39 protein-coding genes (1 of these 39 only partly in view) are annotated in these 42,684 nt (G+C 60.3%); 18 read left to right on the top strand and 21 right to left on the bottom strand.

Annotated features, from left to right (window positions below):
• Positions 1 to 162 precede the first annotated feature (162 nt).
• Positions 163 to 1,065, bottom strand: a complete 903-nt coding sequence (locus ACM110_RS23895) for a LysR substrate-binding domain-containing protein (RefSeq protein WP_416129712.1) — start codon at positions 1,063 to 1,065, stop codon at positions 163 to 165.
• A gap of 236 nt (positions 1,066 to 1,301) precedes the next feature.
• Here ACM110_RS23895 and ACM110_RS23890 point away from each other — a divergent pair, with 236 nt between their 5' ends.
• The 3 genes from ACM110_RS23890 to ACM110_RS23880 are packed head-to-tail and all read left to right on the top strand — an operon-like array spanning position 1,302 to position 3,895.
• The gene (locus ACM110_RS23890; RefSeq protein WP_150771363.1) at positions 1,302 to 2,000 is read left to right on the top strand and encodes a CoA transferase subunit A; all 699 of its coding nucleotides are present in this window, start codon (positions 1,302 to 1,304) and stop codon (positions 1,998 to 2,000) included.
• 36 nt (positions 2,001 to 2,036) lie between these two features.
• Positions 2,037 to 2,702, top strand: coding sequence for a CoA transferase subunit B (locus ACM110_RS23885; protein WP_054051104.1), 666 nt, complete (start codon positions 2,037 to 2,039; stop codon positions 2,700 to 2,702).
• An 11-nt stretch (positions 2,703 to 2,713) separates the two neighbouring features.
• Entirely contained in the window at positions 2,714 to 3,895 is a 1,182-nt protein-coding gene (locus tag ACM110_RS23880) for an acetyl-CoA C-acetyltransferase (protein ID WP_416129711.1), read from the top strand.
• A 226-nt stretch (positions 3,896 to 4,121) separates the two neighbouring features.
• Here ACM110_RS23880 and ACM110_RS23875 read toward each other — a convergent pair whose 3' ends face one another.
• Entirely contained in the window at positions 4,122 to 5,441 is a 1,320-nt protein-coding gene (locus ACM110_RS23875; RefSeq protein ID WP_416129710.1) for an Nramp family divalent metal transporter, read from the bottom strand.
• Between the two features lie 245 nt (positions 5,442 to 5,686).
• Between ACM110_RS23875 and ACM110_RS23870 the strand changes: the two genes are divergently transcribed.
• From ACM110_RS23870 to ACM110_RS23850, 5 genes are all read left to right on the top strand, one after another.
• Positions 5,687 to 6,484: a hypothetical protein gene (locus ACM110_RS23870; RefSeq protein WP_416129709.1), complete on the top strand. Its 798-nt coding sequence runs from the start codon at positions 5,687 to 5,689 to the stop codon at positions 6,482 to 6,484.
• Between the two features lie 56 nt (positions 6,485 to 6,540).
• The gene (locus tag ACM110_RS23865; protein ID WP_416129708.1) at positions 6,541 to 7,458 is read left to right on the top strand and encodes a DMT family transporter; all 918 of its coding nucleotides are present in this window, start codon (positions 6,541 to 6,543) and stop codon (positions 7,456 to 7,458) included.
• Between the two features lie 82 nt (positions 7,459 to 7,540).
• Positions 7,541 to 8,215 (top strand): glutathione S-transferase family protein, encoded by a 675-nt coding sequence (locus ACM110_RS23860; protein WP_416129707.1) that lies wholly within the window; start codon positions 7,541 to 7,543, stop codon positions 8,213 to 8,215.
• A gap of 28 nt (positions 8,216 to 8,243) precedes the next feature.
• A complete protein-coding gene (locus ACM110_RS23855) occupies positions 8,244 to 8,570 on the top strand; it encodes a putative quinol monooxygenase (protein WP_416129706.1) in 327 nt (108 codons plus the stop codon).
• 108 nt (positions 8,571 to 8,678) lie between these two features.
• Positions 8,679 to 9,251 (top strand): hypothetical protein, encoded by a 573-nt coding sequence (locus tag ACM110_RS23850; protein WP_416129705.1) that lies wholly within the window; start codon positions 8,679 to 8,681, stop codon positions 9,249 to 9,251.
• Between the two features lie 3 nt (positions 9,252 to 9,254).
• Here ACM110_RS23850 and ACM110_RS23845 read toward each other — a convergent pair whose 3' ends face one another.
• The 3 genes from ACM110_RS23845 to ACM110_RS23835 all read right to left on the bottom strand — a co-directional run bounded on the left by ACM110_RS23845 (position 9,255) and on the right by ACM110_RS23835 (position 12,177).
• On the bottom strand, positions 9,255 to 9,971 hold the full coding sequence (locus ACM110_RS23845) for an alpha/beta hydrolase (protein WP_416129704.1): 717 nt from the start codon (positions 9,969 to 9,971) through the stop codon (positions 9,255 to 9,257).
• A gap of 182 nt (positions 9,972 to 10,153) precedes the next feature.
• Positions 10,154 to 11,266, bottom strand: coding sequence for a succinylglutamate desuccinylase/aspartoacylase family protein (locus ACM110_RS23840; protein WP_416129703.1), 1,113 nt, complete (start codon positions 11,264 to 11,266; stop codon positions 10,154 to 10,156).
• Positions 11,267 to 11,397: 131 nt separating this feature from the next.
• On the bottom strand, positions 11,398 to 12,177 hold the full coding sequence (locus ACM110_RS23835) for an ABC transporter substrate-binding protein (RefSeq protein ID WP_416129702.1): 780 nt from the start codon (positions 12,175 to 12,177) through the stop codon (positions 11,398 to 11,400).
• 319 nt (positions 12,178 to 12,496) lie between these two features.
• Between ACM110_RS23835 and ACM110_RS23830 the strand changes: the two genes are divergently transcribed.
• Positions 12,497 to 13,129 (top strand): type 1 glutamine amidotransferase, encoded by a 633-nt coding sequence (locus tag ACM110_RS23830; protein ID WP_416129701.1) that lies wholly within the window; start codon positions 12,497 to 12,499, stop codon positions 13,127 to 13,129.
• A 94-nt stretch (positions 13,130 to 13,223) separates the two neighbouring features.
• Here ACM110_RS23830 and ACM110_RS23825 read toward each other — a convergent pair whose 3' ends face one another.
• On the bottom strand, positions 13,224 to 13,658 hold the full coding sequence (locus ACM110_RS23825) for a rhodanese-like domain-containing protein (protein WP_416129700.1): 435 nt from the start codon (positions 13,656 to 13,658) through the stop codon (positions 13,224 to 13,226).
• A gap of 101 nt (positions 13,659 to 13,759) precedes the next feature.
• Between ACM110_RS23825 and ftrA the strand changes: the two genes are divergently transcribed.
• A complete protein-coding gene (ftrA, locus tag ACM110_RS23820) occupies positions 13,760 to 14,734 on the top strand; it encodes a transcriptional regulator FtrA (protein ID WP_416129699.1) in 975 nt (324 codons plus the stop codon).
• An 8-nt stretch (positions 14,735 to 14,742) separates the two neighbouring features.
• Here the strand turns inward: ftrA and cobF are convergent, their stop codons facing one another.
• Complete coding sequence (cobF, locus tag ACM110_RS23815) at positions 14,743 to 15,498, bottom strand: precorrin-6A synthase (deacetylating) (RefSeq protein ID WP_416129698.1); 756 nt, start codon at positions 15,496 to 15,498, stop codon at positions 14,743 to 14,745.
• Positions 15,498 to 16,070 (bottom strand): histidine phosphatase family protein, encoded by a 573-nt coding sequence (locus ACM110_RS23810; RefSeq protein WP_416129697.1) that lies wholly within the window; start codon positions 16,068 to 16,070, stop codon positions 15,498 to 15,500. Before ACM110_RS23810 ends, cobF begins: the two co-directional genes overlap by 1 nt.
• Positions 16,071 to 16,466: 396 nt before the next feature.
• On the opposite strand from ACM110_RS23810, the gene ACM110_RS23805 reads away from it, so the two are divergent.
• The 3 genes from ACM110_RS23805 (at position 16,467) to ACM110_RS23795 (ending at position 19,609) form a co-directional block, all read left to right on the top strand.
• A complete protein-coding gene (locus ACM110_RS23805) occupies positions 16,467 to 17,483 on the top strand; it encodes an arginine N-succinyltransferase (protein WP_416129696.1) in 1,017 nt (338 codons plus the stop codon).
• Positions 17,484 to 17,544: 61 nt separating this feature from the next.
• Positions 17,545 to 18,579, top strand: coding sequence for an arginine N-succinyltransferase (astA, locus tag ACM110_RS23800; RefSeq protein WP_416129695.1), 1,035 nt, complete (start codon positions 17,545 to 17,547; stop codon positions 18,577 to 18,579).
• A 160-nt stretch (positions 18,580 to 18,739) separates the two neighbouring features.
• Positions 18,740 to 19,609 (top strand): oxaloacetate decarboxylase, encoded by an 870-nt coding sequence (locus ACM110_RS23795; RefSeq protein WP_338581683.1) that lies wholly within the window; start codon positions 18,740 to 18,742, stop codon positions 19,607 to 19,609.
• A 522-nt stretch (positions 19,610 to 20,131) separates the two neighbouring features.
• Here the strand turns inward: ACM110_RS23795 and ACM110_RS23790 are convergent.
• Positions 20,132 to 21,205 carry a diguanylate cyclase gene (locus ACM110_RS23790; protein ID WP_416129694.1) on the bottom strand — a complete coding sequence of 358 codons (1,074 nt, stop codon included), beginning with the start codon at positions 21,203 to 21,205 and terminating at the stop codon, positions 20,132 to 20,134.
• A gap of 195 nt (positions 21,206 to 21,400) precedes the next feature.
• On the opposite strand from ACM110_RS23790, the gene ACM110_RS23785 reads away from it, so the two are divergent.
• The 3 genes from ACM110_RS23785 (at position 21,401) to ACM110_RS23775 (ending at position 25,325) form a co-directional block, all read left to right on the top strand.
• Positions 21,401 to 22,855: a flavin-containing monooxygenase gene (locus ACM110_RS23785; RefSeq protein ID WP_416129693.1), complete on the top strand. Its 1,455-nt coding sequence runs from the start codon at positions 21,401 to 21,403 to the stop codon at positions 22,853 to 22,855.
• Between the two features lie 22 nt (positions 22,856 to 22,877).
• Positions 22,878 to 23,834 (top strand): alpha/beta fold hydrolase, encoded by a 957-nt coding sequence (locus ACM110_RS23780; protein ID WP_416129692.1) that lies wholly within the window; start codon positions 22,878 to 22,880, stop codon positions 23,832 to 23,834.
• Positions 23,835 to 23,945: 111 nt separating this feature from the next.
• The gene (locus ACM110_RS23775) at positions 23,946 to 25,325 is read left to right on the top strand and encodes a VOC family protein (RefSeq protein WP_416129691.1); all 1,380 of its coding nucleotides are present in this window, start codon (positions 23,946 to 23,948) and stop codon (positions 25,323 to 25,325) included.
• A gap of 86 nt (positions 25,326 to 25,411) precedes the next feature.
• Here ACM110_RS23775 and ACM110_RS23770 read toward each other — a convergent pair whose 3' ends face one another.
• On the bottom strand, positions 25,412 to 26,089 hold the full coding sequence (locus tag ACM110_RS23770) for a type 1 glutamine amidotransferase domain-containing protein (RefSeq protein ID WP_416129690.1): 678 nt from the start codon (positions 26,087 to 26,089) through the stop codon (positions 25,412 to 25,414).
• A 330-nt stretch (positions 26,090 to 26,419) separates the two neighbouring features.
• Here ACM110_RS23770 and ACM110_RS23765 point away from each other — a divergent pair, with 330 nt between their 5' ends.
• Positions 26,420 to 26,938, top strand: coding sequence for an Hcp family type VI secretion system effector (locus ACM110_RS23765; RefSeq protein ID WP_416129689.1), 519 nt, complete (start codon positions 26,420 to 26,422; stop codon positions 26,936 to 26,938).
• 334 nt (positions 26,939 to 27,272) lie between these two features.
• On the opposite strand, the gene ACM110_RS23760 is transcribed toward ACM110_RS23765, so the two are convergent.
• From ACM110_RS23760 to ACM110_RS23735, 6 genes are all read right to left on the bottom strand, one after another.
• The gene (locus ACM110_RS23760; RefSeq protein ID WP_338581691.1) at positions 27,273 to 27,857 is read right to left on the bottom strand and encodes a hypothetical protein; all 585 of its coding nucleotides are present in this window, start codon (positions 27,855 to 27,857) and stop codon (positions 27,273 to 27,275) included.
• 85 nt (positions 27,858 to 27,942) lie between these two features.
• Positions 27,943 to 28,128 (bottom strand): hypothetical protein, encoded by a 186-nt coding sequence (locus ACM110_RS23755; RefSeq protein WP_416129688.1) that lies wholly within the window; start codon positions 28,126 to 28,128, stop codon positions 27,943 to 27,945.
• Between the two features lie 11 nt (positions 28,129 to 28,139).
• Positions 28,140 to 28,382, bottom strand: a complete 243-nt coding sequence (locus ACM110_RS23750) for a hypothetical protein (protein WP_416129687.1) — start codon at positions 28,380 to 28,382, stop codon at positions 28,140 to 28,142.
• 62 nt (positions 28,383 to 28,444) lie between these two features.
• Positions 28,445 to 29,518, bottom strand: coding sequence for a lipocalin-like domain-containing protein (locus ACM110_RS23745; RefSeq protein WP_416129686.1), 1,074 nt, complete (start codon positions 29,516 to 29,518; stop codon positions 28,445 to 28,447).
• Positions 29,508 to 31,979, bottom strand: coding sequence for an FtsX-like permease family protein (locus tag ACM110_RS23740; protein WP_416129685.1), 2,472 nt, complete (start codon positions 31,977 to 31,979; stop codon positions 29,508 to 29,510). The genes ACM110_RS23745 and ACM110_RS23740 overlap by 11 nt, the downstream gene beginning before the upstream one ends.
• 1 nt (position 31,980) lies before the next feature.
• A complete protein-coding gene (locus ACM110_RS23735) occupies positions 31,981 to 32,649 on the bottom strand; it encodes an ABC transporter ATP-binding protein (protein WP_416129684.1) in 669 nt (222 codons plus the stop codon).
• A gap of 137 nt (positions 32,650 to 32,786) precedes the next feature.
• Here ACM110_RS23735 and ACM110_RS23730 point away from each other — a divergent pair, with 137 nt between their 5' ends.
• Positions 32,787 to 34,760, top strand: coding sequence for an alkyl/aryl-sulfatase (locus tag ACM110_RS23730; RefSeq protein ID WP_416129683.1), 1,974 nt, complete (start codon positions 32,787 to 32,789; stop codon positions 34,758 to 34,760).
• Positions 34,761 to 34,864: 104 nt separating this feature from the next.
• Here the strand turns inward: ACM110_RS23730 and ACM110_RS23725 are convergent, their stop codons facing one another.
• The 5 genes from ACM110_RS23725 to ACM110_RS23705 form a co-directional block, all read right to left on the bottom strand.
• The gene (locus tag ACM110_RS23725; RefSeq protein ID WP_416129682.1) at positions 34,865 to 36,244 is read right to left on the bottom strand and encodes a DUF1254 domain-containing protein; all 1,380 of its coding nucleotides are present in this window, start codon (positions 36,242 to 36,244) and stop codon (positions 34,865 to 34,867) included.
• Positions 36,241 to 37,584 carry a DUF1254 domain-containing protein gene (locus tag ACM110_RS23720; RefSeq protein WP_416129681.1) on the bottom strand — a complete coding sequence of 448 codons (1,344 nt, stop codon included), beginning with the start codon at positions 37,582 to 37,584 and terminating at the stop codon, positions 36,241 to 36,243. Before ACM110_RS23720 ends, ACM110_RS23725 begins: the two co-directional genes overlap by 4 nt.
• 143 nt (positions 37,585 to 37,727) lie before the next feature.
• Positions 37,728 to 39,065, bottom strand: a complete 1,338-nt coding sequence (locus ACM110_RS23715; protein WP_416129680.1) for a DUF1329 domain-containing protein — start codon at positions 39,063 to 39,065, stop codon at positions 37,728 to 37,730.
• 11 nt (positions 39,066 to 39,076) lie between these two features.
• Positions 39,077 to 40,903, bottom strand: a complete 1,827-nt coding sequence (locus tag ACM110_RS23710; RefSeq protein ID WP_416129679.1) for a DUF1302 domain-containing protein — start codon at positions 40,901 to 40,903, stop codon at positions 39,077 to 39,079.
• A 945-nt stretch (positions 40,904 to 41,848) separates the two neighbouring features.
• Positions 41,849 to 42,684, bottom strand: the 3' portion of a protein-coding gene (locus tag ACM110_RS23705; protein WP_416129678.1) for an AraC family transcriptional regulator ligand-binding domain-containing protein. 4 nt of this gene lie beyond the right edge of the window; 836 of the gene's 840 nt are visible here — the last part of the coding sequence; the start codon falls outside the window, past its right edge; its stop codon occupies positions 41,849 to 41,851.

Below are 42,684 nucleotides of genomic sequence, written 5' to 3'. Positions count from 1 at the left end.
TCGAGGGGTGGTGTGAGCAGCTGCTTCCGTTATTGCCCCAACGCCTGAACAACTAACAAAACCAAATCCCTGTAGGAGCTGCCGCAGGCTGCGATCTTTTGATCTTGATTTTGAAAAGTCAAAAGATCGCAGCCTGCGGCAGCTCCTACAGGGGAACTGTGATCAGTTCATGGAAACTCGCTGGCCGAGATTTTCCTCTTTGAGCACATCAAACAACGCCTGCGCCGCCGCCGACAGCTCTCCCCCCGGCAACGTCAAAACCCCAAGCGCCCGCTCCACCACCGGGTCACGCAACGTAATGCAGCGCGCCCCCAGCTCGCGCATCTGCCCGGCACACAACGCCGGCACCGCACTCACCCCCAACCCGCTGGCGACCATCCGCCCGACCGTCGCCAGTTGATGGCTCTCAAACTCCACCGGCAGCTTCATGCCCCGCGCCTGCAAGTGTTCTTCCAGCATCACCCGCACTGTCGACGGCCGCTGCAAGGTGATGAACGGCTCCTTGAGCAAAGTCTGCCAGTCGATTTCGTCCAGCTCAACCAGCGGCGAATCATGGGGCACCACCGCGACGAAGCGGTCGATGTACAGCGGCGTGAATTGCAGCGACGAACTCTGGGTCGGCTCGAACGCCACGCCCAGCTCCACCTGGCGATCGCGGACCATTTCCAGCACTTGCTCGTTGATCACATCGTTGACCGTGACGTTGACTTTCGGATACCGGGCGCGGAATGTCTTGAGGATTGGCGGCAACAGGTTGCCGGCGAACGACGGCATGGCCGCCAGGGTCACGCGGCCGCGCTGGAGGGTGAAGCGCTGACGCAGTTCGTCTTCGGCGTTGTCCCAATCGGCAATCAAGCGGCGCGCAAGCGGCACCAGGGATTCGCCCTCGGCAGTCAATGCCACATTGCGCGTATTGCGCGTGAAGAGGCGCCCGCCCAGGCCCTCCTCCAGCGCTTTGATGGTCAGGCTCAGTGCCGATTGTGACAGGTGCAGGCGCTCGCAAGCCACGGCAAAACTCAGGCTCTGGGCCACGGCCAGAAAGGCGCGGATCTGCTTGACGGTCATACTCGGCTTCTCCCGGCTATTGTAGGAGCTGCCGAAGGCTGCGATCTTTTGATCTTCGGCGACTACAACTCTGTCAAAAACAAGATCAAAAGATCGCAGCCTACGGCAGCTCCTACGTACTATTGAGCTTTATCTATCAATCAACATTAAAAATCAACTTAACAAATGAATCTTGCGGCGAGACACTCAACCCCACACGGCTAGCCAGCCGCCCACAAAGAATAAAAGAGGTGCATATGGCAGGTTTCGACAAGCGCGTGAGTTCCTACGAGGAAGCTCTGGCAGGTCTTGAAGACGGGATGACCGTGATCGCTGGCGGCTTCGGCCTGTGCGGTATCCCGGAAAACCTGATCGCCGAGATCAAGCGCAAAGGCACCCGCGACCTCACCGTCGTTTCCAACAACTGCGGCGTCGACGGTTTCGGCCTCGGCGTGCTGCTGACCGACCGCCAGATCAGCAAGGTCGTGGCCTCCTACGTCGGCGAAAACAAGCTATTCGAAGAGCAACTGCTCAAAGGCGAAATAGAAGTCACCCTGACCCCGCAAGGCACCCTCGCTGAAAAAATGCGCGCAGGCGGCGCCGGCATCCCGGCCTTCTTCACCGCCACCGGCGTCGGCACCCCGGTTGCCGAAGGCAAGGAAGTGCGCGAATTCCATGGCCGCAAGTACCTGATGGAAGAGTCCATCACCGGTGACTTCGCCATCGTCAAAGGCTGGAAAGCCGACCATTTCGGTAATGTGATCTATCGCCACACCGCCCAGAACTTCAATCCGCTGGCCGCCACCGCCGGCAAGATCACCGTGGTCGAAGTCGAAGAAATCGTCGAACCCGGCGAGCTGGACCCGGCGCAGATCCACACCCCTGGCATCTACGTCGACCGGATCATCTGCGGCACGTTCGAGAAGCGCATCGAACAGCGCACCGTACGTAAGTGATCCCCTGCCCCCGGACCGAATGAAGGAATAACAACAATGGCACTTTCCCGCGAACAAATGGCTCAACGCGTCGCCCGCGAAATGCAGGACGGCTTCTACGTGAACCTGGGCATCGGCATCCCGACCCTGGTCGCCAACTACATCCCCGAAGGCATGGAAGTCATGCTGCAGTCGGAAAACGGCCTGCTCGGCATGGGTCCTTTCCCGACCGAAGAAACCATCGATGCCGACATGATCAACGCCGGCAAGCAAACCGTGACCGCACGGATCGGCGCTTCGATTTTCTCCTCGGCCGAATCCTTCGCGATGATCCGCGGTGGCCACGTCGACCTGACCGTGCTGGGTGCGTTCGAAGTGGATGTCGAAGGCAACATCGCCTCGTGGATGATTCCCGGCAAACTGGTCAAAGGCATGGGCGGCGCCATGGACCTGGTGGCTGGCGCCGACAACATCATCGTCATCATGACCCACGCCTCCAAGGATGGAGAGTCCAAGCTGTTGTCCAAATGCAGCCTGCCGCTGACCGGCGCCGGGTGCATCAAGCGCGTACTGACCGACCTGGCCTATCTGGAAATCGAAAACGGCGCGTTCATCCTGAAAGAACGTGCACCGGGTGTCAGCGTTGAAGAGATTGTCGCCAAGACCGCCGGTAAACTGATCGTGCCGGACCACGTGCCGGAAATGCAGTTCGCTGCCCAGTGAGGAATCATTCCATGCAAGAAGTCGTCATTGTTGCCGCCACGCGCACCGCGATCGGCAGTTTCCAGGGCTCCCTGGCCAATGTTTCTGCCGTCGACCTGGGCGCTGCGGTAATCCGTCAGTTGCTGGCACAAACCGGCCTGGATCCGGCTGAAGTCGATGAAGTGATCATGGGCCAAGTGCTGACTGCCGGCGCCGGGCAAAACCCTGCGCGCCAGGCTTCGATCAAGGCCGGCCTGCCGTTCGCCGTGCCGGCGATGACCCTGAACAAAGTCTGCGGCTCCGGCCTCAAGGCCCTGCACCTGGGCGCTCAGGCGATTCGTTGCGGCGACGCTGACGTGATCATCGCCGGTGGCCAGGAAAACATGAGCCTGTCCAACTACGTCATGCCCGGCGCCCGTACCGGCCTGCGCATGGGTCACGCGCAAATCGTCGACACCATGATCAGCGATGGCCTGTGGGATGCGTTCAACGATTACCACATGGGCATCACCGCCGAGAACCTGGCCGAGAAGTACAGCCTGAGCCGCGAGCAGCAGGACGCATTCGCCGCCGCTTCGCAGCAGAAGGCTGTGGCTGCAATCGAAGCCGGGCGCTTCGTCGATGAAATCACCCCGATCCTGATTCCGCAGCGCAAGGGCGATCCGCTGTCCTTCGCCACCGACGAGCAGCCACGGGCCGGCACTACCGCCGAATCCCTGGGCAAACTCAAGGCCGCCTTCAAGAAGGACGGTTCGGTGACTGCCGGTAACGCTTCGTCGCTGAACGACGGTGCCGCCGCCGTGATCCTGATGAGCGCCGAAAAAGCCAAGGCGTTGGGCCTGCCGGTACTGGCAAAAATCACCGCTTACGCCAACGCGGGCGTCGACCCGGCGATCATGGGCATCGGCCCGGTGTCGGCCACTCGCCGTTGCCTGGACAAGGCTGGCTGGAACATCGGTCAACTGGACCTGATCGAAGCCAACGAAGCTTTCGCCGCGCAATCGCTGGCCGTGGCCAAGGACCTGGAATGGGACTTGAACAAGGTCAACGTCAACGGCGGCGCCATCGCCCTCGGGCACCCGATCGGTGCCTCGGGTTGCCGCGTGCTGGTGACCCTGCTGCATGAAATGATCAAGCGTGACGCCAAGAAAGGCCTCGCCACCCTGTGCATCGGTGGCGGTCAAGGCGTCGCCCTGGCGCTCGAACGAGCGTAACGCGTTCAACAGATTGCGCGGGGACCCACGAATAACCGCCGCAGCCTGGAAAAACACCCGGTGCGACTCACGTCGCACCGGGTTCTTTTTGTCTGCGTTTTTTTCGTAGACCGCGTTATCGTTCATCGCGAGCAAGCTCGCTCCCACAGGGTTTTGCATCGTTCACAAAACGGCGCCACACCGCCGATCACTGTGTGCGGGCTTGCCCGCGAAGAGGCCTGACGATTCACCCGAGAAACTGCAGAATCAACCAGCTATTGGCCCCACTGATCACCACAAACAACCCCCACGCCAATACCCGTGTCGGCAACCGGTTCACAAACGGCCCCATCAACTTCTGATCATTGGTCATGCGAATCAACGGATACAACGCAAACGGCAGCTGCAGACTCAACACCACCTGACTCAGCACCAACAGCTTGCCCACCGCGTCGTCGCCCATCAGCCACACACCAATAAATGCAGGTATCAGCGCCAGGCCGCGGGTGATCAAACGCCGTTGCCAGCACGGCAGCCGCAGGTCGAGGAAACCCTCCATGATCACCTGGCCGGCGATGGTGCCGGTGAAGGTCGAACTCTGTCCCGAAGCCAGCAGCGCCACGCCGAACAACACACTGGCCAACGCCCCGCCCACCAGCGGATCGAGCAGGTGATAGGCGTCTTGAATGTCGACCACTTCGGTGTGCCCGCTCTTGTGAAACGCCGCGGCGGCGAGGATCAGGATCGCGGCGTTGACCAACAGCGCTAAAGCCAGGGAGCCGATGGTGTCGATGCGCGCCAGTTTCACCGCGTCCTGCTTGCTGGCGATGTCCTTGCCGATCAATCGCGTCTGTACGATCGAGGTGTGCAGGTAGAGGTTATGCGGCATCACCGTCGCACCGAGAATGCCGATGGCCAGATACAACGGCGCGGCATCACTCAGGGCCGACAGCGATGGCTTGAAGCCTTGGGCGACTTCAGGCCAGTACGGTTTGATCAGCAGCAACTCGACGAAAAAACACGCGCCAATGGTGCCCACCAGCACCAGCATGATCGCTTCCAGTCGACGGAAGCCACGGTTTTGCAGTGCCAACACCAGCAAGGTGTCGAACGCCGTGAGGGCGATGCCGAAAGTCAGCGAACAGCCCAGCAACAAATGGAATGCCAGGGCACAGCCGAGCACCTCGGCGAGGTCAGTGGCAATGATCGAAATTTCCGCCAGCACCCACTGCGTGCGGGCTGTCCGTTTGCTGTAGCGCTGCCGACACAACTGCGCCAGATCGTGCCCGGTGGCGATGCCCAACCGCGAACACAGGCACTGCACCACCATTCCCGCCAGACTCGCCAACAGCACAACGAACAACAGGCTATAGCCAAACCGCGACCCGGCCTCGATGGCAGTCGCCCAGTTGCCCGGGTCCATGTAGCCGATGGACACCAGCAAACCGGGACCGGCAAAACGCAGGACCCGTTTGAAAAATGACGCGCTCGGGTCGACAGCAACGGTACCCGCCACTTCCGGCGGACAGAACGGCGCAGTGCCGACTTTGGGCAAACTGAATTTCACGCGATGATCCATCAACAGGTGGGAAGGCGCAGCTTAGACGTTTCGAGGAACACACAACACCCTGTAGGAGCTGCCGCAGGCTGCGCTCTTTTGATGTTGATTCTCGGCACATTTGAAATGGCTGAAAATCAACAGATCGCAGCCTGCGGCAGCCCCTACTTTGTATACAAAACTTCGACACATATAGAGCAATCCACCTCCCGCAGTGCTAACGTTGCCACCTGACACAGGTTGGAGATGTACGCGTGCTGATGCTCAAACTGCTGGTGATTCCCGGATTCCTGCTGCTGATTTCCCTGGCCGGTAAACGTTGGGGGCCAAGCGTGGCCGGTTGGTTGTCGGGGTTGCCGGTGGTGGTCGGGCCGATTCTGTTTTTCCTCGCCATCGAACAGGGCGAACTGTTCGCCGCGCAATCAGCCCAGGCAGCGCTGTCGGCCATGTTCGCGATGATCGCTTTCTGCGTGACTTACGCGCAGGTCGCCCAACGCACCGGATGGCCACTGGCGCTGACGGTTTCCCTGTTGGTGTGGGCCGTGATCGCCGTGGTGCTGTCGTTGGTTCCACCATCACTGGTGTTTTCGATGATCGCCGCCGCGACCGCGCTGTTGGCCGCGCCTTACCTGTTCCCAGCGGTGCAACCCATCGTTTCCGGTCCAAAACCGAAGTCCGACAAACTGCTGCTGCGCATGGTCGCCGGCGCCCTGCTGACCCTGGCCGTCACCCTGCTGGCCAGCACTGTCGGCGATCGCTGGAGCGGGCTGCTCGCGGTGTTTCCGGTGCTTGGCAGCGTGATGGCGGTGTTCTCCCAGCAAACCCGTGGCCCGGCGTTTACCGCTGCCCTGCTGCGGGCGACGGCCACCGGCATGTATTCGTTCTCGGCATTCTGCCTGGTCCTGGCGCTGACATTGCCGAGCATGGGGATGAGTGCGTTTGCCGTCGGCGTAGCGGTGTCGGTGGCGATGCTGGGCGTGACCAAACGCCTGCTGGCCCGGCCCGTCGGCCAGGCTCCGGCGGACGCTGGACGAACCGCGATCAAGCGCTAAGCTGCAACAGGTCATCGGGCAAGGAAGTCGCCCGTTCAACACCTGAAGGAACAGACATGGCCACGTCCAGCGTCCGTAGTGCCCGCTCCGCCACCGCGGTCGGCGTGATCGCGATCTTCCTCTGGTCCTGCCTGGCGTTGCTGACCACCCTCACCGAAGGCATTCCACCGTTTGAACTGCTGACCCTGAGCTTCGGCGTGGCGTTTATCGCGACCTTGATGATTCTGGGTCGGCGCGGGCTCAGCGGTTTCAGCAGTTGGCGCCAACCCTGGCCCGTCTGGGCGACAGGGTTTGTCGGAATTTTCGTTTATCACGCGCTGTATTTTTTCGCGCTCAAGTCCGCGCCGGCAGCCGAAGCCAGCCTGATCAACTACCTGTGGCCCCTGCTGCTGGTGCTGCTCTCGGCCTTCGCCGCCGGAGAAAAACTGCACAAGCGCCAAGTCCTCGGTGCAATTCTGGGTCTGGCAGGCACCGCGTTCATCATGCAGCAACGCGATACCCATACCTCCGCCGTGATGCCGGTGGCCGGGTATCTGGCGGCGCTCGGATGTGCGCTGATCTGGGCCGGGTACTCGGTGTTCAACCGGCGGTTCAAGGAAGTACCGAGCAGCATCATCGGCGGCATTTGCGGCATGTCGGCCTTGGGCGGGCTGGTCTGCCATCTGGCGTTCGAAACCACGGTGTGGCCCGATTTCAGGCAATGGACTGCGATCGTCATTCTGGGCCTCGGCCCGGCGGGGCTGGCATTTTTCGCCTGGGACCACGCCACCAAACACGGCAGCCTGGCCACGCTGGGCGCGCTGTCCTACCTGGCTCCGCTGATTTCCACGGTGTTGTTGATCGTCGTCGGCCGCAGCCATGCCAGCCCGATCCTGATGATTCCTGCGCTGCTGATTATCGCCGGCGCGGTGATCGCCACCGCGCAACCGTCGGTTAAATCCCCTACAACACCTTCGATGGTTTCGCACGAGTAACCCAACAACTCCGTACGTCAATCGAACAGGTTTCGCCCACCATCAGCCTCAGTTCAAACCACTAACCACTGAGGCCTACACCATGAAATTCTTTTTCCACCCTTCGCCGAACCCGATGAAAGTCGCCCTGTTGCTTGAAGAACTGCAAACGCCTTATGAGCTGATCGGCGTCGACACCTTCAAGGGCGAGCAACACCTGCCAGCCTTCCTGGCGATCAACCCGAACGCCAAGGTCCCGGCGCTGGTCGATGGCGACGCCACGGTCTTCGATTCCCAGGCGATCCTGCTGCATCTGGCGCAAAAACATCAGCGTTTCCTGCCCACCAGCGCTGCCGATAATGCCGAGTTGCTGTCCTGGCTGATGTTCATCGCCACCGGCCTCTCGCCGTTCTCCGGCCAGGCCGTACACTTCATGCACCACGCGCCGGAAGACCTGCCGTACGCGAAAAACCGCTACTTCAAGGAAGTCGAACGCCACTACCGCGTCCTCGACCAACGCCTGGCCGAACACCAGTACCTGGCGGGCGACACCTACAGCATCGCCGACATGGCGCTCTGGGGCTGGGCCAACTACGCGCCGTACATCCTCGGTGAAAACGGTCTGGCGGCCTACCCGAACGTCAAGCGCCTGTTCGACGAAATCAGCGCCCGCCCGGCGGCCCAACGCGCTCAGGGTCTGAAAGAGAAACTGGTGCTCAAGGCCGAATTCGACGAAGAAACCCGTCGCAACCTGTTCCCGCAAAACCAGGCCCAGTAAGCCATTCCCAATACAGGAAGGTGATGAAATGAGTGATCAAGTCGCGTTTATCGTTTACCTGCCGGCCAAACCCGAGCGTTTCGCCGAAACCAAAGAACGACTGCTGGACGTAGTGCACCAGATGTCGGCCGAGCCGGACTTCGTCAACACCTGGGTGCATCAACTCCAGGACGAACCGAACACCTTGGTGCTCTACGAAACCTGGAACTGCAGCAAGGAAGACTTCATCGCTCGTCACCTGAGCAAGCCGTATCGCCAGGAGTACGAAAAATTGCTGCCGGAGTTGCTGGCAAGCGAACGTCGGATCGAGTTTCTGGAGGTGATCGAGAGCTATCCGGTGCGTCGCGAAGATTGAGGCTGGCTCGGCAACGGACAACGACCGTCCGTTACCCAACGCTGGAACACGTCACAACCTCCATGGGATGATCGCCCCCCACCGCGCGACCATCCCTGGAGATTTCGAATGTCACTGTTGAGTAAAAAAGCCGTTGTCCTGTTACTGGCGGCGGCGGCCACTTTCGGGGCTCTGAATGCGCAGGCCGCCAAGGCCACGGCCAAGGAGACCGCATCGGCACAGAAGGTCTCGATGCTCGACGGCAAGTTCACGTTCACTCTGCCCAAGGGCTTCGTCGCCAATCCGCTGCCGACCAGTCCCACCGGCGCAAGCGGCACCATGTACGCCAACGAGACCACCAAGACAGTGGTCATCGCTGCGCAAAACAGTCTGCCGGAAGGCACCACGGTCAAGGACAATGACGGCGCGTTTCTGGATGGCACCGTGGCCGACTTCGACGCAGCGCAACGCAAGGCCCTGCCCGATTACAACAAGCTCAGCGAAAAAAGCCTGACCCTCAAAAGCACCGGGCTGGGCGTACGCCAGGTCGACAGCACCGCCACCCAGGGCGGCGGCATGACCCTCAACACCACGCTGATGGCCGCGTCCGGCAGCCACATGACGGTCATTCAGGTCATTTCCCGCCCCGGCGACATGGCCGCCCACGAGACGCTGATCAAGCAGATCGTCAGCGGCAAATAAATCTCAGGGATTGAGGCGCTGCAACCAGGCGCTCAAATCCTGCATTTCTTCGGCACTGATGTTGTGGCCGACACCCTGGTAGGCGTGGAACTCGGGTTCGAGTGAAATGCTCTGCAACAGGCTGTTGGCCTCCGTGCCGTCGCTGTATGGCAGACGTTTGTCCGCCGTGCCATGACCGATGAAAATCGCCAGCGATTGGCGTTTTTCATCCGGTTTCAATTCGGCCTTGAGCACCGGTAAAATCCGCCCGCTCAACGCGGCGATCCCGCCCACCGCTTCGGGATGGCGCAGCGCGACTTCGTAAGACATGATCGCGCCCTGGCTGAACCCCACCAGGAAAACCTTGCCCGGCTCGGTGTGATATTTCTTTGTTGCCTGTACGACAAAATCCAGCAGCACCTGGCCGCTGGATTTCAGATCATCGGTCTCACCGTTGTAGGCACCTTCGCCTTTCTTGCGAAACCACTGATAACTCCCCTCCTGTATCACCATCGGCGCCCGCACCGACAGGTACGTGTATTGCGCGGGCAATTCATCCTTGATGCCGAACAGATCCTGCTCGTTACTGCCGTAACCGTGGAGAAAAATCACCAGGGGCTGATCGTGGGAATCGGAGGGTGCCTGCTCCAGGTATTTGAGCGGCAGGTCGGTTTGCAGCGGGGTTTGAGCGTGGACAGCGGCGGATGCCAGCAGCATGAACAGAGCCAGAAATTTCAACATAAGCCTTCCTTCACAATGCGCAGGATTCGGGGAAGAGCCTAACACTGTGAAGCTGGCCGAGGAATTTTCGCTGTGCCAACTACCGCTATCGCCAGCAAGCTGCGCTCCTACAGGATTGGCGTTGTTCCGTAGGAGCACAGCTTGCTGGCGATGAGGCCAGACCAGATAGCAAAAATTGTCGGTCAGTCGTTGATCAACTTCCCAACCCGAATCGGCTCGCGCCCCGCCACTTTCGCCTGCCAGGTCCCCGGCTGCGTATAACGCCCGCGATCAATTGCAAACAATACGCCACTAGTCCCGGCACGTACGGTGGTGACCTTGTCACTCAACGGGTCGACCACCTCAAACAGCGCATCGCCCTTCTCCACCCACTCCCCGGCTTCGCGCAGGAAACTGACGACACCGTGATGCGGCGCGAACAGGTATTCGGTGCCTTCAAACGGCATGCCCTCACAGCACTCATCCGGCGCTGCCGGCCAATTGCCCTTGATGAAACCCTGCTCGGCGAGAAAGCCCAGAATTGCCTCGCAATTGGCTTGGGCCTGATCAACCCGGGTGTCGCCCATGCTGCCCAGTTCCAGAGTAGTCGCCAGGTTCGCCGGTGGAATCGCCGCCTCAGGGAACGCCCTGGCCAGACGCAACCACGGCGAAGAACAGGATTCGTCGAAAGAACTGCCGCCGGAATCCTCACACAACAACGCCACGCCAGCCTGCAAACGCGCCGCCAGGGATTGCCACTGCGGCCAGTGTTGCGGCAGCGCGTAAATGTGAATCGCCGCTTCGAAATCGCAATGCAGATCGAGGGTGATGTCAGCTTCACAGGCATGGCGCAGCAACAGGCGATGCATGGCTTCGAGTTGTGATGCCGGGGCCGGCAAACCGTCGAGAACCTGGCCCATGGTCTGACGGATCAGCGCGATGTTCGCCTCGGCATCGCTGCCCAGACGATCACCCACCAACTGCGCTACCGGTGCACTGAGTTCGACAAACGCGCGGTTGAAATTCTTGCCGCTGCCCAGTTCGAAGCGGCCCATGTGACTGCCTTGCAAGTGCTGATCGAGACCGATCGGGTTGGCCACCGGCACCAGTTCGATCACACCGTTCAACTGCCCCTGAATTTCGAGATCGGACAGACGCTTCTTCAATTCCCAAGCGGTGCGCATACCCGGCAATTCGTCGGCATGCAGACTGGCCTGGATGTAGACCTTGCGTGTGCCCGCGCCAAAACGGAACACACTGAGGGTGCGTTCGCTGCCGAGGTGGCTCCAGGGCAATGGATGGTCAATGCGTTGCATGGGAGAACTCCAGTTTTTCCGTAGGAGCTGTCGAGTGAAACGAGGCTGCGATCTCTTGACCTTGAAAAGTAAGATCAAAAGATCGTCCGAACGCGGCCCGAACCTGCGGCAGCTCCTACACCTACGGCGTATTAATGACCGTAAACGTCAAAGTCGAAGTACTTGTCCTGCACTTGCTTGTACTTGCCATTGGCGCGGATTTCAGTGATGGCGGTGTTGAATTTGTCCGCCAGCTCTTTGTCGCCCTTGCGCACAGCAATACCGGCGCCGCCGCCGAAGTACTTGGCGTCTTCATAGGTCGGGCCGACGAAAGCGAAGCCTTTGCCGGCGTCGGTCTTCAGGAAACCGTCGTCCAGGTTGACCGAGTCAGCCAGCAGCGCGTCGATGCGACCGGAAACCATGTCCAGGTTGGCTTCCTGCTGGGAGCCGTAACGCACCAGCTCGATACCGGCCGGCACCAGTACTTCGGTGGCGAAACGGTCGTGGGTACTGGCGCGCAGTACACCGACCTTCTTGCCTTTGAGTTCGGTCAGCGGGTCTTTGATGTCGGTGCCTGTCTTCATCACGAAGCGCGCCGGCGTGTGGTAGTACTTGATGGTGAAATCGACGTTCTTCTTGCGATCGTCAGTGATGGTCATGGACGACAGGATGGCGTCGATTTTCTTGACCTTCAGCGCCGGGATCAGGCCGTCGAATTCTTGCTCGACCCAAGTACATTTCACTTTCATCTGCTCGCACAGCGCGTCGCCGATATCAACGTCGAAACCGGTGAGCTTGCCGTCAGGGGTTTTCATCGAGAATGGCGGGTAACCGGCTTCGATACCGATGCGGATCGGCTTGGCGTCTTCGGCCACGGCGGTCAGGGACAACATCGACAGTGCCAGGGCACCGAACATCACTAGCTTCTTCATTTATAACTCCTGTGTGCGGAGGTTTTTATTGGCAGCTTTCGGTCGTTGCTTGTGGCGGGTAAGGACCGAAGAGGCCGGCAGTCTAGAGTGGCTGGTGCGGGGCAAATTGTTTTCAGGCGACATATACTTATAGAAACTGGCCGAGCCGATGATTGCCGTAGAAGCGTGTGCCAGAGCGGTGCAAAGCCTGTCAGACAATTATCGTTTTCGGAAAAAACCTACAAGATTTTGGGAGCATTCCGACTGAACAGTCATGCTGGCGATGAGCTCTTTTTTGCGGCACATTGACCACCCACCCCGCCCGTCCAAGAGAAGCACGATGTCCGAGTTGAACCTGATTCAGCACCACCCTGCCGAGGGTCCGGGCGCCATTGCCGCGTGGGCCGCTACCCGTGGAGTGAAGCTGAACGTCTTTCGCGCCGACCTCGGTCAGTTGCCAGCGGTGAGCGCGGCACCGGCGATTCTGTTGGGTGGGCCGTATGAGTCCAACGCCGGGCCGGCATGGCTGGAGGCCGAACGCCAATGGCTGGCAGGCTGCCTCGAACAAGGCGCCGCAGTGTTCGCCATCTGCCTGGGCGCGCAATTGTTGGCGTTGAGCCTGGGTGGAAATGTGCGGCGCATGGCGCGCACGGAAACTGGCTGGACGCAGGTGAACTTCGTCGATGGCCAGAGCCTGAAGGTGCTGGAATGGCACGAAGACGCCATCGACCTGCCGCCGAATGCGCAACTGTTGGCCAGCAGCGAGCAGTGTGAACAGCAGATGTATTGCGTTGGACCGACACGGGTTGGCTTGCAGTTTCACCCGGAATGGGATGCCGAATCGGTGGCCCTGCTCAACCAGCACTTCGCCAATGAGTCGCCGCTGCCTCGAGGGACGCAGGACAGCGCCGCCTATACCGCCGTTTTTGACTGGTTGCAGGCGACGCTGGATCAGTGGTGGGTGAAAATTTAAAAGCCAGATCAAAAGATCGCAGCCTGCGGCAATTCCTACAGGAGGACGCATTTCAATGTAGGAGCTGCCGCAGGCTGCGATCTTTTCGGTTACATCAACACTCGCAACCGATCACGGCTTTCACCGGGCGTTGCGCCGTGACACTCAGCTCAAACCCTTCATCCAGCCACCCGGTCACGCCGCCAATCATCTCCTTGACCGGGTAGCCCAACGCCGCCAGTTTCACCGCAGCCTTGTTGGCGCCGTTGCAGTGCGGCCCCGCGCAATAAACCACGAACAGGCTGGTTTTCGGGTAGGCCGCCACACCTTCGGCAGTGAGCAAGCGCCCCGGAAGATTGATCGCACCCGGTACATGGCCACGTTCGAATGCCAACGGGCCGCGCACGTCAACCAGGACAAAGTCGATTAGACCGGCCTGTTGACTGCCATGGACGTCGGAACAATCGGTTTCGAATGTAAGACGGTTGCTGAAATGCATCAGGGCGATGGCCGATGGGGCGGCAGGAATTTCGCGAACAAGGCTGGTCATGGGCAGTTCTCCAGAGTGTCAGTGGGTGTGAACAGACTTTATCCGCCTGGCACTTGCGGCTACAGTGGCGCACAAGACACTCACCGGGAACTTTCCGCCAAATGCAATCATCCCCTGGATTGGTCGCGATTCTGGCCTACGACGGCCTCTGTACCTTCGAGTTCGGCATCGCTGTGGAGATCTTTGGCCTGCCGCGACCCGAGTTCGATTTCCCATGGTACGAGCATCAAATTGTCGCGGTCGATCAAGGACCGATGCGCGCGATGGGCGGCATCCAGGTCCTGGCCGATGGCGGTCTGGAGCTGCTCGAACATGCCCGGACCATCATCATTCCCGGTTGGCGTGATCGCAATGCGGCGGTGCCCGAAGCGTTGCTTGCAGCGCTGCGCCAGGCCCATGCCCGAGGTGCGCGGTTATTGTCTATTTGTTCAGGGGTGTTCGTGCTGGCGGCCACCGGATTGCTCGATGGTCATGGCGCCACGACGCACTGGCGCTACACCACGGAACTGGCCGAACGCTTTCCGAACATTCTGGTGGACCCGGATGTGCTGTACGTCGATTCGGGACAGTTGATCACCTCGGCCGGCAGCGCGGCGGGCATCGACGCTTGCCTGCATCTGGTCACACGGGATTTCGGTACGCAGGTATCCAATGCCGTGGCGCGGCGACTGGTGATGTCACCGCAACGCACCGGTGGCCAGGCGCAATTCATTCCGACACCGGTCAGTCCTACACCGCGCAGCGATCTTTCCCGCGTTATGCAGTGGGCACGTGAACGTCTGCATGAACCGCTGGAAGTGCGTGATTTGGCCAGTGAAGCGGCCATGAGCGAGCGCACCTTCCTGCGCCGCTTCAGTGAGGCCAGCGGCCAGTCGCCCAAGACCTGGCTGCAACACGAACGCCTGGGTCGCGCCCGCGAACTGCTGGAAAGCACCGATCAAAACACCGAGCAGATCGCGCAGCGCTGTGGTTATCGATCGGTGGAAAGCTTCCGCGTGGCGTTTCGCAGCGTAGTCGGCGTGCCACCGTCGGTGTATCGGGAACGGTTCGGGCGCAAGGTCAAGGCTATTTCCTGAGGTGTTGTTCAGGGCTTGCGCAGCAAATAGGTGTCCATGATCCAGCCATTGGCCAACCGCGCCGCCTTGCGCACTCGCTCGATCTCATCCGCCACAACTTTGAGCTTGCCGCTGATCAGGATTTCATCCGGCGTCCCGAGGTAAGCCCCCCAGTAAATCTCGGTGTCCTGATCCGCCACCTGATGGTAGGCATCCTGCGCATCCAGCATCACCACCAGACTGTCCGCATCGCTGACCTGTCCCGCCGCCAGACGCCGTCCGGTGGTGATTTCAACCGAGCGGCCAATCTGATTGAGCGGCACTTTGTGCTGCGCTGTCAGCGCCTGCACGCTGGTGATACCGGGAATCACCTCGAACTCGAACGCACACGCGCCCGAGGCCAGAATCGCGTTCAAGATACGGATTGTGCTGTCGTACAACGCCGGATCACCCCACACCAGAAAACCGCCGCACTGCTCGTCGGACATTTCCTCGATGATCAGCCGTTCGAAGGTCCGCTGCTTGGCCAGGTTCAGATCGTCGACACTGGACGTGTAGTCCACATCGCCACGCTGGCGTTCCGGGCTTTGGGCTTCGACGAAGCGGTAATCGTGATCGGTGATGTACCGCTCGCAAATTTCCCGGCGCAGGTCGATCAGCTTGTCTTTGCTCTGGCCCTTGTCCATCAGGAAAAACACGTCGACCCGATTCAGCGCCTTCACCGCCTGCATCGTGATGTAGTCGGGGTTGCCAGCACCGATGCCGATAATCAGGAGTTTTTTCATCAAAGTGTTCCTTCAGGGTCAGTGCCCGGCAAACGTAGCCGCCAGTATCCATTGAACCTCAGTTCGATGGCCGACAACGGTTCAACATCAATCAGGTTGAACGCCGAACTTCCCAGCACCGTGGTGAGCGCGGCACGGATGATGAACGGATGGGTCACGGCCACGACGTGACCGGGTGCAGGCTCCAGTGTCGCCAGCCAGGCGCTCACCCGCTCAGTGACTTGCGCCATTGATTCGCCACCGTGGGGCGCCGAATTCGGGTCGGCAAGCCAGGACTGGAGTAATTCAGGTTCGGCTTTTTGCAGATCGTTGATCCGAACCCCGCTCCAGCGGCCGAAATCGCAGTCCCTGAGGGCCTCGACAATTTCCACGGTGCTGCCGAACAATTCGGCGGTTTGCCGGGCCCGCCGTTCCGGACCACACAGCAGTTTCGGCGGGAGCTTGAATTGGGTACTGCGCACGCCCCTCGCCGACTGCCAATCCATCTCCAATGGCTCATCCGTAGGAAAACGCGCCAGTTTCTGTGCGACGGTTCGAGCGTGGCACATCAAGGTCAAACGGGTCGCCTGCACGAAGGATCACTCTGTCGATAGAAAGGAAAAACGGCGCCGCGGCGCCAGCCATCGCGCAATTGTGCCGTAAGCGGCCCTGATTCGCCGAGGCATTTCATCCACCAAGTACAGCCACGTCCGACCACACTTTAGGCGATAACCTACAAGCTCAGTCGACTTGCCCGTAGCCCTGTTTCACCCCATGGCCGGGCGTTGAAACACCGCACGAAAATTAACTAGACATGTTGTGCGCCTTAACTAAATACTCCTTTCAACGGATTATGACCCCCACCATCCAGCAGGAGCCCGGATGCCTTCATGCCAAGACTCAATCACCGATTTTGCTGATTCGCACGCAATGCCGTATGCATTTTGCCCGGCACCTGTTGCCGAGCCCTTTGATACAGGAGTGCATCCATGCTGGTCTTGCGTCCAGTGCAATTAACCGACTTGCCCCAATTGCAGCGACTGGCTCGCGAAAGCCTGGTGGGCGTCACGTCCTTGCCGGACGACAGCGAACGCCTGCGCGACAAGATTCTCGACTCCTGCACGTCGTTCGAACAACACGTGCAGAGCCCCGGCCCGGAAAATTACTTCTTTGTGCTGGAGGACTCGACGACTCAAAAACTGGCGGGCTGCTCGGAAATACTCGCCACCGCCGGTTTCAGCGAACCGTTTTACAGCCTGCGCAACCGCCACTTCAACAGTGCCTCGCGGGAGCTCAACATCGAGCATGGCGTACCAGCGCTGTCGTTGTGTCATGACCTCAGCGGCCACACCTTGCTGCGGGGCTTTCACATCGATGCCGCGCTGGAGCGCACAGCGTTCTCCGAACTGTTGTCACGGGCCAGGCTGCTGTTCATCGCGGCCCATGCCCGACGGTTTTCCGATGCGGTGATTACCGAGATCGTCGGCTACAGCAGCAACGACGGCCACTCGCCATTCTGGGACGCCGTGGGCAAGCATTTCTTCGACCTGCCCTACGTCGAGGCCGAGCGGCTTTGCGGCCTGGAAAGCCGGACCTTTCTCGCCGAACTGATGCCGCAATACCCGATTTACGTACCGATGTTGCCCCAGGCCGCGCAGGACTGCATCGGTCGCATCCACCCCGATGGCCAGGAAGCCTTCGATATCCTGGAGCGCGAGGGGTTCGAAACCAACAGTTATGTCGACCTGTTCGATGGCGGCCCGACGCTGTATGCACGCACCGCCGGGATCCGTTCCATCGCGCGAAGCCACACGGCTTCGGCAACCCCCGGCTCAACCATTGATGCCCGCGGCCGATACCTGGTAAGCAACGATTCGCTGGAAAATTTCCGCGCCATCGTTGCTGATCTGGACGATGTTGCCGGGCAATCGGTGACCCTGGACGCCGGGATGTGTACTGCGCTGAGGGTGAGCAATGGCAGTCCCGTCCGGCTGATCGCACTGTGAGCACCTTGTGGGCCCGTGCCCGATCACAACGCCTGAGCAGGCGCGCAAAAGGAGTTGCTGCATGATTGTTCGCCCGGTTCAGGTCACTGACCTGTCTGCCTTGCTCACGCTGGTGCAACAAGTAGACCGCGCATTGAACAGCCTGTCGGCCGACGAAAACCGCCTGGCCCACCGCCTGCGCTGGGCCAAAAGAACATTCGCCGAACAGGTCGAACGCGCCGATGCCGATTATCTGTTTGTCCTCGAGGACGACGATCAGCAAGTGATCGGCGTCAGTGCCCTGACGGGGGCCGTCGGCTTGCGCGAGCCTTGGTACAACTACCGGGTCGGGCTGACAGTCAGTTCATCAGCGGACCTGGGTATCCAGCGACACATTCCGACCTTGTTCCTGAACAATGAAATGACCGGTCAATCGGAACTCTGCTCATTGTTTTTGCGCCCCGATCAACGCCTGGGCAATCACGGTCGATTGCTGTCCCTGAGTCGCTTGTTGTTTGTAGCGGAGTTCCCGCACCTGTTTGGCGAAAAGCTCATCGCCGAACTGCGCGGCAGTGCCGATGAGCAAGGCTGTTCACCCTTCTGGGACAGCGTGGGTCGGCATTTTCTCAAGATGGATTTCAGTCATGCCGATCATTTGTCGGGGCTGGGCAACAAGTCCTTCATCGCCGAACTGATGCCACGCCAACCGATTTACACCTGCCTGCTCACCGAACAGGCCCAGGCCGTCATCGGCAAGCCTCATCCGAACAGCGAGCCAGCCTTGAAAATCCTTGCCGCCGAGGGTTTTGCGCACAAGGGCTACATCGACATCTTCGATGCGGGTCCGGTCATCGAGGCGCCTACCTCGGGCATCCGCACGGTGCGCGACAGTCAACTGCTGGAATTGGCCATTGGCACCCCGGACGACCAGGCGCCGACATGGCTGGTCTACAACCGCCGCCTGGAAAACTGTCGCATCACCGCGGTGCCGGCCCGACAATCGGGTCGCAGTTTGATCGTCGATCGCCTGACGGCCAAACGCTTGCAGCTACAGCCTGGTGATTCTGTTAGGGCCGTGCCGCTGCTCAACCAACAACAGCAGGCGGTGGCGGCCTGACCGTTCACGTGAGTACGCGGCACGCAGTATTACCGGGATCAAAAAGGCAGAAATTGCGCTAAATTCGTCATCATTCTCCACCTCCCTACGTGATAGCCTTTTACACTTTCGGCGTTGACACTTTTGCTCAAGCCCTTCCATTTCCATTGGTGGAACCCATATGTCCAGGCTGTCTCATCAAGATTTACGCCGCAATTTTCGTCAACTGTTCGCCTCCAACACCTGCTATCACACGGCATCGGTCTTCGATCCGATGTCGGCGCGCATCGCCGCCGACCTTGGGTTTGAGGTTGGGATCCTGGGTGGTTCGGTGGCATCGTTGCAGGTGCTGGGCGCCCCTGACTTCGCCTTGATCACCCTCAGCGAATTCGCTGAGCAGGCCACCCGTATCGGCCGTGTCGCCCAATTGCCGGTCATTGCCGACGCCGACCATGGCTACGGCAATGCACTCAACGTGATGCGCACCATCGTCGAGCTCGAACGTGCCGGCGTGGCGGCCCTGACCATCGAAGACACCCTGCTGCCGGCGCAATTCGGCCGCAAATCCACCGACCTGATCACCGTCGCCGAAGGCGTCGGCAAGATCCGCGCGGCACTGGAAGCCCGCTGCGACTCGGAAATGGCCATCATCGCCCGCACCCACGCAGGGATTCTGCCGGTCCAGGAAATCATCAGCCGCACCAAGCAATATCAAGCCGCCGGCGCGGACGGGATTTGCATGGTGGGCGTGAAGGACTTCGACCATCTGGAACAGATCGCCGAACACCTGAGCGTGCCGCTGATGCTGGTGACCTACGGCAATCCGCTATTGCGTGATGACCAACGCCTGGCCGAACTGGGCGTGCGCGTCGTCATCGATGGCCATGGCGCCTACTTCGCCGCGATCAAGGCGACGTACGACAGCCTGCGCGAACAACGGCAGATCTTCACCCAGGCCGCGGACCTGAACGCGACAGAACTGACCCATACCTACACGCAGCCTGAGGAATACATTCGTTGGGCGGAGGAGTTCATGCACGTTAAGGAGTGATGGGCAGCCAGCAACCCTCTGTCGTCTGACACGACGCCATCGCCAGCAGGCTCGCTCCTACAGTTGGATTGGGTACATCCGTAGAAATCAGGTCGGCTGTCAGGCCGCCATCGCTGGCAAGCCAGCTCCCACAGTGGTTTGGGGTGCACTTATGCTCTTCACCACTCAACAGGCCGAGCGTTAGCTCGCCTGCCGCTCTTGATCCACCCGCCCCCTCGGCAGGCTGAGTGGAGGCGTTCATCCGGGGGGCAGGCGCGTAGCGCCGTGCGGCGAAGCCGCACACATCGAGAGGAGGTCGTCGCGAAGCAGACCGTAGGCGATGCCCCCGGATGAATGCCGGAGCGAAGGAACACCGAGCCTTAGCGAGGGGCCGAACGTAAGGGGCGAGACTTTTTGGTTCCTTTTGGCTGGGCCGGCTTCCGGGCGTTTGACAAAAGGGACTCGCCGTAAGGGCGAAACCATAAGCCGCCGTTACCGCAGCAACGGATATGTACACAATCAACAAACTATAGCGAGCAGCGATCAAACCGAATCAAGCAGTTCATGCTCCGGCCGACCATCCCCACAACAGATAACCCGATTTCGACCATTGGTCTTGGCCTCATACAACGCCTGATCAGCATCGTTGAGCCACCGAGTGGCATCCGTGTGACTTGGGTTGAACGCCGCCAGCCCAATACTCAGGCTAACCTTCAGCGCCGGACTCTGCTCATAGCCCAGCGTAGCGAAGCGCTCCCGCAGGGCTTCCATGACAGCGGCAGCGCTACCCAGGGGCAGGTTCGGCAGGATCACGCAGAACTCGTCGCCACCATAACGCCCGGCGACATCAGTGGCCCGCAGGTTCTGCCTGAGTATCTTGCTCAATTGCCGCAACACGATGTCACCGGCGACATGGCCGTAGGTATCGTTGATGCTTTTGAAATGGTCGATGTCGATCAGCGCAATCGCCCCGCCCTGCGGCTGGCGTTGGCAGCGCTGGAACTCGACTTCCAGTTGGTCCTTCCAGGCGCCGTGATTGAGCAGGCCGGTCAGGCTGTCGGTGCGGCTCAGAGCCAGCAACTCACGCTTTTGCCGACCGAGGGTATGGGCCTGGCGAAAGCAGATCAGGCCCAACGCCAGCGGATAAAAACACATCAGGGGCAGGCAGGCGTACAGCTGCAGTTGGCTGGTTTCAGGAATGAACAGCGGCGTGAAGATCAGCCATCCGACACCGATGCCGAGAATCTGCGCGGCCGTACCCGCCAGCAGAAAACGCAAGCCACCGATGGCTACGTTATTCATTGCCATCATGGAAATGGTGGTAGCGCTGGGCAGCGGATTGAATTGCATGGCGGCAACCCAGAAGCCGCCCATGAAGGCATCTACCAGCAAATTACGGTGTTCGGCGTGGTATGGCCTGGCGGCACGTCGTGACCATTGATAGGCCAGATGTGGCCAGAGCAAGCCGTTGAACAGCATCACGCCCCAGACCCAGGGCGCCGGATTCAGCGGGTACATCGCCGCACTCACGCACAGCAAACCCAGAACGAGGCCGAGGGCACGCGATGCGTAGAGCCTCCTGGCCAGTGAAAGTCCTTTTCCTCCCACGTTTCCCATTGGGACCTCTGCACCACAGAACGGAACCTGATTACACCGAAGGTTGCGAGGTGTGCTCGAAGTCTATCAGGGCAACGTTAAATAGCCATCACCGGCTGGCAGGCTGAATACCCGGACATAGACACAATACGCGGGCGCCATGATTGGCTATACATGAAGAACAGGTTGGACTCGTCACGACAAAAAAGGAGACCCATGCAGACCTTCCAAGTGCTGATCATCGGCAGCGGCTTTGGCGGCCAGTGTGCAGCGGTGAATTTGCTCAAGGCCGGCATCACTGACTTTCGCCTGCTGGAACGGCGGGACTTCTTCGGTGGCACCTGGTGCCAGAACACCTATCCCGGCGCCGCCGTCGATGTGCCCTCGCCGCTCTACTCATTGTCCTTCGCCCCTTACCGCTGGACGCAGATGTTCGCCGAACAGGCCGAACTGCATCGCTACACCCGGTACGTGGTGGAGCATTTCGGCTTGCGTGACAGAGTGGAATTGCAGGCCAATGTCGAGCGTGTCGAATGGGATGAGGCCGGCAAACGCTGGGCCGTGCACACCGCCGGCAAAGGCACGTTCCACGCGCAGTTTCTGATCAATGCCACGGGGCCATTGAGCCAACCGGTAGTGCCGCACTTCGAAGGTCAGGAACGCTTTCAGGGCAAAACTTTTCACACCAACAATTGGGACCATTCCTACGACTACCGGAAAAAACGCGTAGCCATCGTCGGCAGCGGTGCCAGTGCGGCCCAGGTGATTCCGGCAATCGCCCCGGATATCGCGCATCTGCATGTATTCCAGCGCACGCCACACTGGGTGCTGCCTCGGGCGGACCGCACGTTCGGCCGCTTCCAGCGTTGGCTGCTCGGGCTCAAACCGGCCTACAAGCTGCTGCGCTGGATGATCTACTGGCAATTCGAAACCCGGGTGATTGCCTTCAAATACTCGAAGCCGGCCGTGCGCATGGTCCAGCATCAGGCCCTGCGATTTCTCAAGCGCCAGGTGCCAGACGTCGAACTGCGGAAAAAGCTGACGCCGGATTACACCATCGGCTGCAAACGGGTAATCCTTTCCAGCACGTTGTACCCGGCGCTGGCCCGCAGTAACGTGACGCTGCACAGCCGTGAACAAGGGATCGCCGCGATCGACGAAACCGGCATCGTCATGCAGGACGGCCAGCATATCGATCTCGACCTCATCGTCTGGTCTACCGGTTATGACGCCACCGACGGGGTGATTTCCTACCCGGTCAGCGGCAAAAACGGCACGCAATTGCGAAACGTGTGGGCCGAGTATCCTCGCGCCTACCTCGGCACTGCCCTGCCCGCCTTTCCCAACCTGTTTATCGTCACCGGCCCGAACACCGGCATCGGCCATACATCGGCGCTGTTTATCATCGAATCGCAGATGAACTACATCCTCGACTGCATTCGCACATTAAAAACACAAGGTTTGCGCAGTATCGAAGTTCGCCCCGAGGCAGAACGTACCTACACTGAAATGATCCATAGAGAAATGGAACGCACAGTGTGGAAGTCCGGTGGCTGCCACAGTTGGTATCAAAGCAAGAGCGGTCATGTGATTGCCATGTTTCCGGGGTTCAGTTTCAGCTTCCACCGCTTGACCCGAGCCCTGAAACCCGCCGATCACATATTGTCCTGAGCCTTTAGAAGGAAGACATCCGATGCTTTTACTGGTTGTCGCTATCGCGGTTTTCGCGGCCTGGAGCTGGCTGAGCTACCCGGCCATCGGTTATTGGCTGTACGACTTGAGCACCGCTGCCGAGGCCAAGTTGTACAAGCTGCACAAGATTGTCGTGCCCATCAGCGAAATGACCGTCTCGACCTGGCAAGGCGGGCCGTACGAAGCGTCCAGCAATGTATTGATGCTGCATGGCTTCAGTGCCGACAAAAATATCTGGCTGCGTTTCGCCCGGCACTTTGTCGGCAACTACCGGGTGATCATCCCCGACATCGCCGGTCACGGCGAAACCGGCTTCAAGGCCGGTGGCGGCTATGACATCCCGCTGCAGGCCAAGCGCATGATTCAGCTACTCGACGTTTGTGGGGTCGAGAAGGTACATGTGATCGGCAACTCGATGGGCGGCTACCTGGCGGCATGGCTGGCAGCCACGTATCCGGAGCGCATTGTCTCGGTCGCCCTGATCGATCCGGCCGGCGTCACTTCCCCCGAACCCAGTGACCTGGAGCGCCATTTGGCCAAGGGCCACAACCCGTTCCTGATTCACTCCCGTGAAGAATTCAAATACTTCTATGCCATGACCATGGCCGATCCACCGTGGATACCGCGCGTGGTGCTGGACGCCATCGCCCACCGCTATGAACAATCGCGTGACGAGCTGGAAGAAATCTTCAGTGATTTTCGCGCCAGCCCGCCGATGGAGCCAAAATTGCCGGAGATCACGGCGCCGGCATTGCTGCTGTGGGGGCGCAAGGATCGCCTGATCGATGTCAGCAGCGTGGCCATCTGGAGCAAGGGCATCGCCGATCTGCGGGTAGAAGTCTGGGAAGGCATCGGCCACATGCCAATGGTCGAGGCGCCTGCGGGTTCTGCACGCCTGTATCGGGAGTTTTTGGCATCGCTGCGCTCGGAAAGCCCTCAGGATCAACGACTGCATTGAGGTTGCAGTCCTTTGCAGAATGAAGTTCGTCAGAAACTTCGTTTGTCGGCGTCGCTGAAGGCTGCGATCTTTTCTCCCATCCTTCACGTCACCGCGCCAGGAATTTCGTTCATGAATCACCCGAGCTTCGTCAGCCCCGACCTGATCCGCCAACGCTTCTCCAAAGCGATGTCCGACATGTACCGCGAAGAGGTGCCACTGTACGGCGCGTTGATGGAGCTGGTGGAGCAGACCAACCGCCATGTGCTGGACAGCGACCCGCAAGTGGCCCGGCAGTTGAACAGCACCGGCGAAATCGAACGCCTGGACCTCGAGCGCCATGGCGCGATCCGCGTCGGGACGGCCGCTGAACTGGCCACCCTCGCCCGCCTGTTCGCGGTGATGGGCATGCAACCCGTGGGTTATTACGACCTGACCCCGGCTGGCGTGCCGGTGCACTCCACGGCATTTCGCGCCGTGCACGAAGCGGCGCTGCAAGTCAGCCCGTTCCGCGTCTTCACCTCTTTGTTGCGTCTGGAGCTGATCGAAGATCTGGAACTGCGAGCGTTCGCCCAATCGGTGCTGGATAAACGTTCGATTTTCACCCCGACCGCGCTGAGCCTCATCGATCGTGCCGAAAGCCAGGGCGGCCTTACCGAACAAGAGGCAGAAGAATTCGTCAAACAGGCGCTGGAAACTTTCCGCTGGCACCACAGCGCCACCGTCACCGCCGAGCAGTACCAGAAACTCAGCGCCCAGCACCGACTGATTGCCGATGTGGTGGCGTTCAAAGGTCCGCACATCAATCACCTGACACCGCGCACCCTGGACATCGACATCGTTCAGGCACAAATGCCAGCGCACGGCATCACACCCAAAGCGGTGATCGAAGGCCCGCCGCGTCGCCAGTGCCCGATCCTGCTGCGCCAGACCAGCTTCAAGGCGCTCGACGAACCGGTCGCCTTCACCGATCAGGCCGAAACACGGGGCAGTCACAGCGCCCGCTTCGGCGAGATCGAACAACGCGGTGCGGCCCTTACGCCTAAAGGCCGAGCGCTGTATGACCGCTTGCTCAATGCTGCGCGGGACGAACTCAAGGACTTTCCCAACGAAGCCAACGCCGAGCGCTACAACGCATTAATGGTGCAGCACTTCAGCGAATTCCCTGACACCTATGAAGGCATGCGACGACAGGAACTGGCGTACTTTCGGTATTTCGTGACGGAAAAAGGCCTGGCCGCCGCCGAGCTGAAAACCTTGCCTCTGGAAGACCTTGTCAGCGACGGTTATCTGCGGGTTGAACCGTTGGTGTACGAAGACTTCCTGCCGGTGAGCGCGGCAGGGATTTTTCAGTCAAACCTGGGGGACGCCGCGCAGACCCACTATGGTGTGCATTCCAATCAGCAGGCATTCGAAAAGGCCTTGGGGCGCAAGACGATTGATGAATTGGGGCTGTATGCGGAGACGCAGCGGCGTTCGATCGAGCAGTGTTTTGCCGAATTCGCTCACTGACACGGACCTGTAGGAGCACGGCTTGCCGGCGATGGCGATTGCACGGGCGCCATCGCCGGCAAGCCGTGCTCCTACAGGATTTGTGTCTATTTCAATTTCGCCAACAGCGCTTCAGCCGTCGCCTGCGACGACGCCGGATTCTGCCCGGTCAATAACAGGCCATCGGTGAGCACGTAGCTCGCCCAATCAGGTCCCTTGGAAAAAATCCCGCCCTTGGCCTTGAGTTCGTCCTCGACCAGAAACGGCACGACATCGGTCAATTGCACGGCGTCTTCTTCACTGTTGGTGAACCCCGTGACCTTCTTGCCTTTTACCAATGGCTGACCATCCGCGCCTTTGGCATGGCGCAACACACCCGGTGCATGGCAAACCGTCGCCACCGGTTTTCCGGCGTTGTAGAACGCTTCAATCAGGGCAATCGACTGCTTGTCTTCGGCCAGGTCCCACAGCGGGCCATGGCCGCCCGGGTAGAAGATCGCATCGTAATCGCCGGCTTTCACCGAGCCGAGTACGACGGTCGAGGCCAGTGCAGACTGCGTCGCAGGGTCCTTGCGGAAACGCTCAGTGGCTTCGGTTTGCGCGTCGGGCTCGTCGCTTTTCGGGTCCAGCGGCGGTTGCCCGCCCTTGGGCGAGGCCAGGGTCAATTGCGCGCCGGCATCCTTGAAGGCGTAATACGGTGCGGCGAACTCTTCCAGCCAGAATCCGGTTTTCTTGCCGGTGTTACCCAATTGATCGTGGGACGTTAAAACCATCAGGATTTTCATGTCGTCTTCACTCCGTCTCGGGACTGCGGTGGTGGCGTATGGCCGTGATGCGCAGGAAGCTGCATTTTTCCCTCCCACCGGAACATGGCACGGAAGGGATCGCTCAGCCTGCAAGGCTCTCCGACACGTTGCGCCAAAAGCAGTTCTCTGTCGCGCAACTTTCTGCGCAAATATTGAGGGCTTTTCGCTACAGAACGTTCAGTAAATTAACTCAACCACCCGGTTTACATGGCTTTCAGATTTATGGCACGGACCTTGTTAACTGTCAGGCCCCCATCAGGCGATAGTGCCTGTCGGGAGTTTGACTTAACCCTAGCAAGGAGAGCATCCATGGCTATACCCGCATATATGTCCGTGCACGGAATAACACAAGGTCGAATAACGGAAGGCGCATTTACTGCCGATTCTGTTGGCAACATCTTTCAGGAAGGATACGAAAACGAAGTAATGGTTCAGGCGTTCAGCCACGAAATAACGAAGCCCCGTGACCCGCAATCCGGTCAACCCACTGCTCAGCGCATTCACAAACCGGTAATCATCACCAAAGTTTTCGACAGAGCCTCCCCCCTACTGCTGAATGCCCTGTGTTCCGGTGAGCTCATCACTGAAGTGGAAATAAAGTGGTTCAGGACCTCGACTAAAGGCACCCAGGAACACTACTACACAATCAAACTGGAGGACGCCGTAATCGTCGATATCAAGGACTATATGCACAACTGCCAAGACCCAAGCAACGCACACTTCACCCACCTTGAAGACGTGCATTTCAGTTATCGAAAAATAACCTGGACTCATGAAGTGTCCGGCACTTCTGGCTCCGATGATTGGCGATCGCCTATCGCGGGCTAAATCCGCTCATCTTCAGTACATAACATTCAGGCTGCCGCCATTAAGTTAAAAAGCAGGAATTTCCGAATAGAAAGGTGTTCGCCCAGTGCAATGGCCTCGGCAATCCGTGCACTGGTAAAGAGCCGTGACACTGGGCGAACGGGGCACATTTTAATTGAAGTCGATGAATATGTCCGCGCTTAAAAAATGAAATTTTCCGATACATATTCCATTAAATGCCGACTCCAATATTACTTGGGCAGACGACTAGAAACTCACCAGCTCGACCATAAACAAGGCTGATTGTTCTTATACAAAAAGTTGTACAAGAACAATCTTCAAGTAGAGCTAATACTCAACTTCCGCGTTTGCTGGTCACGGTCAGGATGTCGGTGTAAGTCACATACACGCTTTGCCCAACTTTCAGATCCTTCAGTTTTGCTTGAACTTCCGGTCTTTCGACATCGACTGTTTTCGACTGGCCTTTAGGGTTTTCGAAGGTCACACGGTTGTTCTTCACATCAATGCCGGTGATCTTCAACTGGACCTGTACCTGGCGGTAGGCTTCGCCCCCAGGGTTGGCGCTGCCCGGCGCGGCGCGAACTTCGCCGGTGCGCTCGGTAGAGCCTGGCAAACCCTTGTCGACATCAGTGTCGAGGTAAGCCGCGACGGCGCGGGTCACCTTGACGTCGACCTGATCGCCGACTTTCAGGTTGTCGAGGTTCTTGGCCTTGTCGGTCAGTTGCACATGCACCTGGCGACCTTCCGGCCCTTCAAGGACGACTTGGTGACTGGCGGCATCGACCGAAACGACTTTGGTGGTGATCTGATCGGCTTCCACGACGGCAGACAGCGGAATATCCGCCGCAACGGCGCTCAGGCTGGCGGCAGACAGCAAGGTGGCAAGGGTGATGGCTTTGGTCAGTGCGTGGCGTTTCATAGGCAGAACATTCCCTGTGGTCTATTGGCGACAAACGGCGCTGAAACCCGGTTCAACGCCGCGTGGGAATGAGCATAGACGCTGTTTAGAGAGTTCGACGCTCAACTGCAGTCTTCGCCGTTTCCTGCGCAGTCGATTCGCCGCTGGCCGTACCCTTGCCGCTTTCCTTGCGCCGGGCCGGGTCGGTTGGGCGCAGGGCATCGTTGTCGCGTTCGGTTTCTCCAGCTGGACGTGGCTCGTCGGGGTTTTCTGATTCCGGTGTCGGCTTCATGGTCATTTACCTCAAGCTTCAGGATCGTCGACTTGACGGGCAACGTTAATGGCCGGTGAGTCTTTGTGGGATTGCTCAGCCTTGGCCCGCAAGTCTTGCCACTGTTGGAGATCAATGGCGCCCTGCCCCAGCAGATCGTCGGCCAGGCGCAGCAATGCGATGTAATGGGCGTCGGGGGACTGCTGCCAGTAAGCCTGGTCTTCAAACAGCCGCTGCCACGCGTCAAGGTCGGGCGGTGTGAGGTCTTCGCGCATGGCAGTCTCCGGTCAATGGCCTTCTTGATTTAGGAGGCCTGCGTGCTACCGAGAGTTCCGACTCAATACCCGGTCATTTCCAGATAACCCTGCCCGCCATGACTGCCGCTCAAGCGCACCGGACCTTCCCAATAAGGAATGCGCAAATCCATCCAGGCATCGGGATTGAGGGCGCTGATGACGATGTCGAGGTGTTTGTCGGGAATCTGGATCGACCAGCGAACGGGCATCTTGCGCCCTGCCACGGTAGCGGTGTCCTGCGGCGTGAGGCGGATGTCGCCGGCCTTGAGCAGCTGTGTCTGGCCCTGTGCGTCGATCCAGGTGCCGGTCAGATAAGGCTCGCCGTCCTTTTGCCGCATGCGATAGAGCATCACCTGTTCGCCACTGTCCAGGTGCAGGGAAAACCAGTCCCAACCGGTCTGGTTGGCGGTCAGCGGTTGGCTGCTCCATTCGCGGTCGAGCCACGCGGGGCCGCTGACCTGATAGCGTTTGTCGTCGATTATCAGGGTGCCGCTGGCCTGGAAAAACGGCTGGCTGTAGTAGTACGACGCCTGGCCCTGCTCGGATTTCTGACTGAACCCCTTGTCACCTTGCAGCACCTGCGGACGTGTTGAGGTCAGCCGCAATTGGTAACTGAAGGATTTGTCGCGGGCGCTGAGTTGCAGGTCGGCCACCGGATTTTCAGCCGTCGCCTGACTGCTGAATCGCCAGTCATCAATCCACGCGTTGAACGGCGCCAGGCTGACACCGGCCTGACCGATGCCACCCCGGGCATAACGTTCGGCCGCGTGATGCACTGTCGCCGAGGTCACAGCCGCATGACCGAGCCAGATTGTCTGGTTTTCCCAACCGGCCACCTCGGGCGTGGCTTTCAAGGCACTGCGGAACAGCGTCCACTGCGCACCGAATTCCTGACCCTGCTCGTCCTTGAGGTTGGCCGTGATGTACCACCATTCAATGCGAAAACCGTCGTGGGGGCCGTGATCCGCCGGAAAGCTGAACTCCCGGCCAGGCACTACCGGCGTGAAGGCGGTCGCTTGATTGCCCATGCCCGCGAAGCCTTTTTCCACGGGTGCCGATTGATCGCAACCAATGAGTAGCAACGCCAACAGCCACACGGCGAACTTAATCCTCATGGGCAAACGTCCTCAGCAAGTCCGCCGGTTGCGTGCGATACAACGAATACAACGGCCATGCCGACGCCAGCAACGTCGCCACCAGCGCCAACCCCATCAACTGCAACAGTTGCAACGGAAACACCCGCAGCGGCAGGCGCCAGCCGAACGCCTGGACGTTGATCACCGTGTCCAGGCACCAGGCCAGTGCGATGCCCAGCGGCAACGCCAGCACCAGTGTCAGCACCGCCAGCAGCCAGGTTTGCCCGAGGTTGAGCAGCATCAGTTGCCGCCGTGTCACGCCCAGCGCCCATAACGGCGCCAGTTGCCCGAGGCGACTCTGGCTCTGGGTCAGCAGGCTGATGAACAACGCTACGCCGGCCACGCACAAGGTCAGACTGTTGAGCGCGGCGGTGGCGGCGAAGGTGCGTTCGAACACTTGCGTGGACCATCCCTTGAGCCGCGCCTGATCGACTATGCGACTGTCTTCCAGAACGAAACGCTCTTGCAGCGCCTTCACGAACGGCGCAATCGACGCCGGTTCAATGCGCAGGTTGAAGCGATTCGGCGTCAACTGCGGCCAGCCGCGCAGGAGGTGATGGACATTGACCAGCAGGTGCCCCTTCGGATTGCCATAGTCGGCGTAGATCCCGACGATGCGCGGCGACCACGGGCCATTGGGCGTGGCAATCGAGAGGTGATCGCCCACCTGCACTTTCAAGCGTCGCGCCAGTTGCTCGCTGAGCATTACGGCATCGTCCGCGGCCAGGTGATCCCAGGGTTTGTCACCCAAGGCTTCCAGCAGCGGCCAGTGCTGGCGATAGGTCGGGTGATCGATCACGCCGAAGACATCCACCGGCCAGCCTTGCTGCTGGATCGACACCTGCCAGTTGGGCAGCACTGCCGTGGGCTGCGGCTGCTGTTCGAGCCAGGTGTGCAGCTCCCGGGCCTGGGCCGGGTTTTGTGGGTTGAGGTAAAGCTCGGCGGTCAGCCGTTGTTCGAGCCAGTCGCTGAAGGTCTGACGAAAACCGGCGGTCATGCTGCCAGCGCCGATGTTGGCCGCCAGCGCCAACAGCAGTGCCATCAGCGCCAGGCTCAGGGCCGGCAATTGCTGGCGACAATCGGCAAGAAACCACTGGCCGAGTACCGAGCGATTGCGATGCAGCAGCAGGTTGAGCAGCGCATCAAGCACCACGGGCAGCGCCAGCGCCGCACCGACCAACAGCGTCGCCATCAAGACAAATCCGCTGATCAGGCTGTCGCCAAACACCAATGCCAGCCCCGCCATTACCAAGGCCAGCGCCGCCACCCAACCCTGACGCCGCAACCATCGCGCATGCGCCTGATGCCAGGCCTGCGGGTCGGCCAGCGCCAGCAACGGCAAGCGCGACGCCCGCCACAAACTGTTGCCACCGGCGAGCAAGGCGCCCAGCAGGCTCAAGCCAATCCCGCTGAGCCACCACAGCGGACTCAGGCTCAACTGCCCCGCCACTTCGGCGCCGTACAAACCACGCAGGCTGGCGGCGACATCCGGCAGCAACACGCTGGCCAGCAGATAGCCGCTGACGACTCCGGCCACGCCACCGATCAAGGCCAACCCGCCCAGTTCGACCGCGAGGCAGGCAATCAACATCCGCGCGCTGACGCCGCAAGCGCGCATTGTCCGCAGCAAACCTCGACGCTGCTCCAGCGCCAGCCCGATCGCGGCATGCACGATGAACAGCCCAACCACGAACGACAGAAAACCCAGCGCATTGAGGTTCAGGTGAAAGCTCTCGGTCAGGCGCGCCAGATTGCTTTCTTCAGCGCTGCTTTTGAATTGCAGTTGTCCCTTGAACGGCTCGGGCAATGTCGCGCTGAAATCCTTGGGCAGTAGCAGGCGCGAGAGCTGATCGGGCAAACCGAGAATCTGCTGGGCAAAACCGATGTCCACCAGCAACACGCCGGGGGCCATATCGGTTTGTACATGCAGGGGCGGCAACGATGCACCGCTGACGCTCAAAGGCCGGTCGCCTTCGCGCAAACCCAACGTCTGCAAGGTCGACGGCGAAATCCAGGTGCTGCCGGGAGGGCTGAAAAATTCGACCACCTGTTCGATCGCCAGAGCCTGCCCGGCCACCTCGTTACCGGCCGGCAGTGACACCGGCTCGATGCCCATCAATTGCAGCCGTTGATCCTCATGGCCCTTGAGCGTCACCCGCCCTTGCAGCACCGGCGACACCGGCCAACCGGCGCGACGCAAGTCGATAAACCATTGCTGAGGAAACGTCCCGCCAGCGGTTGCACTGAGGCTGGCCTGGGGTTCACCGCCAATCAGTTGACTGGCGCGGGCGTAGCTTTCTCGCGCCTGGCTGTTCAACGCCTGCACACCGGTCAGCAGGCTGGTGGCCAACCACAACCCAGTCAGCACACTGAAGAACTGCACCGGGTGTTGCCGCCAGTGACTGAGCAGCGCCCGCAGGGCTTCGCGAAAAATGCGCATGTCAGCGCTCGTCCACAGCGGCCAGACGCCCACCGTGCAGCACCACTTTTTCCGCCAACCGGGCCGCGACGCCGGGGCTGTGGGTGACCATCAACAGGGTCGTGGCACTGTCATCGAGCAGTTCCAGCAATAACCTCAATACCTCGTCGCTGGTGGTCTCATCCAGGCTGCCGGTGGGCTCGTCGGCCAGTAGCAGTTTCGGTTGCGAGGCCAGGGCTCGACCTAATGCGACTCGTTGCTGCTGCCCGCCAGAGAGTTGTTCCGGATAGCGCTTGAGCAACTCGCCCAACCCCAACCGCTGCACCAGATGCGCCTGCCAGCGCGGATCATGACGCCCGGCGAGCCGCGCCTGAAACGCGAGGTTGTCCTCCACCCGCAAACTGCCGATCAGGTTGAACTGCTGGAACACCAGGCCGATCTCGGTGCGTCGCCAGTTCGCCAGTTGCCCTTCGTTCATCTGCTCCAGTCGATGTTCGCCGCTGCGGATACTGCCGCGATCAACCTTGTCCAGCCCGGCGATCAAGTGCAGCAAGGTGCTTTTGCCACTGCCCGACTCGCCCATCAACGCCAGGCTGCTGCCGGGTTTCAAATTCAGGTCGACGCCTTGCAACACCGGCAACGGCCCTTGCGGCGTGGCGTAGCTTTTGAACACACCCTGGACTTCAAGCATGGAAGAACCCGTTCGATGAGCATGGGCCAAGAATAGCGGCCCTGAATGGTTTTTGTCCGTTGACGATGATCACCGCGGCCCGGTGGCGCCTTACCCTTGAGGCTGGTCTAACCATAACGATAAAAAACGGAGACTCCATGCCTCGTTTCGCTTTGCACCCTCGTGGCCTGCTGGCCTGCCTGATCACCGCGTGCCTGACGCAGTCGGTGATCGCCGCCGATGCACCGGTCGCCGCCAGCGCGCAGACTGCCGCTATCAATACCGCAGTGCTGCAACAACTGCCCTTCAGCGACCGCACCGATTTCGAGTCGGTCAGCAAAGGCTTGATCGCGCCATTCAAGGGCCAGATCAAGGATGCCGCCGGCAAGGTCATCTGGGATCTGCCGGCCTATGACTTCCTCGCCAAGGATCAGACCCCGGACTCGGTCAACCCGAGCCTGTGGCGCCTGGCCCAGCTCAGTGCCCATGCCGGGTTGTTCGAAGTCAGCCCAAGGCTGTATCAGGTACGCGGCCTCGATCTGGCCAACATGACCATCATCGAAGGTGACGACGGGCTGATCATCATCGATCCGCTGACCATGTCCGAGACCGCCAAAGCGGCGCTGGAGTTGTACTACCAGAATCGCCCGCGAAAACCGGTGGTGGCGGTGATCTACAGCCACACCCACGTCGATCATTTCGGCGGTGTGCGCGGGGTGATCGACGAGGCCGACGTCAAGGCCGGCAAGGTCAAGGTGTTCGCCCCCGTGGGTTTCATGGAACACGTGATGAGCGAAAACGTGTTCGCCGGCAACGCCATGAGCCGCCGTGCGCAGTATCAGTTCGGCAGCCTGCTGCCCCGTGGCGAACATGGTCAGGTCGATGCAGGCCTGGGCAAGAGCTCGCCGAGCGGCGGCACCATCACCCTGATTGCGCCCACCGACCTGATCGACAAGGAACTGGAAACCCGCACCATCGCCGGCCTCGACGTAGAGTTCCAGCTCACGCCGGGCACTGAGGCGCCTGCAGAAATGAACCTCTACCTGCCGCAACTGCGGGCGCTGTGCATGGCGGAAAACGCCACGCAGATGATGCACAACATCCTCACCCCGCGCGGTGCGCAGGTGCGTGACGCCAAGGCCTGGGCGCAATACCTCGACAGCAGCCTAGCGCGATATGGCGACAAGAGCGATGTGCTGTTCGCCCAGCACAACTGGCCGACCTGGGGCGGCGAACGCATCCGCACGTTCCTTGCCGATCAGCGCGATATGTACGCCTTCCTCAACGACCGCACCCTGCATTTATTGAACCAGGGCATGACGCCGCTGGAAGTCGCCGATGCGATCAAGAAACTGCCGGGCACGCTGGACCAGAAGTGGTACACCCGCGGTTACTACGGTTCCCTGAGTTTCAACGTGCGCGCGGTGTATCAGCGTTACCTGGGTTTCTATGACGGCAACCCGGCCAACCTCAATCCGTTGCCACCGGTGGAAACCGCCAAACGCAGTGTCGAGGCCATGGGCGGTGGCGCCGCGGTGCTGGAGAAAATGCGTGCAGCGATGGCCAAGGGGGATTACCGCTGGGCCGCGCAACTGGGCAATCAGTTGCTGTTCAGCGATCCGGACAACGGCGACGCGCGCAAGGTGCAGGCCGAGACGCTGGAGCAACTGGGTTATCAAAGCGAAAACGCCACCTGGCGCAACATGTACCTGACCGGCGCCATGGAACTGCGCAACGGCGTTCCGCCGCATGGCGGCACCTCGGTATCGGCGGACATGGTGCGGGCGATGAGCCCGGAGATGTTCTTCGACTTCCTGGCGATTCGCCTGGACAGCGACAAAGCGGTGGGCCATGACATGACCGTGAACTGGACTTTCGAAGACTCGAACAAGGACTTCACCCTGACGCTGCGCAACGGCGTGCTGACCCACCGCGCCGGGCTCAACCCGCAGGCGGATGCCGGGGTGAGCATGAGCAAGGCAACCCTGGAGCAGATCAGCCTCAAGCAACTGGACTTCCCGACGGCGATCCAGAAAGGTTTGGTCAAGCTGCAAGGCAATGGCAAGAAGCTTGGTGAGTTGATGAGCAGCCTGGATACCTTTGCGCCGCAGTTCAATATCGTTACGCCTTAAGCCAGATCAAAAGATCGTCCGAACGCGGCCCGAGCCTGCGGCAGCTCCTACATTGGAATGCGTTTTTCCCTGTAGGAGCTGCCGAAGGCTGCGATCTTTTGCTTCTAGGCTTGCTCAACCACCGGCATCCGCCAGCGCTGTTCAATCACCTCTTGCTTCGGCCCGTACAAACGCAGGATCACGGTAAACGCGCCGCTGGCCGGTGTCGGCAACCAGTTGTTCGACGATTGCGGCGCCGAGGGCTGCATCACCAGCGTCACCCCGCCGTCCGCATCCACCTGCAACGCATCCCGGCTGCTCAAGCAATAACGGTCAATTGCATTGGCAACCAATTGCCGGTCCGGCAAGTCGTACAGCGTCAGCGACCAGAACTCACTTGCCGGCGGCAATTGCCCCGGTGCAAAACGCAGTCGATAACTGCGCCCGCCTTGCAGCGGTTGCCCCTGACTGTCGAGCCGGGTGCCGGTGTAGAACGCCTCTTCGACGCTATTGCCATAGATCCCGATATTCGCCGCCACGGCACGGTTCAAGTAGTTGCCGTGCAGCGCTTCGCGCGTGCCGAACAGGCCGAGTGTGGTGCGCGTTTGAGTCACCGCGGTTTGCAGTTGCACCTGTGCATCCTGAATTCCGGCGACCAACGCCTGATGGACTTCCGCCTGCAGTGCGGCCGCATCGAATGCCTGACCGGGCACGATGCCGATCCGCGCAAAGCGTTCACGCAAGGCCTGTTCCGAGGGGTGCGTCGGGCACAGTGCGAGGATCTGATTCAGCGCCGCGATAAACCCCGGCCCCAAACCGGTCTTGTTGTCCCAGGGTTGCCAGGCAATCGCCGGGGCCGCAACCGGCGCTGCGCTGGCGGTGTATTCATGCAGGGCACGCAAACGGTATTGCTGCTGCAACGCGCGCACGGCCGGCAGGTCGTCGGCGTTCTTCAGCCCGGTGCGACCGAGGACCATGACGATCGCAGTTTCGCTGCGCAACACAGCCTTGATTCCGTCCGGCGTCGGACCTTGCCAGTCCGGCCCGGCAATCAGGTAATCCCCCGCTTCGCGGCCGGTGCTGAGTACGCCGACATAGGCGAAGTTGTGGGTGTATTGGTCGACCAATTGGTGCACGTAGTAACGGTCGGCATTGACCGCCGGCACGCTGAGCACCTGCGGTTCGCTGCGCAGGTCGAGCCAGGCCCAGGAGTACGGCGTGTCATTGTTCGGCGTGACAATCTCGCGATTGTTTGGCGTGTACAACTCGCTGTAGTGACGGAAGCGATTGAAGCCACCGACATACGCCGGCGCAGCCGGATCGAGCACCTGCTTTTCCATGGTCTGGTAATGCATGAGCATCGGGTAAGCGTAGATCCATGCCTGCTGTGCGATAACCCGCAGATCATCGGCACCGGCGGCAAGCAACCAACGTGGAAACATCAGACTCCCTCCCAGCACGCCCATGCCACCCAGCACGCGACGGCGACTGAAAATCATGGTCATGGCTCGACCCTCGCAATGCTCGGCAGCGGATAACTGCCGTCCAGCGCCCCGTCCTTCGGTAGATACAGGCGCAGCAACAGGTTGAACGGGCCTTCGGGTGTCGGCAGCCAGTTGCTTTGCTGCTTCGGCGCATTGGCTTGCAGGATCAGGGTCAGTCCGCCGTCGGCGTCGTACTGCAAACCGGGGCTGCGATCGCCCAGAGCGTAACGCTGGATCGGGTTGGCCGAAAGCAATTGGGTTTTGCCGTCATACAGGGTCAACGACCAGAAGGCATTCACCGGCGGTAATTGCCCGGCTGCAAAGTGCAAGCGATAGGCATGCTGGCCGTCCAATAACTGCCCTTGGGCATCGTGCAACGCCATCGGGTAAACCGCTTCAACCGGATCATTGGCGTAGATGTACCGCCAGGCGACGGCTGCGCGGGTCAGGTCGTCATCGCCGAATTTGCCGACATTGCTCGGTGAGCGAAGCCAGCCCTGCTGTTCCACCGAGAGCTGGCTGGATGCGGTGCGCACCTGCTCACGCCCGGCTTCGGCGCCTTGGGCGATGGCTTCTTTGAGCTGCGCCGGTGCATCGAAAGCCGCACCGGGCTTCACGCCGATGGCGGTAAAGCGTTCAAGTTTTTTCTGCTCGTCGGCGGTCCACTGGTGCAGTGGCGCCAGTGCATTGAATGTGCTGAACAGTGTCTGCGCCGGCCCTTGCTTGGTGTCTTGCCAGGTCGGCAATTGCAGCGGTGCCAACGGATCAGGCGTCACTCCACTGATCACTTTGGACAGCGGCTGCAACGCATAGCCCGTCATCACCTTCGCGGCGTCCTGCCGATCCGCTTCGCCCTTGACCTCGGTGCGTCCGAGCAAAAATACCAGGCGACTCGGTGAGCGGATCACACCGTTGAAACCACTCGGCAGCTCGCCCTTCCAGTCCGGTCCGACGATCAGGTAACGCCCGGCCTGATCACCGGTGGCGCGGGTGCCGATGTAATCGAGGTTGTCGGTGCGCATGTCCACCAGTTGAAAGCTGTAGTAGCGCCCCTGCACCGCCGGCACTTGCAACACCTGCGGTTCAGCGCGCAGGTCGAGCAAGGCGCGCGAGTAGAAGGTGTCGTTGTTGGGCGACACCACTTTGTTGTCCTGCGGGCCGAGCAATCGCGGTTCGCTGTAGAGGCGGTTGAACGGCAGTTTCGCGGCGATGGCGCTGAGCACTTTGTCGTGCTCGACAGTGGCGTAGGCAAACACATAAGCCTCTTGCGCCAGCGCCTTGGCCTGCTGCTGATCGAGGGTTGCCGCGTGAACGGAGCCCAGGCTTGCGCCCAGGGCCAGAGCGGATATCCAGTAGCGCACGGTTGATCTCCTAACCAATGTGAAACCGCATTCCCTTGTAGGAGCTGCCGCAGGCTGCGATCTTTTGATGTTGATTTTTCAAGATCAAAAGATCGCAGCCTGCGGCAGCTCCTACAGGGAGTGATGTGTCAGTAATGACTGGGTTACTTCGCCCAGCGCCGCAAGTCAGACGGGGTGTAGTCGTCGGTTCTGGCGGCGAAGCCGACGCGCATCGGTTCGGTCTCTTCGTTGGCCAGGCCACCGGCGTAGTAGCGCCCGGAGATCAGGTCATAAGAGGTTTCCAGCACGTTGTAGGTGAAGCCGTGGTCGTACTGCTGAATCGCGTGCAATTCACCGCTGCGCCACAGTTCGCCGCGACTGTCGTACTGGTCCGACTGAGCGATCTGCCAACTGTCCTCATCGACATAAAAGCGACGCTTGGCGTAGATGTGCCGGGCGCCCGGTTTAAGCGTGGCTTCCACCACCCACACGCGATGCTTCTCGTAACGGGCCAGGTCCTGGTTGACGTGGTTGGGTTTGATCACGTCGTCGTACTTGATGTCGCGGCTGCCGATCTTGTAGCTGTTGTACGGGATGTACAGTTCCTGTTTGCCCACCAGTTTCCAGTCGAAACGGTCCGGCGCACCGTTGTAGCCGTCGATGTTGTCGGCGGTGATCAGGCCATTGCTGTAACGCGCGCTGTTGTCGTAGGCGATCATTGGTGCACGGCGCACGCGACGTTGGCCCGGCAGGTATTGCCACGCCGAACGCGGCTCGGCGACCTGGTCGATCGGCTCATGCACCAGCACCGCTTCGCCGGACAGACGCGCCGGTTCCAGCACGCGGCTCTTGAACATGAACAGCACGTTCGAGCCCGCCTCCAACCCGCCGACGGTGTCGGCAAAGTTGATCAGCGACTGGTTGCGCACGTAACTTGTCGCGCCGTTTTCACGCACCAGTGCAGCGCTGCTGATGCGCTCGTAACTGCCACCGCGATAACGGGTCATGTGGTTCCACATCACCTCCAGGCCTTCGGTCGGCAGCGGAAACGGAATGCCCCGCGCGTAGTCGTGCAAGCCATTGCCGCCGTCGGCCATGCTGGTCTTGGCGACGTTGTCGCGGCTCTGCGCCAACACATCCTTGGGCAGATTGGCGCTGCGATGGCTCGGGTAGATGTTCATCTTGTAGCTGTCCGGGAAACGCTTGAACAACGCGACTTGACCGGGACTGAGAAATTTCTCGTACTGCGCGACGTTCTTCGCCGTGATGGTGAACAGCGGTTTTTCCGCGGCATACGGATCGCTGTAACCACCCTTGCTGTCGACGGTGCCGGCGTTGGCGGCAAGGCCGCCGTTCCAGGCCGGAATACTGCCGTCGGCATTGGCCGCCATTTCCGAGCCCATGGGCGTGAGGGTCTTGCCCAAAGCGGCCGAGTCGGTGCCTTTGGCCTGGGCCAGGCCCACCGTGCAGGCCAGGGCCAGCACGCACAATTGCATACGCATAATGGTTCTCCTTAGAAGTCTGCCTTGAAGCTGACGGATGCGAAATCGCGGTCGTCGAGGGTGCTGTAGTCGTTGGAACCGAAGAAGCTGTTGTAGGCCAGCTCCACGCTGTAATCGTTCATGTAGACGCCGGTGAGGCTCACGCCCAGCGCCTGCTGGCCTTCCTGGAACGGCCCTTGCGGATCGTAGGAATAGCCCTCTACGTCATGCCGCCAGTTGACTGCCGGAATCAGGTTGATGCCCGGCAACACGTCGCTGTATTCCAGGCTGGCGCGCAGGCGATAGCCCCACGACCAGTCGGTGGCAAAACCCTTGTCGGTGCAGTACTGATTGGTGACGCCCGAGGCCACGGTGTTGCACGGCGTGCCGTTGCGCGTGGAGCTGCGGCCGAACGCGGCGTTGCGACCCAGTCGCTCGTCACCGAGATCATCGATGTGCACCACGCCAGCCTCGCCGAACAGACTCAGGCGCGTGGCGCCCAGCACGTTGTCGATGGCCTGGGTCGCCGAAGCGGTCGCCTGCCATACGCCTTTGCGCTCCCAACCGTCATAACGGTCACCGCGATTGATGTTGAAACCGGCCGGCAACTGCACCCACGAACTGCCCGCCGCCCCGGTGATCACGGCGACGTTGATGTCCGGCGCATTGATCGCCAGCGGCATGTTCGGTCGGTAGCTCACCTCACCGGCGAGGGCGATCCCGCTGTTCGGTTCGACACCACTGAGACTGATGCCGTACAGGCGAATGTCTTCCGGAAACGCCGCCGCATAACTCGGTGCCTGAACACCGCCGGGGAACGTTCCGCGAACGGCTGTGTTCTTCGCATCAAGGGTGAAATACGGCAGGCGCGAGTGGTAGTTGATGAAGTAAATCGCCGCTTCGGCATCGTTCAGCGCCGGGATCATCTGGCGCAAGGCGAAGCCGAACTGGCCATTGTCGGACGGCGATTCATTGCCCCGGGTGGTGGCGTACAAACCGGCGGCCTGCATCTGCTGATCGGTCAACGTCTGGCTCAGGTACAACGGCCCGCAACCCTTCTGGATCGCATCGCTGCTGGCGAAGAACGTACCGCAACCATCCAGCACGCTGGGGCGCCAGTTGTACTGATAGAAACCTTCGAGGTTGGTGGTATCGGACAGGCCGAAGCTGAAGGACACCATCTCCACCGGCAACTGGCCTTCCTTGATTTCCACACCGGGGCGATTGAACGCCGAGACATCGAGCGGGTTGATCACGTTGATGCCGTTCTGGATCAGCAGCGCTTCACCCCACGACAACACCTGATTGCCGACCTTGACGTTCAACGGGTGCTCGGCGATCTGGAAGTCTTTCCAGACATAGGCATCGAGCGTCTCGAAGCCCTTGAACTTGGACAGGTCGTCCCAGCCCGAATCGTCGAAATCCTTGAACCGCGCCTGACGGGTTTCGTAGGCGTGGTCGTACCAGTATTTGAAGCGAATGAACGCACCCTGACCCTGACCGTCGAGACTGAAATCGGTGAGCCCCTTGAACACCTGCGAGATCGGATCGCCCTTCTCGAAGTTCAAACGGTTGTCGTCGGCGCTGACGCTGGTGCCATTGGCATTCACGCCTTGGGCCTGCAAGGCATTGGCGCGGGTCATCAGGCTTTTGTCGGGATTTTGCGTCGACCAGCTGCTGCCCAGGGACAGGGTGGTTTTGGTCGACAGGCTCCAGTCTTCGTTGAAGTCGAACGTGGTCGCGCACGCAGGCCCCGCGAGTGCAGCAAGTACCGCCAGTGCAAGGGGTTGCGGGCGGGTGTGGCCAAGCCGATTCAGTCGTTGGCGGACTGCGGCTGTGGCCGAGCGTTTTTTTATCATTATTAGGCTCCGGTCAGATTTGCTCAGCCTCGTCACGGTGCCCAACAACCGGCCAAGGTGCGCAAGCGGTGGCCGACAAAAAGTAATCATTGGGGAGGATTGGTTGCTTCTTGGTTGTGTACATATCCGTTGCTGCGGTAATGGCCGCCTATGGTTCCGCCCTTACGGCGGGTTACTTTGAAAAGCGCAAAGTAACCAAACGCTCTTGCCCCTTTCGTTCGGTGCCTCGCTGTGGCTCGGCATGCCCTCGCTCCGGTCCTGCTCCGTGGGCCCGCCGCCATCGGCCATCCATGGCCGGGGGCGGCTAACCCGGCATCCTTGCCGGGTTGCCCACTGCGCAGAACCTCCACTCGGCCTCTCGAGGGGGCGACTACCGCCACAGCACCGCGAGGCGGCCTACCGGCCGGCCTGACTCTTGATGCGTGCGCACTTCTCTGTAGGAGCTGTCGAGTGCAACGAGGCTGCGATCTTTTGATTTTGTTTTTTACAAGCGAGATCAAAACATCGCAGCCTTCGGCAGCTCCTACATTGGGCGTGATACAGCACAAAATCAGGTCGGCTGTCAGGGCGCCATCGCCAGCAGGCTGGCTCCCACAGTTTGGAGTGCGTGCGAACCAGACAAACAGGCCGGCCGGCAGGCCGCCTCGGTTGCACTTGATCCACCCGCCCCATCGGAAGGCTGAGTGGAGGCGTTTATCCGGGGGTGGGCGCGCAGCGCCGTTCGACGCAGTCGAACTCATCGCATGTAGGTGCCAGCGAAGCCAACCGGAGGGCGATGCCCCCGGATGAATGCCGGAGCGAAGGAACGCCGAGCCTTAGCGAGGGGCCGGACGCTCGGGGCGAGCCTTTTTTTGCTTACTTTTTTTTGGCGTTTGAAAAAAAAGTGAGTCGCCGTAAGGGCGAAACCGCCAGCAGCCGTTACCGCAGCAACGGATATACACACAACTAAAGCCCCAACCGAAACTGCTTAGGCGTAATCCCGAACCGCTTCCGAAACGCCCGAATAAAATTACTCGGCTGCCGATACCCAAGCCGCGCGGCAATCCGTTCGATCGGTTGATCCCCCGCCGTCAACCAATGCCGCGCCAGCTCCAGACTGTCACCGCGAACATGCTGCGCCGCCTCAGCCTGCCAATGGCGCAACATGCTCTGATGCAAAAACGGATTAGCCCCCAGCAACGGCTCATCAAGACAGGCCATAGGCATCCGCAGGCAAGGATGCGCACCGTGTACCACCTCAATGCCGACACTGCGCAACCACTCCCCAGCCGCCTGTTCCGGCGTCACAACCACTCCAAGAAACACCTCACCCGGCGCCCGCCCCAAACGCCGGGCGATGTTGCGCACCAGAGTCAACGTCGCCGCATCCAGCCCGAAGAAATGCGGCAACTGATCAGCCCCGCGCAAGTGCAAGCGAACCTGCCCATCGCCCTCCTCCAGTTCCGCCTGCACGTAGTTGGTCACTTGGGGCAAGAACTCGGTGAAGCACGCGAGGCTGGCGCGCAGGGTGGCGGCGGAGTCCAGCAGAATGTTCAAACCTTGCAGGCTGGTGGTCGCCATGCCATTGACCAGTTCACAGCCAAACGTGGCGCCCGCTCCCAGGCGTTCGCATTCATGCCACAGCTGTTCCACTAAATGCGCAGGCACGCGCAGCCCTTGCCCTTCCAGCAGCGACAGACAGATTCCGGCCCGTTGCAGCAACTGTTCCTGACACAGGCCGGAGCGTTGCGCATGGCTGAGGATGGTGCGGGTGAAGGCACTGGAGGCGAAGGTTTGCTGGG

The organism is Pseudomonas sp. NFX98 (assembly GCF_047784845.1).
Classification (GTDB): domain Bacteria; phylum Pseudomonadota; class Gammaproteobacteria; order Pseudomonadales; family Pseudomonadaceae; genus Aquipseudomonas.
Note: the sequence above shows the minus strand (reverse complement) of the source record. Positions and strands in the feature narration are given on the sequence as shown.

What these genes read in the sequence shown, in the direction of transcription:
- ACM110_RS23790 (WP_416129694.1), bottom strand. Translation starts at nt 21,205, where the DNA reads ATGGGAAACGTGGGAGGAAAAGGACTTTCACTGGCCAGGAGGCTCTAC.
- ACM110_RS23725 (WP_416129682.1), bottom strand. Translation starts at nt 36,244, where the DNA reads ATGACCATGATTTTCAGTCGCCGTCGCGTGCTGGGTGGCATGGGCGTG.
- ACM110_RS23835 (WP_416129702.1), bottom strand. Translation starts at nt 12,177, where the DNA reads ATGAAGAAGCTAGTGATGTTCGGTGCCCTGGCACTGTCGATGTTGTCC.
- ACM110_RS23805 (WP_416129696.1), top strand. Translation starts at nt 16,467, where the DNA reads ATGCTGGTCTTGCGTCCAGTGCAATTAACCGACTTGCCCCAATTGCAG.
- ACM110_RS23885 (WP_054051104.1), top strand. Translation starts at nt 2,037, where the DNA reads ATGGCACTTTCCCGCGAACAAATGGCTCAACGCGTCGCCCGCGAAATG.
- ACM110_RS23710 (WP_416129679.1), bottom strand. Translation starts at nt 40,903, where the DNA reads ATGATAAAAAAACGCTCGGCCACAGCCGCAGTCCGCCAACGACTGAAT.
- ACM110_RS23715 (WP_416129680.1), bottom strand. Translation starts at nt 39,065, where the DNA reads ATGCGTATGCAATTGTGCGTGCTGGCCCTGGCCTGCACGGTGGGCCTG.
- ACM110_RS23740 (WP_416129685.1), bottom strand. Translation starts at nt 31,979, where the DNA reads ATGCGCATTTTTCGCGAAGCCCTGCGGGCGCTGCTCAGTCACTGGCGG.
- ACM110_RS23850 (WP_416129705.1), top strand. Translation starts at nt 8,679, where the DNA reads ATGTCACTGTTGAGTAAAAAAGCCGTTGTCCTGTTACTGGCGGCGGCG.
- astA (WP_416129695.1), top strand. Translation starts at nt 17,545, where the DNA reads ATGATTGTTCGCCCGGTTCAGGTCACTGACCTGTCTGCCTTGCTCACG.
- ACM110_RS23770 (WP_416129690.1), bottom strand. Translation starts at nt 26,089, where the DNA reads ATGAAAATCCTGATGGTTTTAACGTCCCACGATCAATTGGGTAACACC.
- ACM110_RS23755 (WP_416129688.1), bottom strand. Translation starts at nt 28,128, where the DNA reads ATGAAGCCGACACCGGAATCAGAAAACCCCGACGAGCCACGTCCAGCT.
- ACM110_RS23775 (WP_416129691.1), top strand. Translation starts at nt 23,946, where the DNA reads ATGAATCACCCGAGCTTCGTCAGCCCCGACCTGATCCGCCAACGCTTC.
- ACM110_RS23855 (WP_416129706.1), top strand. Translation starts at nt 8,244, where the DNA reads ATGAGTGATCAAGTCGCGTTTATCGTTTACCTGCCGGCCAAACCCGAG.
- cobF (WP_416129698.1), bottom strand. Translation starts at nt 15,498, where the DNA reads ATGAAAAAACTCCTGATTATCGGCATCGGTGCTGGCAACCCCGACTAC.
- ACM110_RS23765 (WP_416129689.1), top strand. Translation starts at nt 26,420, where the DNA reads ATGGCTATACCCGCATATATGTCCGTGCACGGAATAACACAAGGTCGA.
- ACM110_RS23860 (WP_416129707.1), top strand. Translation starts at nt 7,541, where the DNA reads ATGAAATTCTTTTTCCACCCTTCGCCGAACCCGATGAAAGTCGCCCTG.
- ACM110_RS23890 (WP_150771363.1), top strand. Translation starts at nt 1,302, where the DNA reads ATGGCAGGTTTCGACAAGCGCGTGAGTTCCTACGAGGAAGCTCTGGCA.
- ACM110_RS23780 (WP_416129692.1), top strand. Translation starts at nt 22,878, where the DNA reads ATGCTTTTACTGGTTGTCGCTATCGCGGTTTTCGCGGCCTGGAGCTGG.
- ACM110_RS23795 (WP_338581683.1), top strand. Translation starts at nt 18,740, where the DNA reads ATGTCCAGGCTGTCTCATCAAGATTTACGCCGCAATTTTCGTCAACTG.
- ACM110_RS23750 (WP_416129687.1), bottom strand. Translation starts at nt 28,382, where the DNA reads ATGCGCGAAGACCTCACACCGCCCGACCTTGACGCGTGGCAGCGGCTG.
- ACM110_RS23735 (WP_416129684.1), bottom strand. Translation starts at nt 32,649, where the DNA reads ATGCTTGAAGTCCAGGGTGTGTTCAAAAGCTACGCCACGCCGCAAGGG.
- ACM110_RS23830 (WP_416129701.1), top strand. Translation starts at nt 12,497, where the DNA reads ATGTCCGAGTTGAACCTGATTCAGCACCACCCTGCCGAGGGTCCGGGC.
- ACM110_RS23880 (WP_416129711.1), top strand. Translation starts at nt 2,714, where the DNA reads ATGCAAGAAGTCGTCATTGTTGCCGCCACGCGCACCGCGATCGGCAGT.
- ACM110_RS23895 (WP_416129712.1), bottom strand. Translation starts at nt 1,065, where the DNA reads ATGACCGTCAAGCAGATCCGCGCCTTTCTGGCCGTGGCCCAGAGCCTG.
- ACM110_RS23825 (WP_416129700.1), bottom strand. Translation starts at nt 13,658, where the DNA reads ATGACCAGCCTTGTTCGCGAAATTCCTGCCGCCCCATCGGCCATCGCC.
- ACM110_RS23840 (WP_416129703.1), bottom strand. Translation starts at nt 11,266, where the DNA reads ATGCAACGCATTGACCATCCATTGCCCTGGAGCCACCTCGGCAGCGAA.
- ACM110_RS23785 (WP_416129693.1), top strand. Translation starts at nt 21,401, where the DNA reads ATGCAGACCTTCCAAGTGCTGATCATCGGCAGCGGCTTTGGCGGCCAG.
- ACM110_RS23730 (WP_416129683.1), top strand. Translation starts at nt 32,787, where the DNA reads ATGCCTCGTTTCGCTTTGCACCCTCGTGGCCTGCTGGCCTGCCTGATC.
- ftrA (WP_416129699.1), top strand. Translation starts at nt 13,760, where the DNA reads ATGCAATCATCCCCTGGATTGGTCGCGATTCTGGCCTACGACGGCCTC.
- ACM110_RS23745 (WP_416129686.1), bottom strand. Translation starts at nt 29,518, where the DNA reads ATGAGGATTAAGTTCGCCGTGTGGCTGTTGGCGTTGCTACTCATTGGT.
- ACM110_RS23845 (WP_416129704.1), bottom strand. Translation starts at nt 9,971, where the DNA reads ATGTTGAAATTTCTGGCTCTGTTCATGCTGCTGGCATCCGCCGCTGTC.
- ACM110_RS23865 (WP_416129708.1), top strand. Translation starts at nt 6,541, where the DNA reads ATGGCCACGTCCAGCGTCCGTAGTGCCCGCTCCGCCACCGCGGTCGGC.
- ACM110_RS23760 (WP_338581691.1), bottom strand. Translation starts at nt 27,857, where the DNA reads ATGAAACGCCACGCACTGACCAAAGCCATCACCCTTGCCACCTTGCTG.